The sequence below is a fragment of the Francisella sp. 19X1-34 genome, from assembly GCF_041102755.1.
Classification (GTDB): Bacteria; Pseudomonadota; Gammaproteobacteria; order Francisellales; family Francisellaceae; genus Francisella.
Map to the genome: position 1 here is coordinate 1 of NZ_JBGCTX010000002.1, position 57,671 is coordinate 57,671.

Sequence of the window (57,671 nt, forward strand, 5' to 3'; positions counted from 1 at the left end):
CTATAAACCCTATAGATTTTGATATTCAAATATACAAAGAAAGACATTTGATAGAGAATTTCTTTTCTAAAATTAAGCATTTTAGAAGAGTATTTTCTAGGTTTGATAAAACTATTTCAGCATATATAGGAATGATTAAATTAGCTTGTACTTTTATTTGGCTTCGATGAAAATTTATTTTTGTGCACAGAGCCTACTTATTTTTTCTATCTTTTCATAAAGTTTCTTTTTTAAATAACCTTCTCCAAACTCTATATCTAAATTATTTGTCTCAATAAAACTATAAAACTTACTAAGGTCTAAAACATATTTATCTTGTCTATCTACGACTGTAATATCTGCTTGCTTATTAAGAAGGCCCTCAAATATTTTAATAATATCCAAAACTTTATATCTATATGGATTTGCAACATCAATAATAGAGCATGAAGGACTATTTAACAAATATGAATCAACAATTTTTTTTACATCCTCTATTTCGATAACATATCTATATGCATCCGAATACAGTTTGATTTTATTATTATTTTCAATCGCATTATAGATATAATTTATTAAAGTATTATGTAATTTTAAATTCCCAAAAAGTTGAGGAACTCTAAATATATAATACTTATCTGAAAGATTCTCAATTAAAGTTTCCATCTTTTGTTTGTGCTGATAATATTTATTCTTAGGATAATCTTCTACAGATAATGCACAACTACTAAAATATACAAACTTTTTATCTGAATTATTTTTAAGTGTAGCTTCAAGAAGTTTTCCTTCTCTATCAAATTCTTTTTGCTCTGTACAGTTAGAATTGGATACTCCACTAGCGAAAATAACTACGCTATCATCATCTTTATAGTGATAGAAAACTTCTGCTAACTGACCACTTCCAACTACCACGATGTACCATCCTTATAAACAGTTACATATTTATAACCATTCTTATTTACAAGAGCTGGGGTTATTCTTTCTAAAGCATGCATATAGCTGCCATCATATGGAAGAGGTTCTTCTTGTATAATTTGGCTTTCATCAAGGTCAAAGATATCTTTTATAGCATCAACTCTAGCCCAAAACATATTTCCTAACGGGAATAAAGGTGTTTCATACACCTCAGGTAAGTTTAACATAATACTTAACTCATCAATATATGATTTACTATCACCCATATCCATAAAATGCCTATCTTCAGCAAAAACAAGCCCAACTTTCTTATCCTCAAATAAGCCTAAAACTGAGCTTGCAACACACTCATCGCCTACTAAATTATCTAGCAGATATTTTCTCCATCTATCACCCAAACTATTTGCAACGCTTACAGATTTCTTACTATGAAAATGACCTATAACATCATACTTACACCCTAATATGAGATCTTTAAGACCAAATACCATTGGCCCAATATCACGCCCAATATTATCAACCGTTATAACTTCTATATTGCTAGCTCCACTATCTTTGAATAAATCCTTAATATTTAAAATATCTTTATTCCCTACAGTTGTAATGTATAAATCATATCCAGCAGGTAGGTTTTTGAAATAGTCATTAAACTCTTGAGCTAAATCCACATAATATAAATGAAGATGTACAGCGAATTTCCCTTTATAGCTTTTATTTAAATTTAAAGGAAGCTTATGACATTCATGCGTTGAATGAACATTATTTTTTATAGCTTCATATAAAGGAACTTTATCATAAGAGTTATTTTCTAATGCCCATTTATATGTTGAAAAACCAGCACAAGGGTTAGGAGTTAATCGATATAACCCTTTACGTTGACTCAATATATAATGATACGCAGACTGAACATAACAGAACTCATAATTATTCTCTAATTCAGAAAGCTTTATATACTCACGATCAAAATATTTTGAATTTTCAATATTAGCTAAAATAGTCGAATTCTCTGAATTATACTTCTCACATATACTTATTTGCTCAATCAAAAAGTCGATATACTTATCAAAATCAAGATGGTGCTTAACTATTTGCGAATTATAGTTATTAGATTCTTCTGGCTTTTTAAGGTAATTTGCTATTTCATATCCCAACTTATGCGTATCTAAATAATCTACAATTATTGCTTCTGCGTTATGCTTCTCAAGAAATTCAACAGATCCAGATGCCCCACTAAAGCATGCAATAGGCACATCTGCTTCCAAAGCATCAACAACAACATTTGGAAAAGGATCCATTCTAGAAGTTAAACAAAACATATCTGCAATAGATAGGATACTATCCAAATTTTGCTGGTGACCTAAGAACACAAAGTCATCTTCTAAACCTAAGCTTTTAACTTCCCTTTTTAACAAAAATGAGAATGAACAGTCGGATTCTTTAAGTCCACCACCAACCCATACAAACTTACATTTCCCATCATAATATTTCTTTATATATCTTGAAAGGTATATAAACAAATCCACACCCTTTCTAATATGTACAGATCCAGCAGCTACTATTATTTTGTAGTCATTCTTATTTTGTACATCTATTTTTTTTAATATTTGTTGAACATCATCTGGACTACCATAACTACTAGGTATATATGGTAATTTACCCTGTGGTTGTATAACAATATTTGATGGTTCATTAAAAATCATTGCAGCTTTAGCCAATTGATCCATGATAGAATCTTTAATAATTTTTGCTGGAACTATAACTCTATCAGCTTCAATTATTGTATCTAACATTATCTTTGCAGACTCGACATATCCTGCAAATTCATGAATGAGTGATAAAGTTGGTAATCGCAAATCACTAGCACTACTCAAAACAGAATAAGTTGTTACTGAATTACCAATTACTGCTTTTATAGAAAAATCTTTAGTAATTTCTTTTAAAATTTTTAATGAAGTATTTTTAGTACTTTCACCTAACTCTTCTACTAACAAAACACCATCTTCTTTAAAAGAATCATGTATTTCAGCTTTATCCATTACGTAATGAATCAAATTAAATTTTTCACTTAGCGACTTACCGATATTAAGTCCTAAAAGAGGTGCTCCTGTTGCTGAAGATTGATGAGAAACTAGCACTATAGTTTCTTTGCTTTCATCAAATGCTTTTGCCCCAATTAAGAAACCTTGTCTGATAATTTCAGACTCACTTCTTGGCCTAAACTTACGATATACTTTACTAATAATCTCTCTTCTAGCACTTCCTATTGGAAACATTTTTGAAAGAGCTAACTTACTTTTTTTCACTACTTTGCCCTAAACCCACTAATATTTAATCTCTTAATTCACAAAACTAAAGCTATTGATTAGAAATCACTTTGTTTCTAAAATTCCTTTCTCAATCAATGTATCGACTACAGGTTTTAACTCTTTAAATGGTATCCCACTCCTCTCAGAAATCATTATTAAATCATGATCCCCATCACAAAGATTTAAGACCCACATAATTGCATTAAGACGGTTTGCCGTATCTTTTTGTGACCCTAACGTTGGATACAAACCTCTTTTACCAAGCTGTGGTTCGCAATAAGGCATTTTATTTATATATTTTTCATTTTTCTCAATAAGCTCAATTATATCAAGATATTTTTCAACAGCTTTCTCCATAGATCCAAATGAAATATAATCCTTATTATCAGCAGATGTATGATATTCTGGGTATTTACCATACATAGTTCGCATCAAAGAACCTACTGGAAGGTTAAATCCGGGTGAACAATATTGCCTTTCATCACTACCACATGGGAAAAAATCAACAAGGTTAAACTCTCTCTCAGTCTGTCTTAAAACTATTTCTGCAGCCCTATCAGGTAAACTATTACCAATTCTGCTTTTTTTATAAGTAAACTTACCAGGATCACCGATACACGTTACAACAAACCCTGCCTCCAAGTTATTTTTCCAGTGCTCACCTTTAACTGACAAACTATAAATAGACCCTATTGTCTCAGGGACAAAAATAAACCTATATGTATATTTCAGATCCTTTAACTCTTTTAATCTCTTATATAAAAAGGCAGAAACCAACGGTCCAGATAATTCATTACTTGCTAATGAAGGATGGCAAATGTAAGTTGAAAACAAGATTTCTCTATCTGACTTACCCTCTATAATTGCTTCACCGATTGTCATTGAGCCATTTTCATCCAAAGAAGAGTCAATAAAGACTTCATATATTTCATCTTGGTCTAGCTCTAGGAACTGATTATGTGTTAAGCAAAAACCCCACCTTCTTTTATAATAAGATGTAAGATATGGAATCAAGTCTGGTTGATCAGGCAGTGTATATAGATGAGATTTAAGCTCTTCAAATGAAAGATGTCCTTTAAAAGGTTCTGAGTATCCAAGTATATGCAAATTGTTTTCTGAGAAATCTACAATCTTATTTCCCCTACTATCTTTTATCCACGCTTCTTTGATATTCCATTCAGGAGGAACGTTCCAATCAAAACACTGTGTTCCAGAAGGAACTTCAGTTATTTTTAGATCAATAAGCTCAGAGAGGATTTCAAGAGTTTCCCTGTTACCATCACCTGTAAGACTCCTTGTTATTGGCCAAAGCCTATAAAAATATTCTTCAATCGCGACCTTCATAGAGTTCTCCCATAGTTTGGATGATTAGAAACAAAATAGTATGGATTTTGTTTAATCAAATATTCTGCTACTTCTATAAATTCATTAACATTAAAAACTTTTAACCATCCATTTCCTACAGGAAGTTCCTGTAGCTTGTTTACTTTTTTTAGATTCTCTTCAATACCATAAAGCTTTAGTATAGGATTAACCTTCAACGATCGAGCAAACATTAAATATGATTTTTCAGAAGAAATACTTTCATCTAGATATAGCCCTTTGAACGCTTTCCAATATCTATATGGTACTTCATATTTTTCTTCTACCCAATGAATCATCGAGACAGAATTAAAATCTGCACCCAAAAGGAGTACCTTTCCATTCAACTCTCTAATTCTATCAAACGCTCCACCAGGACTAAATGATGAACCAGTATCATTCTCCACTATAAAATCTGCTTGAGGCCCAATTGCTGAGACTGACTGCATTGGATGTGTACTACGTTTAGCATCTGGAAGATTTCTTACAAATTCAGAAAACACTCCCATACCTTTAGATGGCGATTCTTGTTTATTAAATGCTACCCCTTTGCAAAAATCAAAATTAAAAGTTGGCACAACTATAGTCCCTTCAGCACCTACGGTACTTCTTAATTCATTAAATATTCTTGAGGAGATTTCTCCAATTTGGCAATCCATTGGTATACCAAAGTTTAAAAGTGAATTATGAATTAAAACCACATCACCTTTTTTAAGTCCTAATTTGCAAAAACTATTTGAGAATTCTTTTATACTAAACTTTCTCATTTCCTTTCACCATTCTCAAATTATCTGTTTTATAGCCTAACTTTTCCCAAAATTGGCGAGCGGAACTATTTTCAGCTAAAACTTCAAGCTCAAAAACATTTACTGATTTTTCAACAAAACAATCCTCAAGCTCTTTCACAAGCTTTTTACCTATATGCTTATTTTTATACGAATCTATCACAAAGACATGTGAAATGTAACCAACTTTCTTGGCTCCTAGATAATTAGGTAACAATCTTATATTACCTGCTGCAAACCCCACAACAGCTTTTTCATGAGTTGCTATAGTTATAATATTTAGTTTCCCAAGAGTTTTTTTTATAGTATTTATCCACAGAAACTCTCCATTATCAGCTAGTTTATGGACAAGACCCTTTGTATCCATATATTTATACATTTCAGAAAATAAATATGCCACTCTACTATAAACTTTATTATCCTCTAATGATGAAAGAGAACGAGTCTTAATTTCCATTATCAATAAGCTCCACAAGATTATCGATAGAAGTAAACTCGGCAGGATCTAAATCACTAAAATCAAACTCAACATTAAAAGTTGATTCTATATCAACTATAAACTCTAAAAAAGATATTGAATCAAGTACTCCTTGATATAATAAGCTTTCTTTAGTATCAATGTCACTTGCTGACAAACCAAGTCCATCTAATTTAGGCTGTAACAAATCAATTATTTTTGTTTTTGTTATATTTCTCATACTATCCTACTTTTGTTGATAATTTTTTTATATCAATTTTACCATTTGAATTCAAAGGAAAATCTTTTATATATAAAATATTTTTGGGAACCATATACTCAGGTAGCTTGTCTTTTAGATATTTTAAAATCAAATTCTTGTCAATGACGCAATTACTATCAACGAAGCTATAAAGACTTTCCGCAGCTCCACCTGACAAAGGATAAGGAATAGTATAAACTAAGTCACAACATGTATACTCCCTAATTGCAAGATTAATTTCATCTAATTCAATCCTATACCCTCTAATTTTCACTTGATGATCCTTTCTAGATAGATAAAATAGGTGGCCTTTTTCAAATTTTACAATATCTCCAGTTTTGTACCATACTTTATTATTATTTGGAAACTTAATATATGACTCAGCAGTCTGTTTTGGTTTATCATAGTAACCTGCTGTTATTTGAGTTCCAGATAAACAAAGTTCTCCACAATTATCTATGATTTTATTTTTCTCATCAATTAAACAATAGCGTTGAGTACTAAATATTTCACCAATAGATACAATACCATTATATTCTAGAATTTTAGTTTCATCACGTGGAATGAGGTAGTGAGTTATACCAATAGTTGCTTCAGTAGGCCCATATATGTTTTCTAAAATTGAGTTAGAAGCCGCTTTTTGCCAAGCTATAGCAATTGATTTCTGTAATGCTTCGCCACAAAAAAAACTATAACGCAAGCTCGGGAAACAACTATCCTTTAACATTCTAAACTTATTCATAAACTGTGCCATAGAGGGTACAGAAAACCAAATTGTTAATTTATTTTCTCTTATAAATTTTGCAGGTGCCATCAAATTAGCTTCAGGAATAACATATAACGCAGCACCAACAGACCACGAAAGAAACATATCGTGAACACTCAAATCAAATGTCAAATCAAATGTCTGTGAAAATCTATCGTCAGAGTTAATATCATATCTCCTCTTTAGATAATTAATATAACTAAATACATTTTCGTGACTAACAGGAACACCCTTGGGCAAACCGGTACTTCCTGAGGTAAACATTATGTATGCATACTCACCCCCAGAAGTCTCTTTAAGATCTATGGTATCTCGCGCCACTATATCACTAGTGTATATTTCAAATTTACCTTTTATAGAATACGGAACCTGGTTTTGACTAATTTGAGGACATATTAGAACTGTATTTTTTTTCAAAGAATCTGCAATTACAGCAATCTGCTCTAAACCATTAGCATCAGCTACTATCAAATCTAGTTCTGCCATTTCTATAATAGTTCTATTTCTTTCTGATGGAAATTTTGGATTTAGTGGAACATATGTTTTACCACTAGATAACACACCAAGTATTCCTTGATAGCAAGTTAAAGACCTTAAACCAAAAATCCCTACATTTTTATGCTTGTAGTTTCTAACAACATTTGCTACTCTTCGTGATTCAGATAACAATTCATTATAAGTATATTGAACACCATCAACAACTAGAGAAGTTTTAGTTCCAAATTTAGAACATGAACTCTCAAAAAGAGAAAATATATTTCCAACCATAACCTACTAACCCAATATATTTATATATACTGGTAATACTTAACTTCTTATCATTTATGAATTATATAATTAAACTAATTTAATGTCATTAGATAAGCACTCAATAGTTATTTTTTATACATCTAAATATTAAGTTGCATTACTTACTATCAGGTTATCCTAAAGACTTCTACACCTAATTAACTCAACTTTTCTGTTCTTATAGCTATCTACGACTATAATATTTTTGTGATCAGATACTTTACAAGCTTGTGAAATATTAAAATCTTTTTTTGATCTCCATAGACTATCTGAGTCATAATCCTTCAAACCATAAGTATCGCCCAAATTATGAACACCATAAATTAATGGAATACCATTCACTGCATATATAAGCATTTCTGGCCAGTTTCTAATATCTGTTCTCTGATATTTCTTAAGTTCCGTTTGAAATACTTCTTTTGGTATATATAACACAGAGTTAGTCTTACTCAAATTCTTTTTCCTCATATATTTATAGATAAACTGTCTAAAATTATATAAAGTAGACTTATCATCTGGTCTAGAGTATTTCATATAATTCATACTAGGAATATCTACAACCATTTTCTGAGGAGTTGCAATATAGTTATGACATAATACAAACAATAATATAATGCTTATAAACTTAACTGAAGCATTATTTGTTAATGATTTACTCTGTGCAATCAAATTATATATAATTACCATAGTAAGTACTGAGTTCAAACCAATTTCAAAGTACATCCTATTTGCATAGCCAAAATTTGGATAATGACCAAAAATTAATGACATTACAAATAAAGAAATCAAGCTAGAAAAGAAAATATTGATATTTCGATATTTTTTAAAAAGTACATTTTGTATAAAAATAACAAACAATAAAACATATGCTTCTGTAAACCTAACATCAGGATATAAAAGATTTAAAGAAGCCCTTTTAAATAATGAGATTGTCTCTATACTCATATATAAAATCTCAAATCTTCTAAATACTACTAGATATATCCCACAAATAAAAATAGCTAAAATGCTAGCTATGAGGTACAACTTTCTCCTCTGAATTTTTGATATATAGAATAACCCTACTAACAGAATACTCAAATATATGAGTCCAGAATACAAACATTCTGCAACTGCTATTTTTGAGGTCATAAGTGTATCAAACACATAAAAGAAAACTACCCATATAATACCTGAAATATATACATACTTATTTTTAGGAAATCTAAATAATAGTAATATACCTACAAAAGATGCATACATAAAGCCGGTAGATATTTTACCTATTGCAACAATTACTATAAATAATGTAATAAATAAGAATTTTTTTAAATCATACTCATTAAATAGTAGACTATTTATTACTGTTTTAAAACTTAACAAAATTAGCACAGTAGTAAACCAAAGTGCTTCTGAAGCTACCGCGTTTCCCCAGTAGTCTGTCAACAACAGTCCCATAAGTAAAACACATACTGTAAAAACTATATAACTACCATTTCTATTAAAAGATAATATAAATATCATAATACTTGATAAATATAAGAATATTTTAAACCAAAAAAACAATCCATAACTATCGTATGCCTCTAGCCCCGTTGCTATAACCAAGATTGCATCTACATAATGACTTAAAACATGATAAACAAGTAGTGGCGTATTATTCTCAGCAATACTTGGATACCCAAAATTTATTATACTTTGAATTAGTGACACATGAAACGCACTATCAACATTCCAAACCCCTGCATCAGCATTTTGGAGTATCAAAAAAGGGAAGCCTCCTTTATCAGGGGACATATGAATCAATAAAATAGAGCTAGTAAATATTATAAAAATAACAATAATAGGAATAGAGAACAGTATATTTGTTATATTAAAATCAAGTCTGAATCTCAAAATATCTCTTTGGAAAATACCAAGCATAAATATTAGTAAAATAAGAAATACAAATGCAACAAATAGTATCCTCAAAAAACTAAACTGAGGAAATCGAAGCTCTACATTTATAAGAATCCATAAAAAATAGATACTAAAGCTAATAAAGCAGACTGATTGTATACATATCGTTCTTTCTATCTTCTTAATTTCACTGTAAAGTAATAGGATACATCTTTGTACTATAATAGAAAAAGCACATACTTTTCTAATACACACATATATCCAATTTACATACTTTACTAAAATAGCATACATAATGTAACAACATACTATAGTAATCAGTTGGCTAAAGCGAAGCCTAAAATCAAACACTTGTAAATAAAGATTTTGAATAGGTACTGAGATTAAAGATACAATCAGTATCAAAGTTAGCTTTTCATATAAAGGTAGATAGTTTTTAGATATGCAAATATTTAAAGATAGCCCACCAAAAATAGATATAAAAGATGATATAGCATAAGATTGATCCAACTTTATTAATAATGCAAAAATCAAAATAGTTAATGCTATAGAAACACCTATCTTAAATATATTCCTTACTACACCACTTACCAACAACATTACAAATATAACCTATACTTTCTTTAACCTATAGAAGATCTAATTAACTTTCATCATTACTTTCGTATAAAGTCAAACTATCATCAGGGCGACTATTATGATAATTCATAACCATCTACAATTAACTTAATAAGATACCTTATCATATTGTCTATATAATCAGGAGTATATAAAGTTGTAACTATTGATAGTCTTTATTAAACCTTTCCTACATATAAACCACATTATCCCTTTAAAAGATCTAACCAAAGTCTCTAAGTAATTTCCAATTCAACTATTTTAAATCTTACTATTATCTATATAACATCAATCATAGCTACATTGTCCACAAATAATATTAGTTTATTATATTTGGAACATGCTAAGGCTAATATTCGTTCATTAGTCTATACTATACCTATCAGACTATCAATCTCATTAATACTTCCAATATTATATATCTCATAAACAACACTCTTTTCAACTACTTGTTTAATATAACAACATCACAATGGCCTACTGTATATAAACAATCACAGATACTTAAACAATCTACACACACCTGAACACAGGTTCTTGATTTATATAACTTTTTATAATAATGGACTTTAATTTCTCAAGATACTGGTACAAACTCATAGTGGCTTGAGCTATTAAGAATTTAAAAATGCCTTATTACTAACTAACTTAAAACTATATTTAAAATCTATCTAATTTTAACACCTAAAATATGTGAGCATCTTTTATATTCCTAAACATAGATAGAATATAGATTCTTCACATATCTATGACAAACTAAAGTTATCTATCTTCATGCTTTATCAACTTATGGATAGCCTTCGATAGCCTACCTTCAAAAACCGGAATTAAAGGATTACCAAGTTCTTCTAAATATTTTTTTCCTAATAATTTTGAGCCAATACTATTTAGGTGGTGTGCATCTGCAAATATAGGAATTTTATTAACAGTTGTTTTACATGTAGCTTTATTACATATAACTCTACTAGGGCTAACTATAAATACCTGGTTAGGATAGCTATGCTTCAACTGATAATATAAAACCATATATGGCTTTATATATTGATGATATATCACTGATGATATTTTACAATTTAAATGCACCCTATTAATAGCACAAAGATTTGTAATATTACCATTTGCAACAAAAGTTTTAGCTGGTTGACCCAAATAAGGTGTATCTACAATTAATACCACTTTTTTGCCATTTTGTAGTGCTTGTTTTAGTATCTTATAGTATATCTTTTGAGGATCATTAGCTCCTTTAAGACCTAAATTTTTCATCATAGCAAAAATAATAACATTATATTGACTATTTCTTTTGATGGCATTTTTCATGAAGTTAAATCTAACTCTCATTATAGGGTTTTTAACTTTCTCAACTAAATTACTCGGATACAAAATACGAGGTAATGCAGGATTAGATAAATTCGGAGTTATAGCTAATAATGTAGCATTAGAATCAACATTTTTCACCCATTGAGAAATCATTGGCCAATCTGATCGAGCATGAGAATTACCAATAACTAAAATATGTGACTCTTTATTTTTAAAAACCTTACAGTTTTGTGGATTATACTTTTTATAAACATTTTCATTATTAGGCGATTCAAAATTGTAAAAACAACCATTCTTATCTACCGATTCAAAGCCATATTTAAAATCTAACTTATTTTGATTTATAATTGGCTTATTAAAACCAAAATTTTTCACATACACACTACCTAATGCAAAACAAGATGCTATAAATATAGGTATTAAACATAGTAAAATAATTGTTTTAATGAAAGGTAATTTTATTCTATATCTAAATGGCTTCTCTACAAAAAAATAAGTTAGCGTAGCTAAACATAGACTAATTATAAATATTATAGTCTTTACTAAATACGTTTTATCAATACTTAGATAGTTTATATAAGCAATAATAGGCCAATGCCATAAATAAAGAGAATATGAAATTAAACCAATCGCAACTATAGGCTTTATACAAAAAATTCTGTTAATTATAGGAGTATAATTTAAATCACTTCCAGAATAGATATAAAGTGTAGCTCCTAAGCATGTAATAATACTCCAGTTACTTGGATATGGAACAGCTCTAAATAGTATTGGATATAACATAAAGACTATAGCCAACGCCGACAGAATATTTAAAAGTATTTTACTATTAAGCGGTTTACTTTTAGTAAAGTAAATTGCTAATATGCAACCAAATAATAGTTCAAATGCCCTAGTTAAAGGATAGTAGTAATAGTTCTGTTCAGAATAATGATTAGTAATTTCAAAATAACTAAAATATTTAAAACAAAATATAGAATATACAAATATTATCACTGAAATAGCAACTAACTTTGAAAATAAGCTAAATTTTGATGGGCCTATATTTTTATCTTTCCATTTAAATCTAATACCAACATTAAAAATAGATATTAAAATCAATGGCCAAAATATATAAAATTGTTCTTCGACACCTAATGACCATGTGTGTAATAAAGGTATAATCGTCGCATTTGTGCTAAAGTATCCGAAGTTTAAGAAGTTAAAGAAATATAGATTTGATACTGATACTAATGCGCTTACTAGTGATTTAGAATAATTCTCAAGATCCTGTGGAAGCAATATTATCCATGCAAATATTGTAGATATTAATAATACTGTTATCAATGCTGGAAATATTCTTCTAACTCTCCTTAGATAAAAGCTTTTTAAAGAGAAGGTATTTTCTTTTAAATCTCTAATAATTATTGTAGTTATTAAATATCCTGATATAACAAAGAATATATCTACACCTAGAAAACCTGATTTTACCCATGATACGTCTAAATGAAACATAACGACTGACAAAACGGCCAAAGCTCTTAGTCCATCAATATCTTTCCTATACTTGATGTTACTCATAAAAATTTTAAATTCTAAAAGTCTTAGTCTGCAAATTATATCACAATTTACACTCTAAATTATTAACACTAAACCAAAGCTTAAGATTAAAACTTCTTCTTATGAAATCTGATGTTTTGCACTTATAACTACAACTTGTATAGCTAGAATAACCTAGCTTATAGATATTTATTTATCAGTATCTTTTTTTAAAAAATTTTGTTACAAATCTAAAAACAACTCTAAAAGGTCGAGTTACACGCCAACTTACACTATTTTTAACACCGTTAAACTCTTCCTCTAAACAAGCTAATTCTGTTTTTAATTCAACTATTTCAAAGTTTAAGGTTTTATTAGTTGAATCATGAATTTTAGACTTTTCTAAAAGTTTATTATTATCAAATGCTAATATACTATTGTCGACCATTTGTTTATTACATAATTCCAATAGTTCTGATAAAGTATGATCGTTACTTCCTAAGCTATTATTTTGTTTAAGCAATTTCTCCTTATACTGTATATATATAGTATTAAACATTTGTTCTGGAGAGATATCATCAAGTACAATGCCATTTTCATACTTTGAAACAAAATCACTTTGAGCACCAATATTAAATGAAATTACTGGAAGTCCTGTAGCCACCATTTCCTGAGTAGCATATGAAAACGTCTCTGGACAGATACTAGGCATAATAAAACAGTCAATACTCATATTATTTAAAACATCATGAATATTATCATGATTAAATTCACCATGTTTAACTAAAAAAGGAGACTCTTCAAGCTTTGAATCCACACATGTACCAATGACATTGATATAAATAGGTACTCTATGAGACTGAATCATTTTCAATACTTCATAAATTATCTTTGAGCCCTTACTGACACCAATATGCCCAATAATAAATACATTAAAACTAACTCTGAAACCCATATCAACTTGAGAATGTTTTTTTACTTTAGATAGATACGATAAGTCATGACTTAAAACTCTTACCTTATCCTTTTCAATATCATATACAGATAAATACCTGCACTTAGTATCAAAAGATGGAAATGTTATCTTACTAGCTCTTGAGAAAAGTTTTTTCCAAATTTCCCTCCACTCATTTATCCCTTTAATTCCTCTTTTATATGCACTTCTAACTTCAAACGTAGACGTATCTATTTCATTACCAAAATTTTTATATTTATCAAGACAGTCATTACAGGTCGCCTCATCAGGGAGATCACAAAATTTCATTTCGTAATTAAGAAGATTTACTGTTGGGCATACAAAATAATAATCATGAACATTAACATGGATATCACAGTTAGTAGTTACCTTCAAATCATAGATAAGCTTTATCCAACCATACATATCTGATGATTCTATAAGATGATTTATGGATATATATTTGTTACTCATCTTCGATATAACTTCTAGCAAGTCTATTGAATAATACTCTTTCACTTGTTGATCTGTTACGAACAAACATTTAGTTGCAATAAAACCTTCAAATCTCTCACGAGCATCTACTATAAGCAGAGGCTCCTTAAAGGATTGATTTAGTAGATAGGTATAAGCTCCTCCACCAAATACTGTATTTATTACTAAGCTACCTTGCTTAATTAATGATCTAAAACCACTACTATTTAAAAAACTATCCATACTATTTATATACACTCTTGATCGATATATTCAAACTAAATTAAGAATTACTCTTAAAAGCTAATTAATAATATCTAGTATTATATAACTAACCTACCCTTTTCCTAATTTTAAAAATTAGAGAACTTACAAATCTCAAAGAATTATATACTTTTGACGTATAGAATTTTTGTATTTTTGTATTTAACTCATTAACACTACTATTAATAGTTTCTAGCTTCTCATTTTCACTTACGAGTCTTTCATTAAGCTCTTTCAACTCCTCTAATTTAGTTGAAAAACTTAAGTTTTTATAAAACAAACTCTTCTTTGTAACTTCTACTGATGTATTGCTTAATATGGAATAAATAGTTTCTACAGTTGTTGAAGATATAGCTGCTGAGCTTACCCCACCCAATCTAAATTCAGAAATAGTTATATCAGCATATATAAATTTTGCACCAGATAAGTATGCCTTTAAGAAAAAGTCGAAATCTGCAGTAATTCTAAAAGCTGTATTAAATTTTAATTCTTTTAACAAATCAGCTTTTGTTAGGGTTGATGGATGACCAAAAGGCATTCGATCAAATATAGTTTCTATTTTTTCAGGAGAATCTTCATATAAGAACTCTCCTGACTCAGACATAAATTTAGTTTTACCATAAATTACACCGGCATTTTCAGCTTCAGCAATAGCCTTAGCTAAAACATCATTTTGTGCATAAATATCATCTGCATTTATAAAAGATATCCACTCTCCTGATGCCAAGCTAATTCCCTTATTCATAGCATCATAAATACCATGATCAGGTTCGCTCACAAACTTATCGATATAATCCTCATATTTTTTGATTATATTTAATGTATTATCTTTAGATGCGCCATCTACTATTATGTACTCTATATCGTTCCTAATAGTTTGAGATATAACACTTTTTATTGTTCTCTCTATACCTTCTTGGCCATTATACACAATTGTTACAACAGATATCTTTTTCATTTACGCCTCCAAGGAAAGACATACAATAAACTATAAATTTTTTTACCTAGCCTATATACTAAAGTATTCTGAATCTCACCAAACTCCTTTTGTCTCTCTTGAAGAGTTTTTTCTTGCTCATTTATTTGAGTATTAATATATCTAATATGACGCTTAATCCTATTAACTTCACAATCACCCAAACGAGCAAAAGGCTTATAATATTCGCTATTAACTAAAGCCTCTTCACCAAAATATTTAGAAATAATAAATAACTTTTCAATCCTTTCTTCAAATGATTTCAAAAAACTACTTTTTGAAATAGGCAACAATAGGTGTACAAAAGATATATCATCTTTAAATAACCTTATAAGCAAATCATATTCTGCAGAATATTTGTATGTTGTATTAAACATATATGACTTCAAAATACTTGTTTTAAAAATGCAAGATTCAAACTGAAATGGTTGAGACTTAGAAATAGTTTCTACGGGTTTAGCAACCTCAGTTTTATATGTATTTAAAGATTCGCTAACTATTTTTAATGAATCTCCATAATATATATCAGCAGTATTTGCTTTAGTCATAGAGAGGATATCTTTAATAACATTTTCAGATGCATATGTACTTCCTATTTGTAAAAAAGAAATCCATTCTGATGAAACTATTGAAGCACAACTATTCAATGCTTCATAATATGAAATATCTACCTTCTTTATCAGATTAAAAGATAGTGATTGACTACTAAACAGTTTATCATTATGGTCTAAATCACCACAAGTATCCACTATAAACACATTAATCTTGTCATGTCTTGCCTGGCTATATATACTCTTTAAACTTTTTTTAAGTAAATAATATTTTCTTTGATTATAGATTATTACAACTGATAGTTTTTTTTCTGATTCCATTTTCATTCCAATTACCTATTAAGAATTTTTTATAAGACCATCTTTAATAGTACATTACCTCTCAAAATCCAACATCAAACTGAAAAAGCTTTTATTTTTAATAAGTAATTCATATATACTAAACCTTATGTAATTATACTAATATACCACCTATAAATATATCACAAACCACTGAATTAAAAACCACTCCGACAACTAACATTTTATTATTATATATTTATCAAATGAATCACCTCACAAGCTTTTTTCAATGCGTTGCATATTTTAGTTTATAAGATAAAGATGTAGCCATTAATCATCATAAGTTTCATAATTCAAAATTCTTGATGACTTACATAATATATACTTAATACAAATAAAACTAAGCTTTAACAGATAGCTCTTTTAGAAGCTGTACAACAGGTTCTGCAAAACACATTTCTCTAGGACTTTGCATTGAATACTTTTCTATTATCTCCATATAGTTAGAGCTTATATTATCAATATTAAGTATTTCTTTAACAGCTTTTTTACAACTTCTAACATCTGATACACTCCAAACATTAGAAAACATAGAAGCAAACGCATTCTTCCCAAATGCCAAACAAGGTTTATTAGATGAAGATGCTTCCATAAAAACACTACCTGAATTAGATGCTACAATCTGAGAGTTTTCAATAAGTTCTTTTTGACTTACTTCTGTCTTTATTAAATGCACATTACTCATATTAGAAATATATTCATAGAATCTTTTATTTTTATATTGAGGTAATGATTTGGTATATGAATCTAAGTTATATGCTTTTTCTTTAAACTGTGTAGGATGTTCTTTCACATATATCTTCCAACCTTCAGGCAACACTGAACGTAATATTTTAATATTATATAATTGCAGAGAGTTAATACCATCAAGCGGTGAGATTGTACTCTCAGGTTCAAAATGAAGAGGTATAAAAATATATTTATCTATTTCGTTTGGAATTGTGCAGAGCTTGTCATAAAAGCCTTTAATCCCTTTTAAATAAAAAGGAAAAAAATATAACCTCTTATATAGTTCAAACTTAACAACTCTACAAAATTCGCCTACCGTCATTTTAGAGAAGATTTCAGAAAGGCGAGGGCCTGATAAGTTAATTTGACCTGCATCCCTATACATACTTAATTCTTGATTATTATATTCATTAAAGGATCTTAAAGACTCTACAATAGTATCACTCTTAGAATCAACTAAACAAAATCTTTTCATTCCAGCATCACCAAAACCTAAAGCTCTTCTTTGTACAACTTTAGCAACAGAATTAGAGTCAATAGCAGCTTTCTCTACCATATAATCTGCTAAATAATGATTTTGAGTAGCACTATATACAATATCTACATTATAAGTTTTGAAAAGATTAATAAAGTAGCTGTATATATCAATACCATGTTCTACAGCTCGCGTGGTAAAGTTAAATTTGTTCCAATACCTATTATCTGCTGCAAAAGCTCCTACACTATCGACATGATTTAGACTATCTATATTGAAATCATAAGTTTCACTAATAGGTAGTGTTGATAAGAATCCTATTTCCTTATCTATTTTAGATAAAGCACTAAGCTCTAATGCATCTATTATATATGCATTCCTATACATTATAAATTCGCAATTAGGAAATAACTCCTTACACTTAAATAGATTGACGGCATTATCATAAATCATAATATCTTTATTAAAAATTGCATTCTCATAATTAAGTACTATATATATAGTTCCTACTGCTTGATTTTCTCTTAAGCGCTGAATCAATTCTTTAATATTTATAAGTGTCCATTTACAATTTATAAGTACATTTATTTTTTTCATTAACACACCTTTTAATATATCTATGCATACCAATCTATTTATCTTAATAACTAACAGACTCAATAATAATTAGTTATGTTAAATTAATAACTACATAAAGCAAAGTATCATTTTTTATTTCTTATTTTTTTAACTAAACTATACATTCCTGTAAGCTTTAAAAGTACTCTCAAACCTCTGAACAAAAAGCTCTTGAGTTTATAATAGATATATGGAATCACTAAATATCTAAGCCTTGTAAACATAAGCTTTATAAATGGTAAAGCAGTAAATCTAATAAAAATACTCAATTTGTTATTTCTAATGATTTTTATATATAAGAATACTATAAACCAATAAAATACTGTAGTTATGCCAACAAAAGCAGATTTTATAAAATAAATTACTCTAGAATCCAAAGTGACAAACTCCCCTTTAAAACAAAAATACTTATGATTTGTAACATCAAAATTCTATTGATGTAAGCTCTACTTACCCTCAAATCTATCGCCAAATTCATAATCTTTCTCAGCTACTTTACCTAGAATATCTTTTAAATATTTAGGATGCATACCTTTGCCTGGTCTAACACTACGGATATTTTCCTCTGTGAAAACATCTCCCTTTTTTATATCTTTTGATACATATAAGCTTCTAGAATGCTCTCTACTAAGTTGCTTTTTAGCCGTCATGCTATAATCAACCCTGCCAATTAGTTTTTCAGTATCTCTTACTACCTGTATCATTTCAGAAAACTCCTTTCTATCTAGAGAAAAATCCGCATCTGCTCCACCTATAGATTTATCCAATATAAAGTGTTTCTCAATAACTTTTGCGCCTAGAGTAGTTGCAACAACAGGAGCCGTGATGCCTAACGTATGATCTGAAAAACCTGAAACAACACCAAAAGTATCTGCCAAATTTGGAATCATTGCTAAGTTTGCATCCTCCAATTTAGCTGGGTAAGCACTGGTACATTTAAGCAACACAATATCGTTATTTCCAGCTTTTCTACATATATTCACTGCATCTTGAATCTCATCAATAGTCGCTATTCCTGTTGATATAATCATAGGCTTACCTTTTGATGCTGTATATCTAATAAGCTCATAATCGGTAATCTCAAACGAAGCAATCTTATATGCACTAGGATTAAATTGCTCTAAGAAATCAACAGCAGTCTTATCAAATGGCGAAGAGAAAATATCTATACCTATTTCTCTAGCATAGCTAAATAGTTCAGCATGCCACTCCCAAGGAGTGTATGCCTCTTGATAAAGATCATATAAGTATTTCCCATCCCAAAGAGTTCCCTGCGTTATTAAAAAATCATCTTTTTTACAGTTTAACGTTATTGTATCAGCTGTATATGTTTGTAACTTGATTGCATTTGCACCAATTTCTTTAGCAGCTTTAATTGTATCTAAAGCATTTTTTATACTACCATTATGATTAGCACTTAACTCTGCTATTATATACACACCATCATTCTTTAGATCAAAATTCCCTATTTTCATAAAAATCCCTAACTTCTCAATTTTCTAAATTAAATACTGAAATAGGTAACACAAAAAAACTACCTCATTACCCTCTATAAGCCATCCAAACATAAGTTATAGAACATTCAGCTATTATTATTTTATATATTATAACTCTAATATATCCTTTAAATCCAATATATCATATATTTCAGCTTCTGCATGGTACTCTTTACTTTTAATAACGTCTTTGAACATTCCATTGATTATACGAACAGTCCTAAAACCTAATTTCTTAATATTTACAAAATCTTTATTTATATTATCACCAACATACACAACATCTCTATAACAACAACCTTCTAATTCCGAGATTTTTTCGAAACAGTAAGTAGAAGGTTTCGAATGCTTACGACCATACCTATGTGTTATAAATATTTTTTTACAGTATTGGTTTATTTTCAAAGCATTAACTTTGTTTGCCTGGACAATCTTATTACCATCTGTAACTACATAAACTGGTATATCTAGAGAACGTAGATATTCTAGCAACTTTACACTTGAAGGATTCAACTTAATATCCGGATAATGCGTTCTATATACCGAAATAGCTTTCTTAACATTACTTTTATTAAAGATATTAAATTTTTTTAGAGAATTATCAAAAACTTTACCACGCCCCTCTTTTTCAAGCACTAATAACATTTCATCATAAAAAATCTTAGCATCTAAATTATATTGCTGAGAAAAAAAACTAGCAACTCTTTGAAATCCACTTTTTACAAAATTAATCTCATCATATAAAGTATCATCTAAATCAAATACAACAACTTTAACATTCATAATAAATATCTTTTGAAATTCTTACTTGTTTTATTATCTTATCACTTAAATTAACTGTTATTTCTTTATTATTGGTTTCTTCTAAAAACCATAAAAAACTTTCTAAACCTAATTTAACACTTAAAGTAGATGCTCCTCCGAACCTAGAGTTACATTCTATAAAATGATAACTATCATCGTCTTTAATAACTTGCAAAACACTATGCCCTAAAATCTTATTCTGTTCTAAAAAGCTTTTGCATAAACTAGCTAATTTTTGATCCACTACTCTTGTAGTAATTTTTGATTCTCCGTTGATGACAAGATCTCTCGAACGTATAACTGAAGCAACACACACACCCCTTCTAGTAACGTAAGAGTCTATACTATACTCTTCACCTTGTATAAAAGGTTGAACTACAGGACTATCAAACTGATTCAAACTATCTAAAACATCTTGATAGCTTATATTTATCTTAATTTTTGATGCCCCAGCTCCAAAACGCTCTTTTAAAACAAAATTCTTTTTCGTATCTAGACCACTTAATTTAGTATATGTCGGTATGACAAATTCACTATTTGTATCTTCATAAAATTTCAACTTATCAAAACATATCCTAACAGAGTCATAATCAGAGACAAACACGAAAATATTATTTTCAAGAAATAAACTCTTGTGCTGAGAATAATAAATAAGGTCCTCATCTCTAGTTGGAACTATATAGCTAATATTATGCTTTTTTAAATAATCAATTAAATTATCAGTAGTTAAATTAGCCAACCTTGGCATTTGCCAGAACTGATCTACAAAATATTTTCCTATAACATTGTCTTCTATATCTGCCCCATATATCAAAATATTTTTATCATATTTATCTCTAGCCTCTGTTACAGCTTTGATTAATGGCACCTTAGAAGAAATACTAGTAATTAAAATATTTCCAGTCTTTGTTTTAGTTACCACACTCTCTCCTTAAATTTAGATATCGCTTTTGACAACTTTTCTGCCTCAAAGTGCTCCAATACACAAATATCTTTTGATTTTAAATAATCAAACATATAAGTTTGGTTTTGTGCTGTTTTAATAGCTATTAATGGTATTTCCATAAAACAAACTTCATTGACAGTAACACTAGGAGTTACAATTGCAAAATCACTCTCTGACATCAGTTTTGCAACACTACTAGAATTTATATACATATTAATCCAAGGCTTACCTAAACAATAGTTTTTTAATTCTTCTAAGTTTCTATTTGCTGAGGTTGTTATAATATTTACACTAATACCACCAACCTTTTCAATAACATTTAGAATTGGAATATTTATATTACTATGGTCTGCTCCTCCCATAGCGACAAATACAGCCAGAAATTTATTTTTATCCTTATGGTATTTAACCCTACTTTTATATTTATAGAACTCTTCTCTTAATAAGGTATAATCACTCCCACATCTAATATCACAAGTTTTAGGTACTAAATTCTTATACTTTCTTTTATCAGCGTAGATATTATGATTAAGAAGAACATCACAATAATGCTTGTCATATACATCATCTAATACCATAAGCTTAATATCTGGGTATTTTTCTTTAAAAGATTTTTCAAACTCATAATCTATATCATAATTATCAATTATTACTAAATCTGGTAAGTGTTTTGCAATAGCCTTTGCTAGCTCTTCTAGAGTATTATCTTTTAAAATATAAATATCGTAATCAGACTCTTTGATCTTAAAATTAATATTCCCGGATAAATCTCTTGTTGCAAAAGACACATTCTCGAACCGAGATGCTAACACAAGATCTCGCATAATATGCCCTGTACCAATACTTGATGATGAATCTGCTCTAATTAGAACATTCATTAGAGCGATTCCTTACTAAATAAAATGCTTTTGCTAATTCTAGATCATCAAAGTCATCTATATCAACAGCACTAAAATAGGAAAGCTCATGGAAAAGATATCCTTTTCCGTAAAAAGTAGCAGCCTCATAAAGTTTATTCACTTTTGCTATCCATATAGCACCTGAAGGACATAATAACTCTTCTAAATCTTGTGATCTTCTCATAACTTGATCCGGAAATAGTGGCTTATAAATTCCTTCTGACTTATATTGAGCCCACCAAGGATTTGTATAACCATAAGAGAAAGCACTTAATAAAAAGTTATTATTATCTTTCTCAAAAGCTTTATACATATTTAAAATATCATCGCTAGTCCTTAATGGACAATTAGGCATCAAGCTCACAACATTCTCATAGTAGTAGCCAAGATTTTCAAGCTTCTTAAGTGTATTGATTATCACATCACTTACTGGAGAGATATCATCAGCATACTCATCTCTTAAAAATGGAACTTCTGCCCCATAACTTTTAGATATATCAGCTATCTCTTGGCTATCAGTTGATACAATAACTTTTTCAAAACATCCACTATCCACAGCTGCTTGTATTGTTCTAGATATCATTGGCTTACCTAAAAAATCTACTATGTTTTTCTTAGGTATTCGTTTTGATCCACCCCTAGCTGGTATAATAGCTACAGCTTTGGCTACCATATGGTCCACCCTCCATCTACTATCAGATTATGGCCGGTCAAACTTTTCGATGAATTGCTAGAAATATACCAAACGTGATCAAAAAGCTCACTCTTTGTTAACATTTTCTCAGCAGGACACAACTTTGCATATCTTTCTTTAAAATCGTCATTAACCCTACCTTCAACACCACCAAAAGATACTGTATTAACTCTTATACCTTTATCTGCGAACCTAACTGCTAACTCTTTTGTAAGATGTATTTGGGCTGCTTTTGCAATCCCATATTGTATAGAAGCTGAGCTATAGCCATCTTCATATAAATGTTTATTAAAAGTAACCAAACCATACATCGAAGATATATTAACGATAGACTTTAATGTATCAATAAATCCACAAGACAATAAATATGGTAGTGTAACTGACATAAATAATTCTTTATGAATATTAGTTGCAGATGAAAAGCCATCTTCTTCAACTTTAACACTCTTTAAAGATCTAGCATTATTAATTAAGTGAGTATATTTACCAACATTAGCTTTAATAAAGCTCTTCACATCGGATTCATCATTAAACTCAACAATAGCTGAATGTAGCTTAGATTTATAACTCTCAAACTTTTCTAATACTTTATTCGCACTAGTTTCTGAGGTTGATGTAAAAGTAACTTCAACTCCTTTAGATAAAAAACCTTTTACAAGCTCTTGCCCTATTACACCTGAGCCTCCTGTTATAAGTACATGCATTAATCTAAACCTCTTTCTATTATTGAAACAACTTTTTTATGATGGTCATATTCATCTACATACTCATTATTATTGACTCTATATATAAAGACCTCCAGCGATGATTTAAATGCACCAAAGGCATCATCTAAAACAATCATCTCATTCCCTTGGCTTCCTATTATATCTACTTTAGCAGGTGAAGAATGATCTCCAACCGTTAAGAAGTTAGTAACCAAACCACTATTCCAAACCACTGAAATCCCTACAATATTAGATACCTTATCGCCAAACTCAGACACATTACTTATACTATCAGAACTTGCATATCTTTTAACTATAGGGTCTATCAAATGTACAGCATATTTATCCCATGATTTTGGAATAATTGAATTTATTAATTTAACTTGTCCTAGCCTAGAAAATACTTCATTTGAAATATTAAACTGTGCTGAATATTTAAAAGATGAGCATGAGAATATCTGCCCTGGATACTGCTGTTTAGCATAAAGCCTATCTAACTGAGATAGTGACGTAGCAATAGGCTTATCAATAAAAACTGGCAGCCCAGAATCTAATACTTTAAGACATATGCTTTCTCTTAACTCAGAACAATCATCTCTCGCAATTAATACTGCATCAACTGAACTAATAAGATCTTCAATATTAAGTGACACATCTTCTATCAATGCCGTAGATGCTATTTTTTTACTTAACTCATAATCTTCTGTCCACACGTGCGTAACTTTAGCACCAGAGATACACTCCTCGGGTAGAGATCTTTTTGACAGATAGTCAGCAATTACAGGAAACCCGCAGTCTTGTATTTTTTGTTTATCATAGCCATTAAATATTGCACTCCACGAATACGGATGTCCATTACCTGAACTAAAGCCTACGATTCCTATTTTAATCATTATTTCTCCTTACCAATTTGTTGGGATATATATTTTTTCTGGAACTTCGCAAAATGTCTCAATAACCTCTAAGACTTGATGCTTACTCAAAGACTTATAATTATCATATAAACTTATATTACATTGAGCTTGCTCCAGTGAATCACACCCAAATAACAAGATTGAATCTTGAGATAATGCTTCGACAAATGCCAAAGATAACTCCAATCTTGTCATATTAAAATTATGGCAAAGTTTATCTAAATCATATATATATTTTCTAGCATCATCTAGTTTAGCTGGAATATGTTTGGAATCCATTAATAACAGGCCTTGAAGAAAAATGCTCCTAATAAAAATCAGTTTATTTTTTTCTCTAGCTCTCTCAAACCATTTTTCGCTAATAGCTCTCTGGTCAAAGATATTAAAAGGGAGTTGTATCATATCAATCAAATCATTATTTATTGCTATATCAAAGTCTTCTTTAGAATAGATAGACACTCCAAAGTACTTAAAGTATCCTTTAGATTTAGCAAGATTAATCTTAGTTTGTAACAGACTATAATCATGATAAAAAATCTCCATATCATGCAGTAGCAAACCAAATAGAGATTCAACATTCAATTTTTGTAACGAAGACTGCATACTGTCATCAAAATTATCAATGAAAACATCTGATTTTACTTTAGATACAATAAAATTTTTACCATATAATGATTTACCTAGTACCTCTTCAGAATTACCATAAGCTTGAGCCGTATCAAAACAATTGACTCCTTTTGAGATAACATAATCAACAATATTATCCACATCAATTTGAGTAGGTTGTCCTTTTTTATTAGCTACGCCATAGCTTAGACCGAACTGAACAGTACCAAGAGAAAGCTTTGATATTTTATTATCACGAAATGTTATGTATTTCATAGCAAAATTATAAAGCCTCTTTTAACACCCTGACAACTTTTAGAATCTGCTCTTCTGTCAAGTCTGGATACATCGGTAGACTTATTGCACCATTATAATAAGATTCCGCATTAGAACAATACCCCTTATCAAAACCCTTTCTCTGATAGTAAGGCTGTAAATATACAGGAATATAATGAACATTAACTCCTATATTATTATTACGGAGATTCTCGAATACTCTTCTTCTTTTATTAGAAGGTACAACTACTGGATACAAGTGCAACCCAGAATAACTTTTTTCAAATTGGTATGGAAGAACAACATCTTCACAATCTGATAATAGGTTTTCATATTTCTTTAAGATACTATGCCTTTTTGCAACAAAATCATCTAACCTAGACATCTGTGACAAACCAAGCGCGCACTGCATATCTGTAATACGATAATTATAGCCTAAATCAAGCATCTCATAATACCATGGACCCTCTGACTCTTTTGTCATTAAAGATTCATCTCTAGTCATACCATGAGTTCTCAATAAGCCTATTCTTTCTGCTAACTTACTGGAGTTTGTCATAAGCATACCGCCTTCGGCAGTAGTGACTATCTTAACAGGGTGAAAGCTAAAGACAGTAATATCAGAGTATTGACACGATCCAACTGGCTTATCAAAATACTTTCCACCTATCGCATGAGCAGCATCTTCTACAATATAAAAGCCGTACTCTTTTGATAATGAATGTATCTTTTGCATATCACATGACTGTCCTGCAAAGTGAACTGGGACAACAACTTTTGGTAGTTTATTAGTTTTTTTTGCCTCTAATAGTTTTTGCTCTAGAGAATTAATCGACATATTGTAAGTTTTAGAACAAATATCGACGAAATCAACATCTGCTCCGCACATAATAGCTGCATTAGCAGTAGATAAAAAAGTATTAGGTGAAGTCCAAATAATATCTCCAGCACCAACATCCAAAGCTAAATATGCCAAATGCAAAGCACATGTAGCATTTGCTACTGCAAAAGCATATTTAGATTCACAATACTTTGCAACAGCCTTCTCAAAACTTCTAACCGTAGGCCCTTGAGTTAGAAAGTCTGATTTCAATGTATCTACAACGGCACTTATATCATCTGCAGATATATTCTGCCTACCATAAGGGATAAAATCCATAATCCTACATCCTTGACATCATTTCCAAAAATGATTCATGAGTTAACCATTCTTTATTATTACCTGAATTATACTCAAAACCAAGCTCTACAGGAACTCCGTCCTCATCTATTAAATTTTTAGTAAAGTCAGTCTTATGTGCAAACTGAATAGTAGGACATAAAACATAATGATCATGAAACTCTAGTGTTAAATGAGAATCGTCCGCTGGACACATTATCTCATGTAGCTTTTCTCCTGGTCTAATACCAATAATGTTGTGAGGTAAGTCAGGAGCCATTGCTTTTGCTAATTCTGTCATATACATAGAAGGAATTTTAGGGACAAATATTTCACCGCCTTGCATTCTTTCAAAATTCTTTAATACGAATCTAACCCCCTCTTCTAATGTTATAAGAAAACGAGTCATATTCTCATGAGTAATTGGAAGTTCTTTAGCTCCATCATCTATTAATTTTTGAAAAAATGGTATAACAGAACCTCTACTACCTAGAACATTACCATAGCGAACAACTGCAAACCTAGTATCTCTATGTCCGACAGTATTATTAGCTGCAACAAAAAGTTTATCTGAAGCTAATTTTGTAGCCCCATATAAGTTAACAGGGTTCGCTGCTTTATCAGTAGATAGTGCGATTACTCTTTTAACCCCATTAGCTATAGCTGCTTTAATAACATTCTCAGCACCATGAATGTTAGTTTTAATACACTCCATTGGATTATACTCAGCTGCTGGAACTTGTTTTTGAGCTGCTGCATGGATTACATAGTCAACTCCGTCCATAGCTTCTTTTAGTCTTTCACCATCCCTAACATCGCCAATGAAGTACCTCATACAAGAAGCATTAAACTCTTGAGACATTTCAAACTGCTTTAACTCATCTCTACTAAAGATAATTATCTTTTTAGGCTTATATTCAGATAAAAGAATTTCTGTGTATTTTTTACCAAAACTACCAGTACCACCGGTTATTAGTATACTCTTATTATTAAACATCGTTTACAAACAAATAAAATCAGAATCACCATGCTAGATATTATATAATTCAAAGAATCAATTAGCTATAGTTATTGGTATAAAGTTGATAACACTGTTCAAACTATACTATTTAACTATAACTCGAATCAACATTTTTAATAAATATATCTAACATCTCTGATGGTAAATCATTGACTCCAGCAGCAGTTTCCCTACCGCCTCCTGTAGAGAATAAAGAACAAATACTAGCCGCTCCAAATGGTTTAGTTTTTGGAGCTCTTAGGCTTATCAAATAATTATCATCATTTTTTGCTGTTGCAACTATAATAGCTTTATCACGAAACTTATTTGCCAAATCATTACCAAGTGTTCCACTAATTCTCCTTGCCCAAGGTGCATTAGGTAGTTTGATTAACTTAAGATTATTAAAATCTTCACATTTAAAGTTATCTAGACTCTTGATATCATTTGCATAACCTTCTCTTAGCTTATAAAAGCAAGATTCTTTATCGGCAACAACATCAAATGGCGTCTCATACTTTATTAGTTCATAGTACAAATCAGCAGGATGATAGTACAAATCATCAACCGTATCACCATAACTATTATAGTTTATTAACATTCCTAGCTCTTTTAACTGAGCTCTTTGATCATCTTTAAGATTAAGCATATCCGCCTCATTATTTGCTATATGAAATAGATTGTCACCATAGGCTGCAACGATAGCCCAAAGATGATATTTCCTATACAAGCTATTACTAACTAATAATGCTGTACAAATATCTGCTGATGTATTTATATGGGCTTTTAATTTTTGATTTGAAATTAGCTTATTAGCCTGATGATGATCAAAATATGATATCTGACTTACATAGCCTAATAGTCTTTCTATATCTTGATAATTCTTATCATACGAAATATCTAATACTGTTACTATTGCACCATCAGCATCTTTGTTAGAGATATTTTTACATAAAGAAATATCTCTTTTGACTCCAGTGACTAATTTATAGTCGTCACTCAATACTGGAAATGCCTTACGCAGCTGAATAAGTGATAATATACCATCAGCATCACCATTGAAAATATCCATATACATGAAGTATACCTTATATTTTATTGTTTGAAATTAAATATTCAACTATTATATTCGAACATTCATAGATTGTTTTCTCTTGGGTTTTTATATGTATCTGTGGATCTTTAGGTTGCTCATACAGTGAAGAAATACCTGTAAAGTCTGCTATTTCTCCAGCTCTTGCCTTTTTATACAAACCTTTGGGATCTCTACTTTCACATTCTGATAATTCGGTATCTATAAAAATTTCAATAAAGTTATTCTTACCAATTAGCTCTCTAGCCTGCTCCCTATCAGAGATATATGGCGAAATAAAGGCTGTACTAACTATAATCCCAGCATCTACAAAAAGCCTAGAGACCTCAGAAATACGCCTAATATTTTCAATACGACTAGCTTCATCAAAACCCAAATCTTTATTAAGACCATGACGGATATTATCACCATCCAATACATAAGTATGATAGCCTTTTTGATGCAGTATACGATCAACAGCATTTGCAATAGTCGACTTACCTGAGCCACTTAAGCCAGTATACCAAAGCACAACTGCCTTATGATTTTTATGACAACTCCTTTCATCCGCTGAAACACTAGAATCATGCCAAACAATATTTTTGCTCACTTATTTATATCTCCATTAATATAAAGGATAAATTATAGGTATCATTACACAACAAGATACTATATATACTATTGATACTGGCACTCCCGTTATAATAAAGTCCCGCCACTTATAGTTTGCAGCATTCATTACCATTAGATTAGTTTGATAACCATACGGAGTCAAGAAACTTGCAGATGCTGCAAACGCCACCCCAAGCACCACTGGAAACACATTGATACCAACCCCTAATGCTAAGTTATATGCAACAGGGAACATCAATGCAGCAGCAGCATTATTGGTTATAAACTCTGTCAGTAATATTGTCGTGATAAAAATCCCCACAAATATAACTATGGCAGAGTGTCCTGTCAAATACGTGCGCGAAAAATCAGCAATAGTAGCTGCTAAACCTGTATTATCCATACTTGTTGCAATACATAATGAACTAGTCACTATCAACCAAACTTCAGTAGGAAAGCTATTTTTGATCTCATTGACAGATATACTCTTAGTTAACACCAAAATACCCAATAATATAAGCATCCCAGAAAATAGTGAATTCCCAGAAAAAATAGAATAAACAATAACAGCAATAAAACCAAATATTACCAAAGCCTCACGCCAGCCTGTAACCACTCTTTTCGGTTCTACCCCTTTTATGACCAAAAAGTTTTGAAATATATTAGCCCTACTTTTAAAATCATCGCCTGTAGCCAATAACAAAAAGTCTCCAGCTTTGATAATTAGCTTACCAAGCTTACCAGAAATTTTTTCACCATCTCTACGCACTGCCACCACTGCTGCATCAAATTTTGATCGAAACTCAATTTCTTTGAGACTCTTACCAATGACACTAGAATCTTGCTTTACTAGAACCTCTGTTAACTGTAGAGTATCAAATCCTTCTGTTTGTGCATATAGTTTCAAACTATCAAACTGATTTAATATCGAGACTTTTTGGATATCCCCAGAGAATAGTAGCTTGTCCCCATCTCCAAGAATATCATGGGGTTTAACAGGGCAAATTCTATCACCATTTTTTCTTATAATTTCGGCAAGAAATAGATCCTCGAGGTGGCGTAATCCAGCTTTTTCAACACTTTTGCCAATAAGCGATGATTTAGAAAGAATCTCTGCCTCAACCATGTAACTACTATAACTATTCGCTTGAAGTTCTTTTTTGGGTAAAAACCTACTTGTAAAATATAATGTTATACAACCAAATATAGTTACTACAGTTCCCACAATTGTAAAATCAAAGAAACCAAAACCTTTGGACCCAGTAGCAGCTGAATACATACTACTAACAACAAGATTTGTTGAGGTTCCAATCAAAGTCAAGGTACCACCCATAATAGTTGCATATGACATAGGTATCAAAAGTCTAGATGGTAGTACTGCTTTTGAGTTATTAATAGCTTTGATAAGGATAGCTACAACGGCAGTATTATTTAACACTGATGATGATAGTGCCGAAACACCCAAAACCTTTATTAGAGTTTTTTTCTCTGTCTTAGCAGTCAGTAAGTTTTGTAACTTTCGTAACACGCTTGTTTTTTCAATCACCGATGCAAGTATCATAATGATTACAAGTGTAACCAATGATGAGTTAGAAGCATTTGCTAACAACTCTTTTTGACTAACCCAGCCCAAACCAAAGCAAAAAAACATCACAACAACAAAAATCATCAATGTCTTATGCTGATAAAAGCACAATAACACTAACATAATAATTATAATAAAAAATAATAAAATTGCGCTCACAAGCTAGCCTCTTAAGTTTTTGGCTCCCCAATGAGGAAAATGCTTGCGAATAAGATCATTTAACTCTAGCTCAAACTCTGAATAATCATGACTATCACTTCTAAGCTCGCCATCTGCAAGTGGCTTAATAATCATTCCAGCACCTACTGTCGCATTTGATAACCTATCTATAACTATGAATGCTCCTGTAGCTCTATTTTTTTGATAATCATCAAAGCATACAGGTTCTGACAATTTCAGCTCAACCGCACCTATCTCATTTAAATCTAATTTGCCACAATCAATATCTTTTAGTATATTTATATCTGTTTTGTAATTAAACTTACGTACCGAGCCTGTCACTTGTTTAGTCAAAAACTTTATATAATAATCTTTACCTTCTATCAGAGGTTGCTCATGCATCCAAACAATATGAGCTTTAATATTAGATGACACATGTGATATAGAGTCCTTATGAACAATCATATCACCACGACTAATATCAATCTCATCATTTGTTGTCAAGGTAACAGCTTCTCCGGCCTCTGCACACACAAGATCACCATCAAATGATACTATTGACTTAATAGTTGTAATCTTGCCACTTGGCATTACTCTGATAGTATCTCCAACACTAACTTTGCCAGATACTACAGTTCCTTGGAAGCCTCTAAAGTCTGAATTAGGTCTACTCACTATCTGTACGGGGAAGCGAAACTCATCACTAACTGATTGACCTATCTTTAAAGTCTCTAGATAATGAATTAATGCAGATCCTCTGAACCATGGCATATTAACACTTTTGCTAACTACATTGTCGCCTTTTAGCGCTGATATTGGTACGAATCGAATATCAGGTATCTCAAGACTTCCTGCTAATTTCAGATAATCTTCTTGGATTGCTTTATAAACACCTTGTGAATAATCAACCATATCCATCTTATTTACAGCTACAATTACATGCTTTATACCAAGTAGTGAGCAGATAAAGCTATGCCTACGTGTCTGAGTTTGAACGCCGTTTCTAGCATCCACAAGGATTATCGCCAAATCACAGTTTGACGCGCCAGTTGCCATGTTGCGAGTATATTGTTCATGGCCTGGTGTATCAGCTATGATAAATTTACGCTTATCAGTTGAAAAATATCTATAAGCCACATCTATAGTAATACCCTGCTCTCTTTCAGATTGTAATCCATCTACAAGCAATGCTAAATCGATACCACCACCTTGGGTACCAACTTTCTTACTATCTTCTACAATCGTAGCTAGCTGATCTTCAAAAATCAACTTACTATCATGCAGAAGCCTTCCAATTAAAGTACTTTTACCATCATCCACACTTCCACATGTTATAAACCTAAGAAGTTCTTTTTGCTCATGTTGTTTTAAATAAGCTAAAATATTCTCCTGAATAAGTGCTGACGCATGACTCATTAGAAATACCCCTCTATCTTTTTCTTTTCCATTGAACCACTACTATCTTTATCTATAGCTCTACCTTGCCGTTCAGATGTTTTTGTTAGCAACATCTCCTGAATAATATCAGGTAACGTGTCAGCATCAGACTCTATAGCTCCTGTAAGCGGATAGCAACCTAAAGTTCTAAATCTAACTTTTTTATTAACTGCTTTATCTCTGAGATCTATAGGAGTCCTCTCATCATCAACCATCATTAATATACCATCGTATTCAACAACAGGTCTTTCTTTAGCAAAATACAGGCTAGGAATTTTTATATTTTCCATATAAATATATTGCCAAATATCTAGCTCTGTCCAGTTTGAAAGAGGAAAAACTCGAATACTCTCACCCTTGTTTACTTGACCATTATAAATATTCCAAAGTTCCGGCCTCTGATTTTTAGGGTCCCAGCGATGATTTTTATCTCTAAAAGAAAAAATTCTTTCTTTTGCTCGAGACTTTTCCTCATCTCTACGAGCACCTCCAAATGCAGCATCAAACTTGTACTTATTCAAAGCTTGCTTAAGTGATTGAGTTTTCATTATATCAGTATGCTTTGCACTACCATGAGAAAATGGCCCAACATTTTGATCAATTCCTTCTTGATTAGTATGCACTAAAAGTTCAAAACCATACTCTTTCGCCACATTATCTCTAAACTCTATCATTTCCTTAAATTTCCATGTAGTATCAACATGAAGTAAAGGAAATGGAACTTTACTAGGATAGAAAGCCTTGCGAGCTAAGTGGAGTAAAACAGATGAATCCTTGCCAACGGAATACAGCATCACAGGATTATCAAACTGTGCCATAACTTCTCGGAAAATTTGAATCGATTCATTTTCAAGTTTTTTAAGATGTGTTTGCATAAATGTCTAATCAAAAATATGTGTAATAAATATTAAATTATTATACTATGCCAGATAGACTTTTTGAACTTCCTTAGCAATTTTAACTGGATCATGCCATTTATGGGCATATTCAACAGATTTCTTACTTTTCTCATATAATCTATTTTTATTTAAAATATATTGTTCTAAAACATTCTCCACATTACTACTATTTATATTAATAACAGTATCGAGCACATCTTCTGCCATTTGTTTTGGAACAAAACATAAATCTTCCTTTCGTATATAGACTGCTAGTGGTTTACCCATTTTCATCACCTCAACAGCTAACGCTCCATACCATCCAATTAAAACTTGATCTATAACCAAATCAGCATATTTATATCTCTCTATGGCCTCATCATAAGCAATATTTTCTATAATGCACACTTCTACAATGGGATATTTTTTCTGTAATTTATCAAGAGCCTTCAATATATAACTTGATCCTTTTATCTCTCGTGATGTAGGTGCATGTACTATTCTTATCTTTTCATTTAACTTATAAGGTATATATTTTATTTCACTCCATTTAGCTATTGTATAAGGGAGAAAAGTAGTTTTATCTTTAGGTAAGAAGTTCATCAAATCTGGATTAACTGAAAAAATATGGTCAACATATTTTGAAACTTTTATAATTCTTTTTCTAATAGCCTTATTTCTTCTCTCATTTCTATAGGTTGTAATTTCATATACTTTATCAATAAATTTATCCTTTATCCTATTTAAATTTTGTCGAGCGTCTCCCCCATTATAAGTCATTATTTTTTTACCTCTATAAAAAGGTAAATCTAGCAAATAAAGTCCAAAAAACTTAGTATCTATAAGAGATGTTCCAAAGTTAAAATGATATACATCATATTTTTTTCTTATTCTTAAAAAAAAATTTAATCTCTTATATAAACTATATACATAGTTTTTGCTTTCTAAGTTTAAACATATATCACTTTTATAATTAAGCCAGTTATTTGAATCGATCAGAACAGTACTATCTAACCCTATCTTTTTTTCGGCTTGTGCCAATCCCCATGAATTCCCTCCAACTGCTGTTGGAAGATGAAGCACTCTCATTTTGATTTCACCATCATATTTATTCCAGCTTTTAAATCAACTTCTGGTTTTGCTAACATGCTTCTCATAATACTGCTATCAGCAACTAAGTTATTTTGATTGATATCTTTCACTACAATATTTGGCTCTACTCCAAGAGAGTCACTTATTATATATAATATCTCTCTCAGAGAAACAATCTCATCACCTGCTATATTAATAATATGTTTTCCTTTTAAGCTCGGTATATTTAATAATGCCTTAGCTGCATCTGTAGCATATATAGGATTTATTTTTATACCATCTTTTCCACTTAGAGCAATTTCATTTCTATTTTCAATATTTGATATTAATCTTGGTATGAGCATAGACTCCTCCTGACCTTCTCCATAAATAAAAAAAGGTCTCAAAATCACAAGAGCTTCAAAACTAGATGAGAAATTAATTAACAAGTTTTCCGCTGCTAGCTTAGTATCTGGATAGTATCCCAACTGATTGTTTGCAATTATATCAGTTTGTTCACAAGCATTATCAGAAAAGCCATAAACTCCTCCCGTTGACGCATAAACAAATCTTTTAACATTATTTTTCATAGACCATACAGCTAAACGATTTGGTGCTATGATATTAATATGGAGCATATCTTCAACACCATCAGGAAACTCCCTAAACTTTTTAGACTGAGCAAGATAGTACACATTATCGATATTTTTAGGTAACCTTTTTTCATCAAAACTCTTTAAATCTTCTTCTAAAATAATTATATTTTCATTTTGCTCAAATGAAATCTTGCTTTTATCTCGAACTAAAGCATAAACAATACCATTCTTACTTAATTCCTTTATTAAAGCTCTACCTAATAAACCATTTGCTCCAGTAACTAAACTTCTCATTTATTAATCTCCAATTATTTATGATAGACAATTACAATTACATAATTTTTTTGATTGCTCCATCAAATATTTTTCCCACACTTTCCAAAGAATGATTTTTCTTGACAAAATCTCTACCACGACCAGCTATGGACTCCAACTTCTCTCTATTATTATAACACCAAGCTATTTTATCTTTGATATTTTCTATATTTGCATTTATTACAGGGCAATCTACAAGTAGGTTAGTTCTTTTATATAAATTAATCAAATCATCTCTTAAAAAACATACTACTGGTTTATTACATGACATAGCCTCTAAACTAAACATAGCATACCATCCAACAACAAGCTGATCCAGAACCAAATCAACAGAGTGTATAGCTGCAATTATCTCTTCATTTGGAACTTTTTGTTTAATTATTAATTCTATATCATATCCTTCTTCTTTAAGTTCCCGAACTGCCTCCACAAAGAAGGATGTACCTTTAATATTAGAATGATTAGGGGCGTGGAGTACTTTAAAAGAATCTGATTTTATTTTTACTAGACTATTCTTATTAATAAATTTTTTATCTTCTATATCTATAGAAAAATGGCCTAACATTAGTTGATCCCAATAATACATATAATCAACCCATTCACATCCAGAAAAAATAAAATCAGCTTTTTGAGTCCATAAGTCTATTTGTCTTGATATATCCACTCTCTTAAATCTATAATTAGAATAATCAATACTCATAACATGCTTAAAGTACAAGTTAGCACTTCTTGACATATCTTGAATATCTGAGCCATACGGTAGAACTATCGTCTTAACTTTTGCTAATTTATATAAAAATGGTTCCAATTTACCATACCCTAAAATGCTTAATGGTCCACCATTAAAATAAATAATCAAAACATTATATTTAAAAGGCAACTGTATAAAAGTAAAAATTTTTTTAAACATACCATGATTAGATAAATTTATATCAAAATCATTTGTAATAAAATATGTAGTATAAACAAAAGTTTCTACTTTATATCCCAACCTTTGTAAAGCTTTTTTATGATATACGTTATTGATTATGGGACATGGTCCAATTCCGATATCGACTTCTTTATTTAGAAAACGATATAATATAGAGGAAAAAATAATAAATGGAAAAACCCCAACTTTAATAAAAAACTTTCTAAACCTAGCAATCATAGTGAATCAATTATTCTTACTAATTTTTCTCTAATAACACTATTAGAATGGTGCTTTTTATACCACTCTCTAGACTTCTCACCAAACTCATGCTTATTATCTACAACACATGAATAAATATACTTAAGCCCATCAAATACATCTTCTGGTGATTTTGCCTGAATATTTATTGGCATTTCATCAAAACACCACTCATGCATATCCTCATTCAAATATAGCATAGATGGTTTAGAGCATAGCCACGCGCGAGGGGCTGTACTTCCAAATGCTCCCAAATAAAACTGATCAGCTAATAAATCAATCCCAAGAATAGTTCTTGTCATTTCATATGTGCCCTTAGGTTTTAACCATATAATATTATCTTGTATCCCTAATGATTCAATTAACGACTTACTATCCTCAACTTTAAGTCCCCAAGAAATCAATATTGCTTTTGCCTGACTATTTACATCTCTAACAAACTTAGCAAAACCCTCTATAAAAATATCATTACCTTTTTCCCAATCAGGATGTCTTACATCTTTTTCCCAATGCTGTCTAGATGGATGAAAAGCAATAAAGTCTGTATTATATCTAGAATGCAAATCTTCATAGTCATTGCTTATTTTAATTAGAGGTTCTTCATTTATTGGGTGTGGTACAAAAGTATATTTCTTTAATTTTAGGTTTTGAGCTGCTAAAAGATTATCAGCATTTGTAATTATCACATGATTTGCATGCTCATAAGTGACTCTAGTAACAAAACCAAGAGGTGTATTTTGAAAAGGTAAATTCCTAATTGTACCGTGTTCAAAAGCTATATACTTCTCCCCAAGTAAAAGTGGATATATGCCCTCTATACCATACCCTATAATTAAATCATAATAATTAAAGAGTTCTTCTAACATTAAAGCTGTTCGAATATATGGTTCTAGTTCTTTTTTAGTTGGAATATAGTCACTCTTAGCTAAATTCACTAACCTAGTATATAAACGATTTATCGAAGCTTCGATTTCTGACGTTTCGGCTTTTGAACCTAACTTAATATGAAAATAAGCAAATACTATAAATAATGGCCACAAAGGTATAGTTAGCAACAACAAAATTGTAATAAAGCTTTTATATATTATTTTATCTCTCAAGCCACCTGTTTTATTCTTAAAAAAAGATTTGACATATTGAAAGTCTACTTTGACAAAAGCAATAGCTAAAGCAATAAACAAAAATTGAGCATCTTTAAATACTATACCTAAATTTGAAGAAAGGTTGAGTGTCTTCTTATATTTTGCTAAACATCTATATATAAGGGCTCTTATATTATTCCCTTTATTTTTATGAATTAAGTATTTTATTGCAAACTTACCATTTCCTGACGAAAACCAAGAAGGTCTCTTAAAATTTCTATTATCCCATTTAGGATTAAAATCATCGCCATAATCCTCTTTAAAATCATAATCTTCCCATTCAGGGCATCCCATTATATGATAATAGTTCAATGATAAAACATCAGATTTAATATCTGTATCAGAATTTAGGATTTTTGCATTCAGATATGCATTATTTGCAATATTCCCAATATGTAAAACTTTATTCTTTTTTTTCATACTATCTGTTCCTAATACTCTTTTGAATAGTACTCTGGATGTAAAACCAACAGAATCCTAGCTCCTATCTCCACATTGTTTTTTAAAAAACTTATTACTTTAGAAAGAGAAACATTAAATTTAAAATATTCTTTCCCTGAGCTATCAGTATAAGCTACAATCCATAAATTAGTACCAACCAACCATATCTGACCATCACAGTCCCAATCATTGACAGGGTTTTCAAAGAAGTACCTATATGTCCAATCCCTATCTGTCATATTACACTTTCTATAATCAGACTTTTGATATTCCAAAACCTCGCTTTTATTTATTTTCTTCTTAGGTGATGCAAAAGTTCCTTCATACTCCAAATTTAGACGTCCAAAATTAATCGTTCCTATACCCTTTCTAGCATTTGCAAAAAAACCTCTTGAATATAATACTCTCTCTTCAAAAACTTCATAGTTTTCTGCCCCAGCAACCAAAAAGTTATTATGTGCGACTGTTCCATAAATATTTGTACCAAGACTTCTAAACCAATCAATTTCATTTATAAGGTGTTCAACACCATTAATTCTGTGATTTTCAGCTATACCTATTGCATCATTATGCAATCCTATTTCTGATCCAGCAATTACTATACTTTTAACCCATGTTACTAATTCAGGATTCCTTAAGAACACCCCATCATAGAAATCACCATAATATGGAGCACTATGCAAAAAAAAGAAACTCCCTGAGAGTCCTCTTCTAGCTAAAGCTCGAGAACATCTGACAGCTGTGACCGGGTCAGCATCAATATCATGTCTTAAACCAATTCTAATTTTATTACAATCATTTTTACTATTAGCGAACTCTTTTAATGGCTCTAAGCTAACATCTGTTATATCATTTAAATCATCTATCAATTTTTCATAGAACCAAAAAGGATTATTTATTTGGTCATAATTATTAAGTACTTGTTCAAAATAATTATTATAATCTCTGGCTGTAAATGCGTTTGTTTTTTTCTTTTCAAGACTAAATAACCTATATTTAAATTTCAAAAAATAATTTTTAATTCTACGATATACCTCCTTCCTAACTCTACTATACATAAGCAACAACCCTAGTTTCATAAATAATATCATTTTTACCTGTTTCTAGAGGTGTTATAGAGATCTCCTTACAACCGAGCTCTTTTAAATATCTTTGCAAGAATCTCACACCAATATCATTATAAAAATAACCATCTAGATTATAGTTATATATCACATCATCTAAATCAAGGAACCAACCCCTATATAAGGTAAAGCTTATACACTTCCTACTACTATCAACCATTGCCTTTATAAAAGCTCGGACATCATATGCGTTATCAATAGTTCCACTGGAAAATACAAGATCTACCTTCTCATCAAGAGGATATTGGATAAAGTCTCTAGCAATATATTTATGCTTTAAGTTATATCTATTTTGCCTACACCATTCGATATTACCTTCACTAATATCAACACCTACATATTGTATATCACTAAATGCTTGACTATAGCCTACAGATGTACCACAACCAAAATCCGCCACAGATTTTATATCATTATTTTTTACAAACTGTATTAAATCATCATGAGCATATTTACGACTATGGTACATCCACTCAAACCAGTCATTATCAGCTTTCTTCTGCTCTTTCCAATATTTTCCAAAATCTACTGGTTTCCAGTTAGTTGCTCCATCAATAAAATATCCAAGTTCATACATAGTATCCTTTGCAAATTTTTCAAACTTTCGCCTAAGTTGGTCAGACCACTTTACCCAACTCGGAAATTTACCTTTTTTATCTTCTCTGTTTTCTAATGAGTTTATTTTCTCATTAAGCATTAGTTGAATAGTTTGCTCTTCAACTCCCTTTAAACCAAGGAAGTCTAAGACTTTTGATACATCTTCTGGGAGTACTTTGGTATAGTCTAATTCGATATAGTTATTCTTTGATATTTTAGATAAATTTTCCAAATATAAGTTATTTATATAAGACCAGTAATAACTACACATTTCAAATCTGCTGAGTGAATTCCACTTCAAGTACAGATCATCATAAACTAGTGGTCTAGGTCTAGAGAAATCAGAAATATCTTGATACGCTAAAAGCTCTTTTGCAGCAGCTAAAGCCTCTGGAGAAACATCTCCGAAGTCGCAAGCTTCTTTATAAAAATCGCCAAACTTGTGATTATGCCAATTAAGCATTGACGAAACAACATCTCGACCATCTCTTTTAAGAAAAATAAACTTACAATTTAATTTTTTGTACATTTGTTCTATAAATGGCCCAAAAGTAACGTTTTTTTCACCGTAGACTTCGTAATCATTTCTAAAATGTTCTACTCTAGTCATTACACTTCTTTCTAAGACTTCATCAGTTTGAGTTTCTGAAAGCTTGCCCTCCATTGCTAATCGAGTTTCTATGCAAAGATTAGGCATCGGCTCACTCTGACAAATAGAGTTTGTCGCGAGATTGAGAATCCTTGCTAAAGATGTTGAACCACTTCTTGCACAGCTAAGAATAAAATAACTATTCATAATAAAACCATTTCCCATAGTCCATATTTAAAACAATTCATAAATCACTCTATATAATTTTGTTCTTAAAGAAATTTATAATCAATACAATTAGGTTCATAACAAAATCGATCATCCTATTCATGTAATATCTCAGGATTCATATCAAAAAATCCTAAAAAAGGCGTAGACTCTACATTAACGTATAACGAGTCGTTTAATATATGCTCTGCGAAAACCTTACCTTCTTTATAGCTTGAGACACCTCCTACTAAACTATAGCTTCCCTGACTCAAAAGGCATTTAAATCTCACGCTCACTTCTAAGTACTCTTTTGCGCCCATTGAAAAGATTTTTTTTCGATAAAAAGAATTAAATCCACATATGGTAATATTCTTTATATTTTCAAAAGAGATTCCAAAAACCACATCTACTTCTTGAAAACTATAAATTTTTACTTTTACAGTATAATACTCATTGGTAAGCATTTTTTTAATAGGTATTCCTTTGTCATCATAGAGTTCTAAGCTTAAAACCTTTGCTTTTCGACCATCATCAACCAAATCATTTTTCTTAGTTGAAAGAACATTTCCTGATATACCTTTATTCTCTGCTTTATATAAGATTTCATTATATGCATGCTCTATCTCTTTAGGATCTCCCAGCTTAATGACCTCACCTTTTGATAAAAGAATAGCGCTATTACAATATTGTAGTATAGCTGACATATCATGTGTAACAAAAAAAACTGTTACTCCTTCTTTAATAAGTCTCTCAACTTCCATAAAACATTTTTTTTGAAACAAAGAGTCTCCCGTAGATAAAGCTTCATCAATAATAAAAATATCCGGAGTAGTACTAAGAAGAGCTGCACTAAATGTAAGCCTTGCCTGCATACCACTAGAATAAGTCTTGAAAGGTTGATCTATAACATCTCGTAACTCACTAAAGTCTATAATTTCATCTATCCTAGACTCTATTTGAGTTTTTGATATACCTCTAGACACACCACTAAAATATATATTCTCTCGCCCAGTATACTCAGGGTCAAAGCCTGTCCCCAATTCTAATATAGCAATAACTTTACCAGATATTTCTACATTACCTGAAGTTTTTGATAATGTTCCTGCCAAAATTTTCAAAAGTGTACTCTTCCCGGAACCATTTCTTCCAACGACTCCAACAACTTGACCTTTACTTATTTCAAAAGAAATATCTTTTAAAGCTTGAAATTCCTTCCTCGGTTTTTTACCAAAAAATAAATGTTTAACAATTTGATATGCATTATCATATATTGAATAAACCTTATTCAACTTATTAACTTTAATTACAACTTCTTTTCTACTTTGTTTCATAAAAGTATTAGTCTCTCTTTTTTAAAATAAACTCTATATTAGATCTCATAAATAGAAACTTCGGCTTAAACATTGGTTTTTTCCGACCTTTCAACTCCATATCTATAAAACCTTCAGAGTCTTTCGCTATTACATCGAAACCATATGGCTCATAAACATTCTCTAATTGGCTTAGCATACTATAGTTATTTATATAATCAATTCTCCTACCATAGAAAACATTTTTAAATTCTCGTTTAATAGCTTTAAAATCCAACTTTTTAAAACCCAAATGAAAAATCTTATAAAAGACTCTACCTATTGAATTTTTCGATCCAACAAATATCACCCCTCCTGGCTTTAAAATACGATTAAATTCTCTAAGAACATGATCTCTATTTAAAAACATCAAAGTACTCCATATCCAAATTGCTTCAAATGACATATTATCAAAAGACTCCATAGTACTATGTAAGTCTCCATGTATAAAATTTAAATTAGTAACACCACAATGCTTTTTTAAATTATTCGCACATTTTAACATGTATTCACTATGATCAAGAGCAACAACCTCTTTATTATATTTTGATAATGCTACACTCCACTGACCATATCCACACCCTGCATCTAAAACCTTTTTATATCCTGTAACTCCAGACATCATGACTCTTTCTTCATAAAAAGACATTGGATGTTCAAAAACTACCTCATAGTAATTATCTTGAGAGTTTTCTTTTATAAATTTTTCTATACGCTCATATTCTTTATGCATTTTTTATCCTTCTTTAATACTAAAAACTTTTTGATTTAAAAAAGTCTAAATCTAACAAAATCAACTCATCCTTATTACTATTCTTTTTAAAGTCAATTTCTACTCTAGAGATTTCATGTGTTAACAAACTAGGAGTATCACGAACCCAAGTAAAGTCATACAAGGGAATATTATATTCATTTTCTGGATTAATATATTTAAAAAAGTAATATGCATCTACATTAAGATCTGATATATCTATATTGTTACCAATCAAGAAGCGCCCTCCCGATAAAGTTGTAAAAATAATACCAAAGCTTGAATTCTGAAAGTTTTTCTTAAATTTCATATAAATATACTGCGCATCTATTTGAAACTTAATATCTTTAGTGAAATAACCATCAACAATCAAACTTTTTTCTCTTGTCAGCTTATTTAGTAATGTTTCTTTATAACCCCTACCTATTATTTTAACAACTTTTCCATCAATTCCATTATCAAAATATGCTAAACTCCTTATACGCTTAAAATTCAAATAAACTCGAGTCTTTTTAAAACTTTTTACTCTAAATGAGACTCCATTTAATGAATTTAAGCTAGTGCAAACCTTTTTTTTCAATGTTTTATCTTTCCAGGAAAAGATAAAAATATTATCAAACAATCTCTTTGTACTATTATATAAATCATTAATAACAAGTGAATAATCATATAGTGAGATTGCTTTAGTGAATAAGACTCTGTTTCTTACTACTGATTTTTTACCGTAAAAAGAATTCGATATCTCTTTTAAGCCCGTCAAACTTTTAAAATAATAGTCCTCATTTCTCTGAGATGGTTTTATAAAACCTAGATGGGTATATATAGGGAAAACTCTATCTTTTATACCACTATTAATTCTACTCAAGACTTCATCAATTACTCGATGAAAACCCAATGTACGTCTATTTTTTGTAAATGACTTATTAATTCTTCTTTCCATTGCATTTAACATCAGTATACGTCTTGCGACATAAATCCCATCACCATCACGCATCAAAGAAGGTCTTAAAACATTAAAAATAGAAAAACTATCTACATCTTCTCCAGAGAGTCCTGATGGGTTAACAAATCTCAGACTAAATTCTTTTTTAAGCAATGATGCCAAATATACTTTTTGCTTTTTGTCATCTATCAATGTTGAAACACGGGCAATATCTTTTATTACCAAATCTCTTACCCAATGTTGACTCAAATCTATAGAGTTACTTTTATTTTTATAATATAACTCTGAACTGCTATTTAAGAAGAATGTACTAGCATGATCTGTTATTAAAGGAAGTTGTAAATCAATATTCTTTTTCAAAGAAATCAACATTTTTATTATATTTTCTTTAGAAGAATTAGATAAAATCACCCCACACCTAATTTCTTCTTCTGAAATAAGCTTTATATACTTTATATTAGAAAAAACAACCCCTTTCCCTAATGCCTTTTTATCCTTTACTTCGAGCAATAGTTTTTCATGATCTTTCATTAAAACTTCAATTTTCTCAATTCTAGAATCACTGACATATATATCATAAATAGGAATATTAATACCATAACTACTATCAAAGTCATTAAATAACTGGTTCTTTATGTTTTTAGCAACCTTGTACTCTCTATTAGTAATAATATTTTCTAGACCTAGATAATTAAAACCAAGATCTGAAAAACCATGAAAGTGATCAACTCTTCCCTTAACATACTCTTCACATAGATAGCGATAACTTATACCGTCATCTATATTAGGATTCTCTTCAACACATCCATCATGGTTAAAAAAAGCTAACGGTTTCTTAAGTTGAATCCCATATTCTTGATTTGGCATTGATGTAAACAAAAAACATGAATCCGAAAAATCAAGTCCCAATTCTCTAGTTAAAAGTGATGTATACATTTCATGATCAACTTGTGACGAAAAATCAATATCACTACACACTGCTACTACACTAGTAAAAGGATACGGTAATTCAAAAATTCCTTTTTTTATATTTTTATTTCTGATGCTACTTTCAATATTTTCATCAATATCTTGTATTTCAAAGCTATACTTATATGTCATTAATACTCCATTCTACAACTATACAACTAGAGTATATCGCTAAAGAATACCTTTAGTTTTTCAAAAACAAAAATACCAAACACTAATATTAAATGTGAAATCATAAATACTATTATCCATGCATACCAATGCTCTAATGATTGATAATAAAAAACATCTTGATAGCAAAATATAATATAACTAAAAGGATTTAAATATATAATTGGTTTTAATATATTAGGAAGCTGATCAGGATGATATATTACTGGTAGTAAAAACATAGCTATGAATGTAAACATTTGAATCATATCTTTTAAATCTTTAAGATATACACCAACACTAGATAAAATAAAAGATAATCCTATAACAAATATAAACTGCATGTAGATGATTATAGGCAGTAAAAATAGCATATAAGATGGTAGATCACCTATAAAAAGCATATAAATAAATAAAATGATTATATATATAATCATATTTATCATCGAGCCCAAAACCGCCTTTATTGGCAATACTTCTAATGGGAAAACCACTTGTTTAATAATAGATGAATTAGTATTTATTGCTATAGTACTCTTCATAATAGCTTCTTGCATTACTAACCATGCAGTTAAACCAGATAATATATATACAGCATAGTTACCCCCAGCCGCCTGCACACCTGTCTTTAATGGCAATAATTTTGTAAAGATAAGAACATAAACACTCAACATAAAAATAGGATGTAAAAATACCCATAATTTCCCAAAAACCTGCCCCGCATACTTTTGAGATAAATCTCTTTTAGTCATTTCCACAATCACATATTTGTTTTTAAACAAAATAAGAAAAAATGTTTTTAGTTTTATTAACATATTTTATTTATCACCCTTTTCAATAGGAAGTCTAAGTTCATAGTTCTTTAAATATTGCTTACGACCAATTTTTTCTAAACATTTACTAATAGAATCAACAGTAATATAAATATACTCTCCTCGAACTTGCTTAATATCAGCAAAATTTAAGCTAAACTCATTACCTTTAACCTTGTATAAACCTAAAGCAGATAATGAGATATTTAACAACCTCTCATACATCCTTAATGTATGCCTATAAGAAGAAAAATACTTACATATCCCTGAAAACATCTTGACTCTACATTGATGATAATTACAATCATAAGCTTTTGAACTTCTTTTTTTCATAATCCGTAATTTTCCATCCACTGGTTAAAATTAAGCAAAGACCATATAAGCAACCTTCTATTTTTTTCTCCACTAAGGTGTTCTTTTATCATCTTAGATACAACTCCATAATCCATACAAGAATATAATCTAGCATTTTTGTTAAGTATAGAATCTCTGACAAAATCAATACTTTCTCCTCTAAACCAACTATTATCTGGACTAGAAAAACCCTGCTTAACAGCTTTATATATTTCTTCCGGAACCCTTTTAGACATTGCTTTTCTTAATACTTCCTTGCCATTATTTGTTTTCGTAAGTTTACTTAAGTCACTATCTTTCATCTTAATAATGTCTGAAATATTACTAAGTTTAAATTTTGCAGGAACTTTTTGAGCGAAATCAACCAAATCGTTATCTAAAAAAGGTACTCTTGCTTCCAAGCTATGAGCCATAGATAACTTATCTTCGACCACTAAAAGTCCATGTAAAAACGTTTTTGCTTCAAAATATAAAGCAAAGTTAATATAGTCACTTCTTTTTTCCTTATTTGGAAATTTATCAAATATATTCCTAAACACTTCAAAAGAATCGAAACTATCACTTATATTACTTGCAAAAGCACTATTCAACTCGTTTTTTGAGAAAAGTCTTTGCCAAAAAGAGTAGTATCTCTGCAAGAAATCATCAAAACTTTTACTTTTTAGAATTGGGTTATATCTCCATGGATAACCAGCAAATAGTTCATCCCCACCAGCTCCACCAAGAACAACTTTCACAAATTTACTAGCTAATTTCGCTGCATAGTAGTTTGGATAGCTTTGACCAACTCTAGGTTCCTCAAGATGATAAGCAAAGTCATTCATACACCTTTCCATGTCTCCTGACTTCAAAACCATTTCATAATGTTCAGTTTTAAATTTATACGACATAAATTCAGCTTTTGATCTCTCATCAAAAGCCAGTTCTAAACCACTTATATTACTAAGATCAAATCCAACTGTAAAAGTGTTAAGGTAAGGTAGCTTTGATGCCGCTATAGAAGTTATAGATCCACTATCCATACCGCCACTCAAATAAGTGCCTACAGGGACATCCGCAACAAGCTGTCTTTCAACAGCCTGCTTAAATAACCTATCGAGCTCTTCTATATACTCTTTCTCATCTTTTATAATTTCAGGCTCTTTAAAATCAAAATCCCAGTACTGCCTCTTCGCTATGCTTTGTGATGATAAATCTATCTCAAAATAATGGCCAGCCTCAAGTATATGTATGTCTTTATTCAAAGTTCTATTTGATAGAATATTCTGGAAAGTAAAGTACTCTTTTAGGGCCTTTTCATCTACTTGATTAGCTACCCCACCATACTCTAAAATCGATTTAATTTCATTACCATACAAAAAAGTATTTTCCTGTGTAATATGATAGTATATGGGCTTTATCCCATATCTATCCCTAACTAAATAAAATTTTTTCTTTAGATTATCATATAAAGAGAATGCAAACATCCCATTCAACTTCTTTACACAATCTATACCCCACTCAGCATACGAGTATATAATCACTTCAGTATCTGTTTCACTTTTAAAAGCATATCCTAGACTCTCAAGCTCTTTCCTCAAGTCTTTATAATTGTATATTTCACCATTATAAGCTATCCAAATATTTTTAGATAAATCACTCATTGGCTGATGACCTAATCTTGAAACATCAATTATAGATAGCCTCCTATGCCCCATATAAAGATCATAGTCGTGACAATGCAATTCTTTTTGTACTGAGGCAGACTCTAAACAAGGCAACATATCATCAACTTGTTTATATCGTTGGTCAGTTAAGTTTAAGAAAAACGAAACTTTTTTAGAATGCCTCTGGCCAGTATGAAAACATAAATAGCCAGCATCATCAGGACCTCTATGCTGAATAACATCTGCCATTTTCTTTATACTAGAAATATCAACAGAACTACTCCCTAGAGCCAAGGCTCCGACAATACCACACATTATATTAGCCCTTTATTCCGCTCTTTTGTCTCCAGTCTATAAGCTTTTGTATACCTTCCTTAAGAGAGTATTTATATTTAAAGCCCAATTCATTCTCAGCTTTATCTTTCGAACCTATTCTATTCTGGACCAATTGTCTAGCATCATCGGCACTATATGGTATATAGTTTATTTCAAGATCAGATCCTTTAAGCTCTAACATTGTTTGGCAAAGCTCTTTTATAGTAGTTTGAACTTCTGTTCCAACATTATAATATCCAAATTTTGTATCAGACTCAGCCGCAGCAATATTACTTCTTGCAACGTCCTCGACATAAATAAAGTCATAAGCTTGTGAACCATCACCATTAACAGATGGCTGCTCCCCTCTATCTATCTTATTCAAAACAATCGGCACAACACCACTGTAAACAGCATGCTGATCCTGCCCAGGACCATACACATTCATATACCTCAAACCAATCACTTCCAACCCATATCTATCATTATAGGCAGTACACATAGACTCGCCCGAGATTTTTGTAGCACCATAAAAATTCTTATTGTTAAATGGGTGATCCTCTTTCATAGGAACTTCTACAGCATCTCCATAAACAGATGCTGATGAACTATATATAAGTTTTTTAACCTTATGTTTAACACAAGCTTCTAAAACATTAAATGTCCCGGCTACATTTACATCAAAAGCTGTCCTAGGAAAATCTTTACAATGCAATAGCCACATTGCTGCAAGATGGAATACATAGTCTACACCTTCCATAGCCTTATCTAAAACATCTACTTCTCTTATATCTCCACCATATGGAAAAATACTACATCTTTCATCTTCTAATGAGTCTTGTATATTCGCCATTTTGCCTCTAGCAAAATTATCAAATATTATAACTTCTTTGACCTCTGTTTTTAGCAATTCCTTTACTACAAAACCACCTATAAAGCCAGCTGCACCAATCACAAGTACTTTAGAACCTTTTAATTTACTCATCTCATTTCCTTTTTAATAATTTCAATCTTATCAGCTATATATTTTGCAAATGCAAAACTACATGTAAATGCCGGACTAACAGCATTTAAAACATGAATCGAACTTTCAGTTTGTTCAACAACAAAATCTTGCACAAGCTCCAACGTCTTAGTATTTAAAAGTTGAGCTCTTATGCCAGCAGGCATACTTTTAAACTTACTGTCAAAGCAAGCAACCATTTTACATGCCTTACTTTCATAATATTTTCTATTATAATTCTTAAGCTCCTCAAATGCTAGTTCTCTAAAGCCAAACTTATTTTTAACAAATAGCTTTAAAATATAGTAAGATATTTCGGCAAACTCTCTTAGCTTAAATTTTTTAAACAATGAATATCCTTCTCGCCAAAAAACTGGGGTCGCTGTAGGACCAATTTTGATTTCATCAGTATTCGTAACCGTATAGTGAACACCTAAAAACGGATTCTTCAAATTAGGAACAGGATATATATTTGTTTTAACAAAATTCTTTATGCCTGTATATTTAGCATACCTGCCTTTAAATGGAAGTAATGTATACTCCTTAGCTAAACCAAACCGCTTTGCTACTTTATCAGCATATAGACCAGCTGCATTAACAAGAAATTTATATGAATAGTTAGATTTTAAGAAATCCGTATTAAATGCAAATACAACTCCTTTTGAAATTAATTCATCCCTTAAAGTCATACACACTTTTTTAGGATTAACGGATGCAGTATTTGGTGACCATAGAGCGTATTTGTACGTTCTTATATTAGGTTCAATTAACTGAGCTTCTTTTTCAGTTATTAACTCAAGTTCAACACCATTAACATCCCCTCGCCTCTTTAACTCCTTTAAACCATCTAGCTCTTGTAAATTACTTGCAACAACAAGCTTTCCCGTCTTATTAACATGTATCCCATGAGACTTACAAAACTCCTTCATGAGCCTATTGCCTTCAACGGTGAGCTTTGCCTTCAAACTATCTGCAGAGTAATAAAAGCCCGCATGCAAAACCCCACTATTTCTTCCACTAGCATGAAATGCAACATCGGATTCTTTTTCAACGATAAGTATTCTTATTGAGTCATTACCTCTCTGTAACAGTTCATATGCTATTGTCATACCAACTATTCCAGCTCCAACTATCACATAATCATACATATTATCACTCATCAACATGTCCATATAAGTTAATTGGCAAACTTAAAACTGTATCACATAAGCCCTGAGAACCAGTAAAACAGTCCAGCTCTATTAATTTATTCTTAAATGCCCCTTGCTTATGCATTGGTTTATTATAATACACCATAACTGGTACACCTTTACTAGCATACTCTCTTTGTAAGTTATCTCTAGTCTCTTTTGACTCCAACCTAATAGTATATTGAGCAAAACTAGAAATATATCCTTCTGGGACATATGGTAACTGATAAGTCTTGTCTTTTAATTCTTGATTATATTTTTTTGCTACCTTATTTACCGCATCTAATTCATAGTTTTTAAAAGCTTTTAATTTAACTCTTAAAATAGCCGCTTGAATACTATCTAATCGAGAATTTACTCCTATACGGATATTGTCATACTTATCATCACCATTTTTACCGTGAACCACATAAGAACGTATAAGAGTTGCTAATTGATCATTATCTGTGAAAATTGCTCCTCCATCTCCATAACACCCTAAAGGTTTTGCAGGAAAAAATGAAGTTGTAGCTATATCACCAAAGCTACAAGCTTTTTGACCATTAATACTACCACCGAAACCTTGGGCAGCATCTTCTATTATTAGTAAATTATATTTATCTGCTATTTTTTGTATTTCTGGATAATTTGCTGGTAGCCCAAATAAGTCAACACTCATTATAGCTTTAATCTGTTTTGCATAACCTTTTTGCTGTAACTCTAAAATAGTTTCTTCAATCTTATACGGACAGATATTATACGTTTGCTCATCTACATCTACAAATACCGGAGTAGCATCTACAAAAGCTACAGATTCTGCAGATGCAAAAAATGTAAAATCAGGCACTAGAACAATATCATCTTTGCCAATACCTAACGCTGTAAGAGAAATAGTCAAAGCATCTGTACCGTTAGCGCAGGTTATACAATGTTTAACACCCACATATTCGGCTAATTCTTTTTCAAGCTCCTTCACTTCAGTCCCGCCTATATATTGCCCAGACTCTAAAATGTTTAAAACAGCTGTATCAATTTCTTTTTTTAAAGCTTTATATTGTGCTTTTAAGTCTCTAAATTCCATTATATTTGCACCAGTTTATTATCTTCTAATTTATACTTTCTGTTACAATCATCACATTTATTTATGTTCTTAAGTACGCTACCACATTCACAAGTCCAGCCCACCTGCTTAGCAGGTATGCCCGCAACTAAAGCATAGTCAGCAACATCTTTAGTCACAACGGCCCCAGATGCTATCATAGCCCACTTACCTACAGTATTACCACATACTATAGTTGCATTTGCTCCTATTGAAGCGCCATACTTAACTAATGTTTTCTTATATGCGTCTTTACCTTTAGGATATTTTGCCCTAGGAGTTAGATCATTAGTAAAAACCATTGACGGACCACAAAACACATAATCCTCAAGCTCAACACCCTCATATACAGAAACATTGTTTTGTATTTTAACACCATTTCCAATTTTTACATTATTACCAACATTTACATTTTGACCTAGTGAACATTTAGAGCCGATATTAACTCCTGAATGAATATGGCAAAAATGCCAAATTTTAGTATCTTCACCTATAGTTACATTATCATCGATATAACTCGAATCATGTATAAAATAATTCATCATCCTATACATCCAACTTCTCACAAAATCGATGGTATTCTCCTTCAAGACCAATAGCAGGCAAATTCCTAATAGTTGAAACAGTACTAATAGAGCCGTAAGCCTCATCAAGACCAAAACCACCACCATTCAATATATGCTCATAGCTTTTTGTATGTAAATCAGTAAAGCCACCACTAAACTCTATCTCATCACCATCTACAGTAATAGAACGATATGTTCTAAGGCCTTTTGCTTTTACATCTTCTGGTATATAATTATAATTCACAGAAAGAAACCATCTAACAGTAGCATTCTTTAATTTAAAGTATCCTGCATTTGTATCTGCTTGCTTAATATGAACGATATTTTCTTCTACATCTCCAAATATCCAACAAAGCATATCATAGAAATGAACACCTATATTTGATGCTATACCTCCAGATTTTTCATCCTTGCCTTTCCAAGATTCAAAATACCATTTGCCACGACTTGTTAGGTATGTTAAATCGATATCATAAATCTTATTAGGGTTTTCTTTTAGTTCGTTTTCAACCTTCGCTTTCAAAGCTATAATTGACTCATGTAGCCGCAATTGCAAAATATTATAGACTTTTCTCCCTGTTTCTTTTTCTATAAGCTTTAATTCATCTATATCTGATGGGTTTAAAACAAGAGGTTTCTCACATATAGCATCTGCCCCATTTTTGAGTGCTATCCGAATATGGCTTTTGTGTAAATAGTTTGGTGTAGTTATACCTATATAATCTATTTGATTCTTTCTATTAAACTTTTCTATAAAATCCTCAAATCTCTCTAGTTCTGTAAAAAACTCAGCTTCTGGAAAATTACTATCCATAATACCAATTCCATCATACACGTCATATGACGCAACTAAATTATTACCTGTTTCCTTAATAGCTTTCATATGCCTAGGTGCTATATATCCAGCAGCTCCTATTAATGCAAAGTTTTTCATCATCTTTCCTTTTTATGCTTTTTTAAAAACATTTTTTATAACTATTACATTTGTGGTGATTGATCAGTCTTTCTTTAAAATACTATTTTTCTCTTGCCTAGGTATAAAATCTAGGATCTCATTTTAATAAAAAACTAATCATCCACTAATATAGCTAATACCTTAAGTATTATAAAGTTTCAATATTATTTCTATTTACTACACTTACCATAGCATTTTTAGAGTCAAATATAAATTTTGCATTCCGTTGAACAAAGTTGTAATCAATATTACTATGATTACTTCCAACAAATACTAGATCTGATTCTTGTAAACATTCTTCATTAAGCTCTTTCAGTCCAACTTTCCGACTAGATTTATAGTTATATTTTGATATGTATGGATCATAAAACTTAACAGTAGCACCTAGATTTTCTAGCATCCTAATAATAGGTAACATAGGGCTCTCTCTATAATCATCAATATCATTTTTATATGCAACTCCTAATACTAATATTTTTGAGCCATTAATTGGTTTCTCATACTTATTCAGAATCCTTGATACTCTTTCAATACAGTACTCTGGCATTCTATCATTAACCATCATAGACGCTTCAATCATAGATGTATGAAAGCCAAACTCCCTAGCTTTCCATGATAGGTAATATGGATCAAGTGGAATACAATGACCACCTAATCCAGGTCCTGGATAAAATGCTTGAAAACCAAACGGTTTAGTTTTAGCTGCTTCAACAACTTCCCAGTAGTTTATTCCCATTCTTTCACTCAGTATAGCCATTTCATTAGCTAAGCCAATATTAATATTTCTATAAGTGTTTTCAAGAATCTTACTCATTTCAGCAACTGCTGGAGTTGATGTCACAAAAACTTCACTTTCCAAAACCTGTCTATAAACCTCAGAAATAATGTCTCTTGCATCATCACCAATAGCACCAACTACTTTAGGAGTGTTTTTTGTTTTAAAAAATTTATTACCCGGGTCAACTCTTTCTGGTGAAAAACCAAGGTAGAAGTCTTCACTACATTTTAACCCTGAACCTTCTTCAAGAATTGGTTTAAGAAGCTCCTCCGTTGTGCCTGGATATGTTGTTGACTCTAGTACAACCATAACTCCTTTTTTAAGATACTTTGCAATCTCCTTAGCCGACTCTCTCACATAGCTAATATTTGGCTGTTGATACTCATCTAGAGGGGTTGGAACACATAAAGCAATAAAATCAACATCACCAATAAAACTAAAATCTGTAGTTGCACTTAGTAAACCTCTATCAACAACATCACTCAAATGCTCATCAACAACATCACCTATATAGTTTTTACCTCGATTAACAAGCTCAACCTTTGCCTCCTGAACATCAAATCCAATTGTTTTAAAGCCAGCAAGAGCTTTTTCAACAGCAAGAGGCAAACCAACATAGCCTAAACCTACGACTCCTATAACTATTTCTTTATTCTTAATTTTATTCAAAATTATTTCTTTCATACAACTTCTCGCTTCTCACTAAAAACTATCAGCTAACAATTCTAACATTTTAGTAGAAAGATTTCTTCTACTATATCTCTCAAACAATATCATTTTTTTAGTCTGTAGCAAACTTTTACAGTCTAAAACACTCTCTAAATGCTGCTGTATCTTTGATATAGAATTATCAAAAAGAATGCCCATTTCGCTATTCAAAATAATTTGTCCTGGACATGACTCTTGAGAAGTATTTATCCCCCATATTTTAGTTCCAGAGGAAATATATTCAAATATTTTTCCTGTTAATACACCATTCACACCTTTTTTTCTAAACTCCATAAAGAGTAATATATCTGCATCTCTTTGAACTCTTAACGAATCTTTTCTTTTTATTACACCATTTTGAAATACATAATCTTCAACTGAAAAATTTTCTATCAATCGTGATAAATGATAGTTTCTAACACCAAAGAAATGTATTTCTAAATTAGACAATAACTGTGATTTTGATGACTGTTTTATATTGCGAATAGCTTTAAATAGGGGTGACGGATCTTGATATTTTTCATAAATAGTTCCTGTATACACAATCCTCACTTTAGCATCATCTTCCCAATACCTAGAAGAATCAAGCTCATTAATATCATCTGGATCATAACCATTCTCAATCACATGCACATTGCTTAAATTATACTTACCCCTCAACTGCTGAGCCAAAGGCTCACTTACCGTAGTGATAATATCAGCCATTCTATTAACTTTTTTTTCTAAAAACTCCTCATAAACAGTGAATGGAAACAAACCTTTAAAGTTATGACTTTGTGTCCATAAGTCTCGATAGTCTGCGATCCAATGCCTAGTCTGATTATTTTTTTTTAAGTAATAACCTATCAAATTAGGCTGATATGGTCCATGAGTTGTAACAACCAAGTCGTACTTCCTACCTTTAATATATTTTTTCACATTAAAGTACCATATATCCAAAAAGTCTGGCATCCTTGATAAATAAAATACCCCTGCAGGCTTGCAGAACTTATCTTGCAACTTTCTAAGACTTTCTTTTATAAACGATTTTTGGACTGTTTTCTTAGCCTCAGCTCGAGGCTTATATGTATATTTTGCAAACCTTAAACCACCTAGCAATCTAGTACCTATTGCTATGACATCATAGTTAACATCTTCTTTCGTATAAGCTAGCTTATATGGTTTTTTTGATGCTGTTATAACCTCTATGTCATGACCGTCACGTGACCAATACTTAGCCCAACTCAATGGCCGTTGAGAAGCTATTGACTCAGTATTTTCAAAAAATGCTGTAACTATAAGAATTTTCATTCTCATCCAAATAAAAAAATTAAAGGTAAAAATACAATTCGCTAGATTTTAGCATCGTTTATCAATTATCTCTAGATGTTTTAATAAATTACTTATGCACTCAAATCTAAATTTGCCTAAACGCTACGTAATTAAAAACACTAAACTATTTTTAATTATTATTAATATACCAATAGTTCGAAAAAATATTCCTATTAACTCAGAATTACCCGTACATATAAGACAAAAAATAAATTAGGTTCAAAATAAACTAATGCATTACTTATATAAAAGGATTATTTCGCTCAAATATTTTATCGGACAGGTTGTCAATGAGGGAATATTAGTATTTTATTATGATAAAGACATATTCTCTAGACTTATAAAATTATTTAGGTATATCTAGAGATTATTAAGTTAGCTTGTACTTTTATTTAGATACGATAAAAAATTATTTTGTGCGCAGATGCTATTTAAATTATTTAATATGCATAGGATATTTACCCCAACATATACATTCAAATGAGCTAAAATATTGTAATATTTATTATTTACAATATACTTTCATAAATTACTAGAACAGACTTTTGTTGTAATGAAAATATTAACAATAATTGTTACATACAATCCAAGCATCTCCGTACTAAATAAACTTATCACCAGTCTACACAACCAAACTCTAGATAATAGAAAATCTAATAACATAATAATAATCGATAACAATAGCAATAATATAAATGGAATTGATTCCTTAGATATTGAAACTATAAAGCTAAATAAAAATATAGGTATCGCATCTGCACAAAACATAGGATTACAAAAAGCTATAAACGATAACTACAACTATGTGCTATTATCTGATCAGGATACTAGCTACCCGAATGACTATATCACCAAGCTAATCCACCATATAACTGATGATGTCGCATCGATAGGTTCAATGTTTCTTAATAAAACAACAAACTTAAGAGAAGGGTATGTAAAGAGCCTCGGATTCAAAAAATATTCGCAGCCAACAGCTGGAGTGCACAAATCTTTATTTACCATTGCATCAGGAACTATTATTAACATTTCAAATTTAAGCCAAATAGGTTTAATGGCAGAAGAGCTCTTTATTGACTATGTAGATATAGAATGGTGTTTAAGAGCAAAATCTAAAGGGTTTGAAATATTAATAAATTCTGACACACTCCTAGAACACTCTATTGGTGAAGAAAGCATTTCAGTTCTTGGAAATACCTACCCAGATAGAAGTGCAAAAAGAATGTATTTTTTAACAAGAAATGGTATTTATCTATTTTTTTATTGCAAATACTTAAGCCTTACTCAAAGGCTATCTATATTTCTCAAAACTTTTATATATATCTATTTTTACTCATCCAGAGGTATTGAAAAAACTAAGAAACTAAAACACTGCTTCATAGGAATATATCATGGATTAATAAAAAAAATGGGGAATCCTCTATAACAGAGCTAACTTTCACTACACCTTATTAAACTAAGCTTCTTATCTTTGTAACTATTCACAACTATTATGTTCTTATTACCTGCAGTTTTACAAGCCTTTGATACATCAAATTTACTCATAGGGCCCCATAAGCTACCTTTCCCATAAGCAGCTAAAACATATTTTCATTCTAGCTCACTCACTCGATATATTCATTTCAAAAACCTTTCAATTTTCTCACAAACATAATCAATCTCATTATCTTTTAAACCATAATACATAGGTAATCTAACTAATTTTTCACTTTCTAACGTAGTAAACTTATCTTCACCACAAAATACAGTATGCTTTTTACCAAAGTTTGACGAATGTAAAGGAACATAGTGAAATACTGCATAAATTCCATTCTTCCTCAAATATGATATTAATTCTGTTCTCTGCTCTATGTCTTTGAGCTTAATGTAAAACATATGAGCATTATGCTCACAGTTATCAGGGATAGTTGGTAGTATTATTTTCCCTTCATCTTGCAAATGTATTAAGTGCTCATAA

Annotated in this window: 49 protein-coding genes and 1 pseudogene (1 of these 50 running past the window's edge); 2 read left to right on the forward strand and 48 right to left on the reverse strand. The window is 30.7% G+C overall.

Translation table 11 applies throughout. From position 1 onward, the window contains the following. Positions 1–170: pseudogene (locus AB8E56_RS00420) on the forward strand (IS5/IS1182 family transposase); the annotation flags it as partial. Positions 171–174: 4 nt separating this feature from the next. Here AB8E56_RS00420 and AB8E56_RS00425 read toward each other — a convergent pair. The 47 genes from AB8E56_RS00425 to AB8E56_RS00655 all read right to left on the reverse strand — a co-directional run bounded on the left by AB8E56_RS00425 (position 175) and on the right by AB8E56_RS00655 (position 55,693). Further along, entirely contained in the window at positions 175–891 is a 717-nt protein-coding gene (locus tag AB8E56_RS00425; RefSeq protein ID WP_329476803.1) for an NAD(P)-dependent oxidoreductase, read from the reverse strand. Then, on the reverse strand, positions 885–3,197 hold the full coding sequence (locus tag AB8E56_RS00430; RefSeq protein WP_329476805.1) for a rhamnan synthesis F family protein: 2,313 nt from the start codon (positions 3,195–3,197) through the stop codon (positions 885–887). The genes AB8E56_RS00425 and AB8E56_RS00430 overlap by 7 nt, the downstream gene beginning before the upstream one ends. A 66-nt stretch (positions 3,198–3,263) precedes the next feature. Next, positions 3,264–4,544 (reverse strand): DUF4910 domain-containing protein, encoded by a 1,281-nt coding sequence (locus AB8E56_RS00435; RefSeq protein WP_329476807.1) that lies wholly within the window; start codon positions 4,542–4,544, stop codon positions 3,264–3,266. Further along, positions 4,541–5,329 carry an AAC(3) family N-acetyltransferase gene (locus AB8E56_RS00440; RefSeq protein ID WP_329476809.1) on the reverse strand — a complete coding sequence of 263 codons (789 nt, stop codon included), beginning with the start codon at positions 5,327–5,329 and terminating at the stop codon, positions 4,541–4,543. The genes AB8E56_RS00435 and AB8E56_RS00440 overlap by 4 nt, the downstream gene beginning before the upstream one ends. Continuing rightward, a complete protein-coding gene (locus tag AB8E56_RS00445) occupies positions 5,316–5,804 on the reverse strand; it encodes a GNAT family N-acetyltransferase (protein WP_329476811.1) in 489 nt (162 codons plus the stop codon). Before AB8E56_RS00445 ends, AB8E56_RS00440 begins: the two co-directional genes overlap by 14 nt. Continuing rightward, entirely contained in the window at positions 5,794–6,045 is a 252-nt protein-coding gene (locus AB8E56_RS00450; RefSeq protein ID WP_329476813.1) for an acyl carrier protein, read from the reverse strand. The genes AB8E56_RS00445 and AB8E56_RS00450 overlap by 11 nt, the downstream gene beginning before the upstream one ends. Position 6,046: 1 nt before the next feature. Then, complete coding sequence (locus AB8E56_RS00455) at positions 6,047–7,600, reverse strand: AMP-binding protein (protein WP_329476815.1); 1,554 nt, start codon at positions 7,598–7,600, stop codon at positions 6,047–6,049. A 159-nt stretch (positions 7,601–7,759) separates the two neighbouring features. Then, the gene (locus AB8E56_RS00460) at positions 7,760–10,099 is read right to left on the reverse strand and encodes a hypothetical protein (RefSeq protein ID WP_329476817.1); all 2,340 of its coding nucleotides are present in this window, start codon (positions 10,097–10,099) and stop codon (positions 7,760–7,762) included. A gap of 780 nt (positions 10,100–10,879) precedes the next feature. Then, positions 10,880–12,994: an acyltransferase family protein gene (locus AB8E56_RS00465; RefSeq protein WP_329476818.1), complete on the reverse strand. Its 2,115-nt coding sequence runs from the start codon at positions 12,992–12,994 to the stop codon at positions 10,880–10,882. Positions 12,995–13,169: 175 nt separating this feature from the next. After that, positions 13,170–14,624 carry a glycosyltransferase gene (locus tag AB8E56_RS00470; protein ID WP_329476820.1) on the reverse strand — a complete coding sequence of 485 codons (1,455 nt, stop codon included), beginning with the start codon at positions 14,622–14,624 and terminating at the stop codon, positions 13,170–13,172. Positions 14,625–14,712: 88 nt separating this feature from the next. Continuing rightward, positions 14,713–15,603 (reverse strand): glycosyltransferase family 2 protein, encoded by an 891-nt coding sequence (locus AB8E56_RS00475; RefSeq protein WP_329476822.1) that lies wholly within the window; start codon positions 15,601–15,603, stop codon positions 14,713–14,715. Then, positions 15,600–16,493: a hypothetical protein gene (locus AB8E56_RS00480; RefSeq protein WP_329476824.1), complete on the reverse strand. Its 894-nt coding sequence runs from the start codon at positions 16,491–16,493 to the stop codon at positions 15,600–15,602. Before AB8E56_RS00480 ends, AB8E56_RS00475 begins: the two co-directional genes overlap by 4 nt. A 361-nt stretch (positions 16,494–16,854) precedes the next feature. Then, positions 16,855–18,315, reverse strand: a complete 1,461-nt coding sequence (locus tag AB8E56_RS00485) for a hypothetical protein (protein ID WP_329476826.1) — start codon at positions 18,313–18,315, stop codon at positions 16,855–16,857. 467 nt (positions 18,316–18,782) lie between these two features. Continuing rightward, a complete protein-coding gene (pseI, locus tag AB8E56_RS00490; protein WP_329476828.1) occupies positions 18,783–19,811 on the reverse strand; it encodes a pseudaminic acid synthase in 1,029 nt (342 codons plus the stop codon). 129 nt (positions 19,812–19,940) lie between these two features. Continuing rightward, positions 19,941–20,615, reverse strand: coding sequence for an HAD family hydrolase (locus AB8E56_RS00495; RefSeq protein ID WP_329476830.1), 675 nt, complete (start codon positions 20,613–20,615; stop codon positions 19,941–19,943). Further along, on the reverse strand, positions 20,605–21,558 hold the full coding sequence (locus AB8E56_RS00500; RefSeq protein ID WP_329476832.1) for an ATP-grasp domain-containing protein: 954 nt from the start codon (positions 21,556–21,558) through the stop codon (positions 20,605–20,607). Before AB8E56_RS00500 ends, AB8E56_RS00495 begins: the two co-directional genes overlap by 11 nt. Next, positions 21,552–22,460: a UDP-2,4-diacetamido-2,4,6-trideoxy-beta-L-altropyranose hydrolase gene (pseG, locus tag AB8E56_RS00505; RefSeq protein WP_329476833.1), complete on the reverse strand. Its 909-nt coding sequence runs from the start codon at positions 22,458–22,460 to the stop codon at positions 21,552–21,554. The genes AB8E56_RS00500 and pseG overlap by 7 nt, the downstream gene beginning before the upstream one ends. Next, positions 22,444–23,154, reverse strand: a complete 711-nt coding sequence (locus tag AB8E56_RS00510) for an acylneuraminate cytidylyltransferase family protein (RefSeq protein WP_329476835.1) — start codon at positions 23,152–23,154, stop codon at positions 22,444–22,446. The genes pseG and AB8E56_RS00510 overlap by 17 nt, the downstream gene beginning before the upstream one ends. Further along, complete coding sequence (locus tag AB8E56_RS00515) at positions 23,148–23,879, reverse strand: SDR family oxidoreductase (RefSeq protein ID WP_329476837.1); 732 nt, start codon at positions 23,877–23,879, stop codon at positions 23,148–23,150. The genes AB8E56_RS00510 and AB8E56_RS00515 overlap by 7 nt, the downstream gene beginning before the upstream one ends. Next, positions 23,879–24,775: a Gfo/Idh/MocA family oxidoreductase gene (locus AB8E56_RS00520; protein ID WP_329476839.1), complete on the reverse strand. Its 897-nt coding sequence runs from the start codon at positions 24,773–24,775 to the stop codon at positions 23,879–23,881. The genes AB8E56_RS00515 and AB8E56_RS00520 overlap by 1 nt, the downstream gene beginning before the upstream one ends. 9 nt (positions 24,776–24,784) lie before the next feature. Further along, positions 24,785–25,678 (reverse strand): aldo/keto reductase, encoded by an 894-nt coding sequence (locus AB8E56_RS00525; RefSeq protein WP_329476841.1) that lies wholly within the window; start codon positions 25,676–25,678, stop codon positions 24,785–24,787. Between the two features lie 7 nt (positions 25,679–25,685). Continuing rightward, positions 25,686–26,837 carry a UDP-4-amino-4,6-dideoxy-N-acetyl-beta-L-altrosamine transaminase gene (gene pseC / locus AB8E56_RS00530; protein ID WP_329476843.1) on the reverse strand — a complete coding sequence of 384 codons (1,152 nt, stop codon included), beginning with the start codon at positions 26,835–26,837 and terminating at the stop codon, positions 25,686–25,688. 4 nt (positions 26,838–26,841) lie between these two features. Continuing rightward, positions 26,842–27,834 (reverse strand): UDP-N-acetylglucosamine 4,6-dehydratase (inverting), encoded by a 993-nt coding sequence (pseB, locus tag AB8E56_RS00535; protein WP_329476845.1) that lies wholly within the window; start codon positions 27,832–27,834, stop codon positions 26,842–26,844. 112 nt (positions 27,835–27,946) lie between these two features. After that, positions 27,947–28,909: a DHH family phosphoesterase gene (locus AB8E56_RS00540; RefSeq protein WP_329476847.1), complete on the reverse strand. Its 963-nt coding sequence runs from the start codon at positions 28,907–28,909 to the stop codon at positions 27,947–27,949. 16 nt (positions 28,910–28,925) lie between these two features. Further along, a complete protein-coding gene (gene cysC / locus AB8E56_RS00545; protein WP_329476849.1) occupies positions 28,926–29,519 on the reverse strand; it encodes an adenylyl-sulfate kinase in 594 nt (197 codons plus the stop codon). 15 nt (positions 29,520–29,534) lie between these two features. Further along, on the reverse strand, positions 29,535–31,265 hold the full coding sequence (locus tag AB8E56_RS00550; protein WP_329476851.1) for an SLC13 family permease: 1,731 nt from the start codon (positions 31,263–31,265) through the stop codon (positions 29,535–29,537). A gap of 3 nt (positions 31,266–31,268) precedes the next feature. Next, positions 31,269–32,681 carry a sulfate adenylyltransferase subunit CysN gene (cysN, locus tag AB8E56_RS00555; protein ID WP_329476853.1) on the reverse strand — a complete coding sequence of 471 codons (1,413 nt, stop codon included), beginning with the start codon at positions 32,679–32,681 and terminating at the stop codon, positions 31,269–31,271. Next, positions 32,681–33,577 (reverse strand): sulfate adenylyltransferase subunit CysD, encoded by an 897-nt coding sequence (gene cysD / locus AB8E56_RS00560; RefSeq protein ID WP_329476855.1) that lies wholly within the window; start codon positions 33,575–33,577, stop codon positions 32,681–32,683. Before cysD ends, cysN begins: the two co-directional genes overlap by 1 nt. 45 nt (positions 33,578–33,622) lie before the next feature. Next, entirely contained in the window at positions 33,623–34,669 is a 1,047-nt protein-coding gene (locus tag AB8E56_RS00565) for a hypothetical protein (RefSeq protein WP_329476857.1), read from the reverse strand. Then, positions 34,666–35,541 carry an NAD(P)-dependent oxidoreductase gene (locus AB8E56_RS00570; RefSeq protein ID WP_329476859.1) on the reverse strand — a complete coding sequence of 292 codons (876 nt, stop codon included), beginning with the start codon at positions 35,539–35,541 and terminating at the stop codon, positions 34,666–34,668. The genes AB8E56_RS00565 and AB8E56_RS00570 overlap by 4 nt, the downstream gene beginning before the upstream one ends. A gap of 37 nt (positions 35,542–35,578) precedes the next feature. Continuing rightward, a complete protein-coding gene (locus AB8E56_RS00575; protein ID WP_329476861.1) occupies positions 35,579–36,712 on the reverse strand; it encodes a glycosyltransferase in 1,134 nt (377 codons plus the stop codon). Continuing rightward, on the reverse strand, positions 36,709–38,295 hold the full coding sequence (locus AB8E56_RS00580) for a hypothetical protein (RefSeq protein ID WP_329476863.1): 1,587 nt from the start codon (positions 38,293–38,295) through the stop codon (positions 36,709–36,711). The genes AB8E56_RS00575 and AB8E56_RS00580 overlap by 4 nt, the downstream gene beginning before the upstream one ends. 11 nt (positions 38,296–38,306) lie before the next feature. Then, the gene (locus AB8E56_RS00585) at positions 38,307–39,374 is read right to left on the reverse strand and encodes a hypothetical protein (RefSeq protein WP_329476865.1); all 1,068 of its coding nucleotides are present in this window, start codon (positions 39,372–39,374) and stop codon (positions 38,307–38,309) included. Then, the gene (locus AB8E56_RS00590) at positions 39,367–40,833 is read right to left on the reverse strand and encodes a methyltransferase domain-containing protein (protein WP_329476867.1); all 1,467 of its coding nucleotides are present in this window, start codon (positions 40,831–40,833) and stop codon (positions 39,367–39,369) included. Before AB8E56_RS00590 ends, AB8E56_RS00585 begins: the two co-directional genes overlap by 8 nt. A gap of 116 nt (positions 40,834–40,949) precedes the next feature. After that, on the reverse strand, positions 40,950–42,167 hold the full coding sequence (locus AB8E56_RS00595) for an ABC transporter ATP-binding protein (protein ID WP_329476869.1): 1,218 nt from the start codon (positions 42,165–42,167) through the stop codon (positions 40,950–40,952). Between the two features lie 7 nt (positions 42,168–42,174). Continuing rightward, positions 42,175–42,918 (reverse strand): class I SAM-dependent methyltransferase, encoded by a 744-nt coding sequence (locus AB8E56_RS00600; protein WP_329476871.1) that lies wholly within the window; start codon positions 42,916–42,918, stop codon positions 42,175–42,177. A 19-nt stretch (positions 42,919–42,937) separates the two neighbouring features. Beyond that, positions 42,938–44,980, reverse strand: coding sequence for a hypothetical protein (locus AB8E56_RS00605; RefSeq protein WP_329476873.1), 2,043 nt, complete (start codon positions 44,978–44,980; stop codon positions 42,938–42,940). A gap of 26 nt (positions 44,981–45,006) precedes the next feature. Continuing rightward, complete coding sequence (locus tag AB8E56_RS00610) at positions 45,007–45,813, reverse strand: ABC transporter permease (protein ID WP_329476875.1); 807 nt, start codon at positions 45,811–45,813, stop codon at positions 45,007–45,009. Between the two features lie 3 nt (positions 45,814–45,816). Further along, positions 45,817–46,143 (reverse strand): hypothetical protein, encoded by a 327-nt coding sequence (locus AB8E56_RS00615; RefSeq protein ID WP_329476877.1) that lies wholly within the window; start codon positions 46,141–46,143, stop codon positions 45,817–45,819. After that, positions 46,140–48,125 (reverse strand): asparagine synthase (glutamine-hydrolyzing), encoded by a 1,986-nt coding sequence (asnB, locus tag AB8E56_RS00620; protein ID WP_329476879.1) that lies wholly within the window; start codon positions 48,123–48,125, stop codon positions 46,140–46,142. The genes AB8E56_RS00615 and asnB overlap by 4 nt, the downstream gene beginning before the upstream one ends. Before the next feature lie 4 nt (positions 48,126–48,129). Further along, positions 48,130–49,110, reverse strand: coding sequence for an NAD-dependent epimerase/dehydratase family protein (locus tag AB8E56_RS00625; protein ID WP_329476881.1), 981 nt, complete (start codon positions 49,108–49,110; stop codon positions 48,130–48,132). Then, entirely contained in the window at positions 49,107–50,288 is a 1,182-nt protein-coding gene (gene lhgO / locus AB8E56_RS00630) for an L-2-hydroxyglutarate oxidase (protein ID WP_329476883.1), read from the reverse strand. The genes AB8E56_RS00625 and lhgO overlap by 4 nt, the downstream gene beginning before the upstream one ends. Beyond that, positions 50,281–51,378, reverse strand: coding sequence for a DegT/DnrJ/EryC1/StrS family aminotransferase (locus AB8E56_RS00635; RefSeq protein ID WP_329476885.1), 1,098 nt, complete (start codon positions 51,376–51,378; stop codon positions 50,281–50,283). Before AB8E56_RS00635 ends, lhgO begins: the two co-directional genes overlap by 8 nt. Next, entirely contained in the window at positions 51,378–51,941 is a 564-nt protein-coding gene (locus tag AB8E56_RS00640; protein WP_329476887.1) for an N-acetyltransferase, read from the reverse strand. The genes AB8E56_RS00635 and AB8E56_RS00640 overlap by 1 nt, the downstream gene beginning before the upstream one ends. A gap of 1 nt (position 51,942) precedes the next feature. Continuing rightward, complete coding sequence (locus AB8E56_RS00645) at positions 51,943–52,896, reverse strand: Gfo/Idh/MocA family oxidoreductase (protein ID WP_329476889.1); 954 nt, start codon at positions 52,894–52,896, stop codon at positions 51,943–51,945. 169 nt (positions 52,897–53,065) lie between these two features. Further along, positions 53,066–54,379, reverse strand: a complete 1,314-nt coding sequence (locus AB8E56_RS00650; protein ID WP_329476891.1) for a nucleotide sugar dehydrogenase — start codon at positions 54,377–54,379, stop codon at positions 53,066–53,068. Positions 54,380–54,397: 18 nt separating this feature from the next. Beyond that, on the reverse strand, positions 54,398–55,693 hold the full coding sequence (locus AB8E56_RS00655; protein ID WP_329476893.1) for a glycosyltransferase: 1,296 nt from the start codon (positions 55,691–55,693) through the stop codon (positions 54,398–54,400). Positions 55,694–56,267: 574 nt separating this feature from the next. Here AB8E56_RS00655 and AB8E56_RS00660 point away from each other — a divergent pair. Continuing rightward, entirely contained in the window at positions 56,268–57,140 is an 873-nt protein-coding gene (locus AB8E56_RS00660; protein ID WP_329476895.1) for a glycosyltransferase family 2 protein, read from the forward strand. A gap of 191 nt (positions 57,141–57,331) precedes the next feature. Here AB8E56_RS00660 and rffA read toward each other — a convergent pair whose 3' ends face one another. Then, on the reverse strand, positions 57,332–57,671 hold the end of the coding sequence (gene rffA / locus AB8E56_RS00665; protein ID WP_329476897.1) for a dTDP-4-amino-4,6-dideoxygalactose transaminase. The gene runs 791 nt beyond the window's last position; 340 of the gene's 1,131 nt are visible here — the last part of the coding sequence; its start codon lies beyond the right edge, outside the window; it ends in the stop codon at positions 57,332–57,334.

What these genes read in the sequence shown, in the direction of transcription:
- AB8E56_RS00435 (WP_329476807.1), bottom strand. Translation starts at nt 4,544, where the DNA reads ATGAAGGTCGCGATTGAAGAATATTTTTATAGGCTTTGGCCAATAACA.
- AB8E56_RS00440 (WP_329476809.1), bottom strand. Translation starts at nt 5,329, where the DNA reads ATGAGAAAGTTTAGTATAAAAGAATTCTCAAATAGTTTTTGCAAATTA.
- AB8E56_RS00445 (WP_329476811.1), bottom strand. Translation starts at nt 5,804, where the DNA reads ATGGAAATTAAGACTCGTTCTCTTTCATCATTAGAGGATAATAAAGTT.
- AB8E56_RS00450 (WP_329476813.1), bottom strand. Translation starts at nt 6,045, where the DNA reads ATGAGAAATATAACAAAAACAAAAATAATTGATTTGTTACAGCCTAAA.
- AB8E56_RS00455 (WP_329476815.1), bottom strand. Translation starts at nt 7,600, where the DNA reads ATGGTTGGAAATATATTTTCTCTTTTTGAGAGTTCATGTTCTAAATTT.
- AB8E56_RS00460 (WP_329476817.1), bottom strand. Translation starts at nt 10,099, where the DNA reads ATGTTGTTGGTAAGTGGTGTAGTAAGGAATATATTTAAGATAGGTGTT.
- AB8E56_RS00465 (WP_329476818.1), bottom strand. Translation starts at nt 12,994, where the DNA reads ATGAGTAACATCAAGTATAGGAAAGATATTGATGGACTAAGAGCTTTG.
- AB8E56_RS00470 (WP_329476820.1), bottom strand. Translation starts at nt 14,624, where the DNA reads ATGGATAGTTTTTTAAATAGTAGTGGTTTTAGATCATTAATTAAGCAA.
- AB8E56_RS00475 (WP_329476822.1), bottom strand. Translation starts at nt 15,603, where the DNA reads ATGAAAAAGATATCTGTTGTAACAATTGTGTATAATGGCCAAGAAGGT.
- AB8E56_RS00480 (WP_329476824.1), bottom strand. Translation starts at nt 16,493, where the DNA reads ATGGAATCAGAAAAAAAACTATCAGTTGTAATAATCTATAATCAAAGA.
- AB8E56_RS00485 (WP_329476826.1), bottom strand. Translation starts at nt 18,315, where the DNA reads ATGAAAAAAATAAATGTACTTATAAATTGTAAATGGACACTTATAAAT.
- pseI (WP_329476828.1), bottom strand. Translation starts at nt 19,811, where the DNA reads ATGAAAATAGGGAATTTTGATCTAAAGAATGATGGTGTGTATATAATA.
- AB8E56_RS00495 (WP_329476830.1), bottom strand. Translation starts at nt 20,615, where the DNA reads ATGAATGTTAAAGTTGTTGTATTTGATTTAGATGATACTTTATATGAT.
- pseG (WP_329476833.1), bottom strand. Translation starts at nt 22,460, where the DNA reads ATGAATGTTCTAATTAGAGCAGATTCATCATCAAGTATTGGTACAGGG.
- AB8E56_RS00510 (WP_329476835.1), bottom strand. Translation starts at nt 23,154, where the DNA reads ATGGTAGCCAAAGCTGTAGCTATTATACCAGCTAGGGGTGGATCAAAA.
- AB8E56_RS00515 (WP_329476837.1), bottom strand. Translation starts at nt 23,879, where the DNA reads ATGCATGTACTTATAACAGGAGGCTCAGGTGTAATAGGGCAAGAGCTT.
- AB8E56_RS00520 (WP_329476839.1), bottom strand. Translation starts at nt 24,775, where the DNA reads ATGATTAAAATAGGAATCGTAGGCTTTAGTTCAGGTAATGGACATCCG.
- AB8E56_RS00525 (WP_329476841.1), bottom strand. Translation starts at nt 25,678, where the DNA reads ATGAAATACATAACATTTCGTGATAATAAAATATCAAAGCTTTCTCTT.
- pseC (WP_329476843.1), bottom strand. Translation starts at nt 26,837, where the DNA reads ATGGATTTTATCCCTTATGGTAGGCAGAATATATCTGCAGATGATATA.
- pseB (WP_329476845.1), bottom strand. Translation starts at nt 27,834, where the DNA reads ATGTTTAATAATAAGAGTATACTAATAACCGGTGGTACTGGTAGTTTT.
- AB8E56_RS00540 (WP_329476847.1), bottom strand. Translation starts at nt 28,909, where the DNA reads ATGGATATTTTCAATGGTGATGCTGATGGTATATTATCACTTATTCAG.
- cysN (WP_329476853.1), bottom strand. Translation starts at nt 32,681, where the DNA reads ATGAGTCATGCGTCAGCACTTATTCAGGAGAATATTTTAGCTTATTTA.
- cysD (WP_329476855.1), bottom strand. Translation starts at nt 33,577, where the DNA reads ATGCAAACACATCTTAAAAAACTTGAAAATGAATCGATTCAAATTTTC.
- AB8E56_RS00565 (WP_329476857.1), bottom strand. Translation starts at nt 34,669, where the DNA reads ATGAGAGTGCTTCATCTTCCAACAGCAGTTGGAGGGAATTCATGGGGA.
- AB8E56_RS00570 (WP_329476859.1), bottom strand. Translation starts at nt 35,541, where the DNA reads ATGAGAAGTTTAGTTACTGGAGCAAATGGTTTATTAGGTAGAGCTTTA.
- AB8E56_RS00575 (WP_329476861.1), bottom strand. Translation starts at nt 36,712, where the DNA reads ATGATTGCTAGGTTTAGAAAGTTTTTTATTAAAGTTGGGGTTTTTCCA.
- AB8E56_RS00580 (WP_329476863.1), bottom strand. Translation starts at nt 38,295, where the DNA reads ATGAAAAAAAAGAATAAAGTTTTACATATTGGGAATATTGCAAATAAT.
- AB8E56_RS00585 (WP_329476865.1), bottom strand. Translation starts at nt 39,374, where the DNA reads ATGTATAGTAGAGTTAGGAAGGAGGTATATCGTAGAATTAAAAATTAT.
- AB8E56_RS00590 (WP_329476867.1), bottom strand. Translation starts at nt 40,833, where the DNA reads ATGAATAGTTATTTTATTCTTAGCTGTGCAAGAAGTGGTTCAACATCT.
- AB8E56_RS00595 (WP_329476869.1), bottom strand. Translation starts at nt 42,167, where the DNA reads ATGAAACAAAGTAGAAAAGAAGTTGTAATTAAAGTTAATAAGTTGAAT.
- AB8E56_RS00600 (WP_329476871.1), bottom strand. Translation starts at nt 42,918, where the DNA reads ATGCATAAAGAATATGAGCGTATAGAAAAATTTATAAAAGAAAACTCT.
- AB8E56_RS00605 (WP_329476873.1), bottom strand. Translation starts at nt 44,980, where the DNA reads ATGACATATAAGTATAGCTTTGAAATACAAGATATTGATGAAAATATT.
- AB8E56_RS00610 (WP_329476875.1), bottom strand. Translation starts at nt 45,813, where the DNA reads ATGTTAATAAAACTAAAAACATTTTTTCTTATTTTGTTTAAAAACAAA.
- AB8E56_RS00615 (WP_329476877.1), bottom strand. Translation starts at nt 46,143, where the DNA reads ATGAAAAAAAGAAGTTCAAAAGCTTATGATTGTAATTATCATCAATGT.
- asnB (WP_329476879.1), bottom strand. Translation starts at nt 48,125, where the DNA reads ATGTGTGGTATTGTCGGAGCCTTGGCTCTAGGGAGTAGTTCTGTTGAT.
- AB8E56_RS00625 (WP_329476881.1), bottom strand. Translation starts at nt 49,110, where the DNA reads ATGAGTAAATTAAAAGGTTCTAAAGTACTTGTGATTGGTGCAGCTGGC.
- lhgO (WP_329476883.1), bottom strand. Translation starts at nt 50,288, where the DNA reads ATGAGTGATAATATGTATGATTATGTGATAGTTGGAGCTGGAATAGTT.
- AB8E56_RS00635 (WP_329476885.1), bottom strand. Translation starts at nt 51,378, where the DNA reads ATGGAATTTAGAGACTTAAAAGCACAATATAAAGCTTTAAAAAAAGAA.
- AB8E56_RS00640 (WP_329476887.1), bottom strand. Translation starts at nt 51,941, where the DNA reads ATGATGAATTATTTTATACATGATTCGAGTTATATCGATGATAATGTA.
- AB8E56_RS00645 (WP_329476889.1), bottom strand. Translation starts at nt 52,896, where the DNA reads ATGAAAAACTTTGCATTAATAGGAGCTGCTGGATATATAGCACCTAGG.
- AB8E56_RS00650 (WP_329476891.1), bottom strand. Translation starts at nt 54,379, where the DNA reads ATGAAAGAAATAATTTTGAATAAAATTAAGAATAAAGAAATAGTTATA.
- AB8E56_RS00655 (WP_329476893.1), bottom strand. Translation starts at nt 55,693, where the DNA reads ATGAAAATTCTTATAGTTACAGCATTTTTTGAAAATACTGAGTCAATA.
- AB8E56_RS00660 (WP_329476895.1), top strand. Translation starts at nt 56,268, where the DNA reads ATGAAAATATTAACAATAATTGTTACATACAATCCAAGCATCTCCGTA.